Below are 57,671 nucleotides of genomic sequence, written 5' to 3' on the forward strand. Positions count from 1 at the left end.
TACCTACGTCAATGGCGTATTGACGTTGAACTCCAACGGCAGCACGGCAACGCTGGCCCAGTGGCAAAACGCGCTCCAGGCAATCACGTTCACCTCGACCGCGGTCGTGCCGACCACCGCCACGCGCACCGTCAGTTTCAGTGTCAGCGACGGCACAAAGATCAGCGCGGCCGCCCAGTCATCGATAACGGTTACGGCCTCCACGCAAACCCCTATCCTGTCCGGCTCGGCGGGCAGCGTTACCTTCACACAAGGCGACAACGCGCCCGGTACCGCCATCGTGATCGATGCTGGCATCATGGTCAGCGACCTCGACAGCGCCACCCTGACGCAGGCCAACGTCGTGATCGCCAGCGGTTATGACAGCAACGGCGACGCGCTGCTGTTTACCAACGACGGCGCGACGATGGGCAACATTACCGGGTCCTATTCGTCCGGCGTGCTTGTGCTGACTTCCAGCAACGGCTCGGCCACGCTGGCGCAATGGCAATCCGCGCTGCGTTCCATCCGGTTCACGGACATTGCGGCGGTGCCCAGCACGACACAGCGCACCATCAACTTCGCCATCACCGACGGCTTCAAGGTCAGCGCCATTATCCAGCGCACGATCGATGTCGAGCGGGTTGATCAGTCGCCAGTGCTTACGAACAGCGGCGGCAGCTCAACCTTCACATCGGCCGACAACGCGCCGTCCACGCCCATCGTGATCGACGCGTCGCTGACGCTAAGCGATCCGGACACACCGACCATGGTCTCGGCCACGGTAAGGATTACGGGCAATTACCAGATGGGCGAGGACGTGCTGGCGATGGGCAGCGGCTCGTTTGGCGACATCCAGGCGATTTTCGATGCCGCAACGGGCACGTTGACGCTGACCTCGGCCGGCGGCTCCACCACCGCGCAATGGCAGGGCGCGCTGCGCTCGGTCACTTATGCCGCCACGTCGGCCGTACCGCAGACCTTCGACCGCACCATTTCCTTCTCGGTCAACGACGGCGCCAAGTCGAGCGGCATCTCCGACAAGGCCATCATCGTCATCGCCACCCATCAGACGCCCGTGCTGGGCAGCTCGGGCGACACCGTGACCTACCTGCCGGGCCAAAGCGGAAAAATCATCGACAGCGGCCTGACGCTGACGGACCGCAATGTCGCGGGAGCTTCGCTCGTCGCGATGACACTGGAAGCGCGGATTACGGCGGGCCTGCAGCAGGGCGACATCCTGAACTTCGACCTGCCGCCATCGACGCTGACGAATGGGATGGCCGTTACCTATGATGCCGCCGTGGGCAAGCTGACCATCGCATCCACCGGCGGCACGCTCGCGCAGTGGCAATCGCTGCTGGCCAACATCCACTTCTCGGCCGCGGCCAGCGCGCCGCTGGGTGCGCGCACAGTCGAATTCACCATCAGCGACGGCGTCAAGACCAGCGCGCCGCTGTCCTACACCGTTGACGTCATCAGTTCGGCGCCCGCATTGTCCAGCCCCAGCACGGGCCCCGTCTCGTTCGTGGCGGGTGACAATACGTCGTCCAGCCCGGTCGTCATCGATGGCGGCCTGCTCCTTGCCTCCCCGCTGGGCAACGTCGTCGACTCGGCCGTCGTCGCCATCACGGGAAATCTGCATTCCGCCGAAGACGTTCTGTCGTTCGTCAACAACGGCCTGACCATGGGCGACATCACCGGCAGTTACAACGTGCTGACCGGCGTGCTTACCCTGAACTCGGCGAGCGGCACCGCCACGCTGGCGCAATGGCAGGCCGCGTTACGCTCGATCACCTACGCCGACACCCGGGTCTCGCCCAACACGGCGACGCGCACGATCAGTTTTGCCGTCAATGCCGGCCCGCAGTTCAGCAACGTCCTGACGCGCGCCATCACGGTGACGGCCACTGACCAGACGCCGTTGATCTCGTCCGGCAGCACCGGTGCGGCATCTTTCGTGGCAGGTGACAACACGGCTTCGACGCCCGTGACCGTGGACGGCGGCATCGCATTGTCCGACCTGGACAACGCGACGCTGGCCTCGGCCACCGTGCAGATCGGCGCCGGCTTTCATGCCGGCCAGGACGTGCTTGCGTTCGCCAACGACGGCGTGACGATGGGCAATATCGTCGCGGCCTACGACGCGGTCAACGGCACGCTGACGCTGACCTCGGCCGGAGGCACCGCCACGCTAGCGCAATGGCAGGCTGCGCTGCGCGCCGTCACCTATCGCAACACGGCCGTTACGCCAGATACCGTCACCCGCAGCATCGGCTTTGCGGTCAACGACGGCATCAAGAGCAGCACCACGCTCACGCGCGACGTCACCGTCACCGCCACCGATCAGACGCCGGTGATTTCCTCCGGCAGCACCGGTTCCGCGTCCTTCGTCTCGGGCGACAACACGGCCTCAACGCCCGTGACCGTGGACGGCGGGATCGCGCTGTCCGACCTCGATAACGCGACGCTGGCCTCGGCCACCGTGCAGATCGGCGCCGGCTTCCATGCCGCCCAGGACGTGCTTGGCTTTGCCAATGACGGCCTGACGATGGGCAACATCGCCGCCACGTACGATGCGGCTCATGGCACCCTGATGCTGAACTCGGCGGGCGGCACCGCCACGCTTGCACAGTGGCAGGCCGCGCTGCGCGCCGTCACCTACACCAACGCCGCCATTACGCCTGATACCGCCCCCCGCAGCGTCAGCTTTGCGGTGAACGACGGGGTCAAGTCCAGCGCGACGTTGACGCGAGACGTCACCGTCACCGCCACCGGTCAAACGCCGGTGATTTCGTCCGGCAGCACTGGCGCGACGCCTTTCATTTCGGGCGACAACATGGCCTCGACGCCGGTGGCCATCGACACCGGCATTGCGCTGTCCGACGCTGACAACGCGACGCTGGCCTCGGCCACCGTCCAGATCGGCGCGGGATTCGTTGCCAGCGAGGACCTGCTTGGCTTTAACAACGACGGCCTGACGATGGGCAACATCGCCGCCACCTACGATGCCGTCCACGGCACGCTCACGCTGACCTCGGCAGGCGGCACCGCCACCCTGGCGCAATGGCAGGCCGCGCTGCGCGCCATCACCTACACCAACACCGCCATCACGCCCGATGCCGCCTCCCGCAGCATCGGCATTGCAGTCAACGACGGCGCCCAGACCAGCGCGGTCTTCTCGCGCGATGTCGCCATCACCGCAGTGCGGCAGACGCCGCACCTGAGCGACGACAGCGCTTCGCCCGTCTACACCGCCAGCCAGGATGCCAGCCCCGTCGCGGTGGGCACCGGCATTACGCTGACCGACCGCAATGCCACGCCGCCCACCTCGGCCACCGTGTCCTTCGGCGGTACGTTCGATCCGCAACGCGATGTGCTGGGCTTCGCGGCAACCTCGCAAACCGGCGACATCGTGGCCAGCTACGATCCCGCATCGGGCGTGCTGACGCTGCGCTCGGTCAATGGCGCAGCGACGGTGGCGCATTGGCAGGCCGCACTGGCCGCGGTCACCTACCGCGACTCGCAAGCCGAATCCACCGACGGCACGCGCACGTTGTTGTTTAGCGTGGCCAATGGCGACAAAACGAGCGCAGTCCTGCAGCGCACGCTCCACATCGAAGGCGTGTCCGCGTCCAGCCAGGTTGGCGTTCCCATCCTGCCGCAGCCGCAGCAGAATGTGGACACGGCGCTTCGGGATGACAACGGCGAGACGTCCGAGCGCTATCTGAATCCCGCCCAGTCGCCGGCCATCGAGACGGGCGTGTTTGAATTGCCCACCGGGCGCGTGGGAGACGCAAGCACGCCCTTCTACACGCTCGTTGCGCAAGAAGGCCATAATCCAGGCATGGCGCCCAGCCCGGTTGGCGTCTCCAAGATCGAGCAAGTCGCCGGCGATTTCCGTTACATCCCGCCGGAGCTCGACTTCACCTCGCGCGTCCAGGCGTTGCCTTCCGTGGACATCCCACAGCGATATGTCGCAGGCGTTGCGTTCTCGGTGGTCGTGAAGATGCCGTTCGTGATGGATGCGCAGGCGATGCGGGCCGACCTTCACTCCATCACCACCGCAAGATTGCCCGGCGGCGCCCCGCTACCGGCCTGGCTGCACTACGACGCCGATTCCGGCGAGCTGACAGGCACCCCCCCGGCTGGCGTGGACCAGCTGCGCATCGTGCTTCAGGCCGGCGGCTTCAGCCGCGAGTTCGTCCTGCACTTCGAGGCCCGGGACAACCAGCCGGCCGCCCCGGCCCGCCCCGGCGCCAGCGAGCCCCGCGCCGCGTTGCCCGCCGCCAAGGACTCGTTGGCCGCGCAATTCGCCAACGCGATGGCCGCCCTGCACATTTCGCACAACGACGCGGCGCCGTCTGCGGCCACCCACACTGCAACCGAGCACCGGTCATGACCCAAGGTTTCGCCCTTACCCCCGCATTTACTCCGATGAGAAACGCCGACGTGAACAAGAAGACGCCCCAGGGACGCGTGCCGCGCCCCGCCCTGATCGCCGCCGCCCTCGCCCTGGTCTGGCTGACTGGCTGCGCGATCAAGCCCCAGCCGTTCACGGAGATCGATCGCGCCGCCACGGCCAGTGCCGAGCGCGCCAAACTGTTCGACCAGCAAGAGCCCGTCAGCGGTCCCATCACGCTGGACCAGGCCATGGCGCGCGCGGTCCGCTATAACCTGGACCATCGCCTGAAGATGATGGAAGAGGCGCTGTCGCAGCGGCAACTTGACCTGTCCAACTTCAACCTGCTTCCCAAGCTGACCGCGCAGGCGGGCTACAACCACCGCAACCACCCGCTGGCCTCCGGTTCGGAAGGCCTGTATACCGGCGAAGAGTCGCTGATCCCGTCCTTTTCGACCGATCAGAACAGCCGCACTGCCGACCTGAACCTGTCGTGGAACCTTCTGGACTTCGGCGTCAGCTACTTCGAGGCCAAGCAGCAAGCCGACCATGTGCTGGTGCTGGAACAACGCCGCCGCAAGGTCGTGCAGCTTCTCATGCAGCAGGTGCGTGAAAGCTACTGGCAGACCTTGGGCGCACAACGCCTGCGCGACCGCGTCGGCCCGTTGCTGGAGCAGGCACGCGTGGCGTTGGAAGACTCGCGCCGCGAGCAGGCGCAGGGTCTGCGCTCGCCGATCACCACGCTGACCTACCAGCGCATCCTGCTGGACCTGATGCGCCAGCTGGAAGTGGTACGCACCCAGCTGGAAGAAGCCAAGCCGCGCCTGGCCGCGCTGATGAACCTGGACCCCAGCTCAGACTTCACGCTGGCCGGCAGCGACAGCTTCCAGGTGCCGGCATTCGACATGCCGATGGACAAGATGGAAGACATGGCGCTGCAGCGCCGTCCCGAGCTGGTCGAGGCCAGCTACAACGAACGCATCAGCGTAAATGAAACGCACAAGGCCATTGCCAAGCTGTTGCCTGGCATCGAGCTGAGCCTGGGAACGCATTACGACAGCAACAGCTTCCTGGTTTACAACACCTGGCAGTCCGCCGGCGTCAGCATCAGCTGGAACCTGTTGAACGCATTGAACGCGGGCAACATCCGCGGCGCGGCGCAGGCCCAACTGGATGTGGCCCAGGCGCAGCGCATGGCGCTGAGCATGGCCGTGCTGTCGCAGGTGCACCTGTCGCGCAGCCAGCTTGCCGCCAAGACCCGCCAGTTCGATCTGTACAAGCAGGCCAACGACGTCGATCAGCAGCTTCTCACGCACACCCACAATGCCACCGTCGCCACGGCGCAGGGCAAACTGGACGAGATTCGCGCGGCCACGGCGGCAATGATGTCCGAGCTGCGCGTGTACCAAAGCTATGGCGAGCTGGAAAGCGCTTACGGCCAGATGCTGGCCACGCTTGGCCTGGACCCGTTGGGCGAGAAGCTGGCGAGCAACGATCTGGCATCGGTGGAAGCATCGATCGCCCAGGAGCAGAAGCGATGGGGCGCGCTGGCGCGCGGCGCGGATGCCCCCGGCGCCGATACGGCGGCCGCTGCGCAAAAGTCCGCGCTGGCCGCCGCGGCGCCTGCCACCGCGATGCCCGGGACCCTTCAGAAATGACGCACTTTTTTCACGGCCGGGCGGTTGGCGCGGCCGCGTTGCTGCTTGCCACGCGACTGGCGCTGGCCGCGCCGGATGCCGTGGCGCCCGCCGCGGCACCGGCGGCCGACGAACCGGGCTCGAAGATCCGCGTTCAGCTGGTGGCCCGCGACCAGGTCGAGGTCTCGAGCGAAATCTCGGCCAAGATCGCATCGCTGCCTTACCGCGACGGCGACATGTTCCGCGCCGGCGACATGCTGGTCACACTGGATTGCTCGCTGTTCAACGCCCAACTGCGCAAGGCCCAGGCCGACGCCGCGGGCGCAGGCGAACTGCTCGCCGTGAACCGCAAGCTGCGCGCCACGAACTCGATCGGCGACCTGGAGGTGCAGCAGGCTCAGGCCAAGCACAATTCCAGTTCCGCGGACGTTGCCTACATGCAGGCGACCGTGCGCAAGTGTGCCATCGCCGCGCCCTTCGATGGCCGGGTCTCCAAGCGCAGCGCGTCGCCGCAGCAATTTGCCGAGCCGGGCAAGCCCCTGCTGACGATCGTCGACACCAGCCATCTGGAATTGAAGATGATCGTGCCGTCCAAGTGGCTGGTCTGGCTGAAGGCCGGCCACGCGCTGAGCGTGCAGGTCGACGAGTCCGGCAAAGCCTATCCCGCCAAGGTGGCGCGCATCGGCGCCCGGGTCGATCCGGTCACGCAGACCGTTGACGTGACGGCTGCCTTGACGACGGGCGCGGCCGAGCTCTTGCCCGGCATGAGCGGCTGGACGACCTTCGCACGCTGACGGCAACACGGTAACGGCATGACCGCATCACAGACGGCGAACGACGCCACGCAACAGGTCCGGCTGGACGGCAGGCAGTTCGCGCTGCTATGGCAGCTATCGTCCCGCGCACGCGCGGCCGCCAGTGAGAAGACGCTGGGCTTCACCCTGGTCAATGAAACCCTGGGGCTGGTGCCGTATCGGCAGGCCGCCTGGTGGCGCGGCGACGCGCCGGGTCATATTGCGGCGGTCTCGGGCCTTCCGCAGAGCGATCCCAACGCTCCCTACGTGCAGTGGCTGAGCGCGGTGTGCAAGGTGTTGGCCCGTGGACCTCGCTCCACGCCGCCGGACACCGCCAAGGTGCAAGGCCAGCCGGCCCCCGTCCTGCCCCGCCGCCCGCAGGTGCGCACGTTCACCGCCGAAGACCTGCGCGCCGATGCGCCGCACCTGGCCGACGAATGGAGTGCCTGGTGGCCGGCGCACGCCGCATGGCTGCCGCTAGCCGACCGCACGGGCCGGCCCCTGGGTGGCGTGGTGTTCGCGCGCGAACAGGCCTGGTCCCCGGTGGATTCGGTGCTGCTGGCCGAACTGGGCCAGGTCTGGGCGCATGGCTTCGAAGCCTTCGCGCCGCGCGCCACCTGGCGCGCCCGCGCGCGCAGCGCGCTGCGTCCCGGCCGTACGCAACGGCGGGTGCTGCTTGCCCTTGCAGGCTTGTGCCTGATCCCGGTGCGGCTGACGGTGCTGGCCCCGGCGGACGTCACCCCGCAAGACGCCTACGTGGTCCGTTCGCCGCTGGACGGCGTCATCGACCAGCTGCACATCAAGCCGAACCAGGCCGTCGATAGCGGAACCCCGCTGCTGAGCCTGGACGCCACCACGCTGCGCTCGCGCCATGCGCTGGCCGACAAGAATTTCGCCACCGCGCAAGAGGAGTACCGGCAGACGGCCCAGCTAGCCGTCACCGACGACCGAACCCGTCTGGACATGGTGGAACGCCAGGGCAAGCTCGACCAAAGCCGCGTCGAGCTGGACTACACCGCGCGCCAGTTGGCGCGTGTGAATGTCAACGCGCCGCGCGCGGGCGTGGCGATCTTCAGCGACCCCAACGAATGGACCGGCAAGGCCGTGGCGGTGGGCGAGAAGATTCTGCTGCTGGCTGATCCCGCACGCGTGCAGGTGACCGCCTGGCTGCCGGTGGCCGACAACATCGACGTGCAACCCGGCACGCCGCTGACGTTCTATCCCAAGAGTTCACCGCTGTCGAGCTACGACGCGCAAATCGAATCAGTGGCCTGGCGCGCCGAACCCACGCCCGATGGGGTGTTGGCCTATCGGGTGCGCGCCAGCCTGCATGCCGACGGCACGCAGCCGCCGCTGGGCTCCATGGGGACGGCCCGCATCCAGGGCTCGTGGGTGCCGGCCATTTATTACGTGCTGCGCCGCCCGCTGACCCAGGCCCGCCAGTGGCTGGGCTGGTAGCGCCGCTGTCACCATGGCCCGCCTTCCTCAACTCCGCCAGGAACTGACGCTGACGCCGGGCGCCGCCACGCCCGATGGCGCACCGACCTGGATGCTGCATGACCCCGCCGCTAACCGCTTTTTCCAGATCGGCTGGCCCGCGTTCGAAATCCTGTCGCGCTGGCCCCTGGACGATGCGCAGGCCATTGTGAACGCCGTCAACCGCGACACCACGCTGACCGTCACGCTGGACGACCTGGAGGCGCTGGCACGCATGCTGCGCCAGCAGAACCTGCTGGTGTCCGAAACCAGCGCCGACACCGAGCGGCTGCAACAGCACGAGGCCGCGCAGCAGACTTCGCGAGCGATGTGGCTGCTCAAGCACTACCTGATGATCCGGATTCCGCTATGGCATCCGATGGGTTTCCTGCGCGCCACCGCGCGCCATGTGTCGTTCGCCTTCCGCCCGGCGTTCTGGTGGCTGGTCGCGGCCGTTGCGCTCGTCGGCCTGGTCCTGGCCTCGCGGCGCTGGGACGAATTCCTGCACACCTTCCAGGGCTACGCCGACTGGCGCGGCCTGATCGGCGTAGGCATCGCCCTCGGATTTGCCAAGATCCTGCACGAACTGGCGCATGCCTATACGGCGCAACGCCATGGATGCCGGGTACCGACGATGGGCGTGGCGCTGCTGGTGATGTTTCCGATGCTGTACACCGACACCACCGAGGCGTGGAAGGTACAGGGCCGACGCGAACGCCTTCAGATCGGTGCGGCCGGCATGCTGAGCGAACTGGCGCTCGCCGCCTTCGCCACGCTGTCGTGGAGCCTGCTGCCGGACGGCCCGCTACGGTCCGGCGCTTTCCTGCTTGCCACCACGACGTGGGTGGCCACGTTGGCGATCAACGCCAGCCCGTTCATGCGCTTTGACGGCTACTTCCTGCTGTCGGATTGGCTGGAGATGCCAAACCTGCATGACCGCGCTTTTGCCATGGGCCGCTGGTGGCTGCGCGAGCGGCTGTTCGGACTGGGCGATCCGCAGCCCGAACCGTGCAGCACGCAGCGACGACGCTTCCTGGTCGCCTTTTCGTTCGCCACCTGGCTATATCGCCTGATGGTGTTCATGGCGATTGCGCTGATCGTTTATCACGCCTTTTTCAAAGTCCTCGGCATGCTGTTGTTCTGCGTCGAGTTGTGGTGGTTCATCCTGCGCCCCGTGTGGAACGAGGTCAAGGCGATCGGTTCGCGTCGTGAGGACCTGCACTGGAATTTCCAGACGGTGCGCAGTGCGCTGCTGGGCGCGGCGGTCGTGGCATTCTTTGTCGTGCCCTGGCATGCCGGCGTCAGCGCACCGGCCGTGCTGGGACCGCAGCGGGCGCAAGGGCTGTACACCGTGGCGGCAGGCTATCTGGCCGACACCCCGCCGCCCGCTCGCGACGGCCAGCGCGTCCAGGCCGGGGATGTCCTGGCCGTGCTGGTGTCTCCCGACCTGCAGGCCACGCTCGCGGCCGCCACGGCCGAAGAAAAGCAGTTGCGGTGGCAAGTCGAACAGCAACCCTTCGACGACCGCCTGCGCCAGCAAGGCACGGCGCTGACAAGCCGATGGTCCGCCGCGCGCGAAACCGTGGCGGGTCTGCAAGCGCAGATCGCGCAGCTGAGCGTGCGCGCCCCTTTCGACGGCATCGTGCAGGCCGACGGTGAAGGACAGGCGCCAGGCACTTGGCTGCCACGCGGAGAACGGCTGTACGACCTGGTCGCGCCGGATGGCGTGAAGGGCAATGCTTACGTGGGAGAAGAAGCGGTTGCGCGGCTGGCGCCGGGGCAATCCGCCGTGTTCGTCGCGAGCCTGCCCGAAATGGCCGCCCGCACCTGCCGCGTCCAGGCCATCGACCCCGTCAACGTATCCACGCTGGATGAGCTCAGCGTTGCCAGCACGTACGGCGGTCCGATTCCGGCGGAGCGGGACGCAAAGACGCATGGGCTGGTGCCTTTGCGCGCAACCTGGCAGGTACGCTTTGCGGACTGCGACGGGGCACCTGGCATGGACCGCGAGCTGAACGGCACCGCGCAACTGGGCGCGGGGCGCCAGAGCTTCATCGGCGCCGGCATCCGCCTTGCGGTCGCGACGCTGCAACGGGAAATTGGCTTTTGACGGAATCCATGCAGGTCCTGGCCGGATCGCGCCAGCCTGCCGGCTGGCCGCGCCGTGCTAGGCTGGCGGCCTTCTCCCATCAGGAACCTGCATGCCGCCCGCCATCCGTCTTGGCCCGCTTGTTTTCCCCGCCGAACTCGCCGTGCTGGCCGCCGCCGCCCTTGTTGGACTGCTCGCGGCGCACCTGCTGAACCGCACCGGCCGGGATGGCCGTCGCGCCGACGTCTCCGGCGTGCTGTGGGGCGCCCTGATCGTGGGTCTGCTGGCCGCGCGGCTGGGCTTTGTCTGGCAATACCGGGATCCGTTCGTGCAGAACCCCTTGGCCGTGTTGGACGTGCGCGACGGCGGTTGGGCCGGCACGTGGGGTCTGGCGGCCGCCTGGATCTATGCCGTGGCGGCCATGCTGCGCCGCGGCGTGCCAAGGCCGGCCGTCATCGGCGCCCTGGCGTTGGCCACGGCCACCTGGCTTGCTGGGGGCCGCCTGCTGGCGCCGCCGGATCAACCGCCGCCGGCGCTCGCGCAGCTTCGCCTGCAGGACCTGAACGCCGTCCCCGTGGCGCTATCCGCCTATCAAGGCAAGCCCACTGTCGTCAATCTGTGGGCAAGCTGGTGCCCGCCGTGCCGGCGCGAGATGCCTGCCTTCGAAGCGGCGCAAGCTGCTCACCCGGACGTGCACTTCGTGTTCCTGAACCAGGGCGAAGCCCCGCCCGAGATCACGCAATATCTGCGTCAGCATGCGCCGGCGCTTCAAAACGTGCTGATGGACCCGGCCAGCGACGCGTCCCGCCAGCTCAGCAACCGCGGCCTGCCGGCAACGCTATTCCTGGATGCCAGTGGACGGATGGTGGACCTGCGCGTGGGCGAATTGTCGGCCGCCACGCTGGCCCAGCGCCTGGATGCCTTACGCGCCGCGTCCAGCAAGCCGTGAAGCGCGTTGCAGGAATTCGGCGTTCAATTCCCTGACATCCACGACGCCCAGCAGGCCCATGTCGCGCTTGACTTCCTCGGCGATCAGCGCGATTGCGTGCGCCACGCCGCGCTGCCCCGCGACCGTCGCTGCATAGTTGAACGGGCGCCCCACGAACACGCAGCGCGCGCCCAGCGCCAACGCCTTGATCACGTCCGTTCCGCGGCGCACGCCGCTGTCCAGCATCACCTCCATGCGGCCGCCCACCGCGTCCACGATGGCGGGCAAGGCGTGCAGCGGCGGCACGCTGCCGTCCAGCTGCCGGCCACCGTGGTTGGACACGATGATGCCGTCCATGCCCAGCGCGAGCGCCGTCCGCGCGTCGTCGGGATGCAAGACGCCCTTGAGCACCATCTGCCCCCGCCAGCGCCGGCGGATGGCGGCCACGTGCTCCCAGTTCAGGTGGCCGCGGTCGGAGAAGTCGCGCAGCACGCTGGCCGACAGGATGGGCGCGCCCCGGGTCGCATAGTTGTTCTCGAAGTGCGGCATGCCGTGACGCAACAACGTGCGCAGGAACGTGCCAAACAGCCACCGGGGATGCGTCAGCCCCTGCCACGCCAGGCCCAGGCTTGGCCGCAGCGGCGTCGAGAACCCGGCGCGCACGTTGTTCTCGCGATTCGCGGCCACCGGCGTGTCGACCGTCAGGACGAGCGTGCCGACGCCGGACGCCGCCACGCGATCGATGAGCGCGGCGATCTGGGCGTCGTCACCGGGCAGATAGGCCTGAAACCAGGTGCCCGGCGCCTGCTCCATCACGGTTTCCAGCCGGATCAGCGACGAACCGCTCATGATGCAGGGCACGCCGGCCTCCGCGGCCGCCTTGGCCATCACGATATCGCCGCGGTAACCGGATATCGCCGAAATGCCCATGGGCGCCACACCCACGGGCGCGGCGAACTCCCGGCCCAGCACCGTACACCGGGTGCTTCGCGCGGACACGTTCACCAGCACCTTGGGCAGAAAACCATATTCGGCAAACGCGTCGCGGTTGCCGCGTTCCGAATGGCCGTCCTCGACCGCGCCTGACACGTACGCATAGATGGGTTTGGGCAGCCGCTTTCTGGCGGCGGCTTCGAAGTCGTGCAGACTGAGCATGCGGCGCAGCGGATCGGGCATGTGGGCTCCTCGGGGCGCTCGCGCGGCGAGCGGCCGTCCTGTCGTTGTCGGTATTGGCGGGCACTATAGGCGTGACGGCAGTTTGAATAAAGTGACTTTATTGATCTTGTTCCCTACACTTTTATTCGCCCTCATCAGCCTGCTCCGCCGGATTACATCCTCTCATGACGCTCAAGCAACTCGAAGCCTTCTACTGGGCCGCCACCTGCAAGAACTTTGCCATCGCCGCGAACCGGCTGAATATTTCGGTTTCGTCGTTGTCCAAGCGGATTGGCGAACTGGAATCGTCCATCGGGGCCGAACTCTTCAGCCGCAGCGCCCGTAGCGCCACGTTGACCGCGCTGGGCGAACAGCTGGTGCCGCACGCCAAGGATCTGCTGCGCAACGCCGACCAGTTCATGCAGCAGGCCAGCAACAACCTCAGCTATTCGGGCCGCTGCCGGTTTGGCGCGGGCGAGCTGACGTCACTGACCTGGATGGCCCGCCTGATTGAAGTGATTCAACTCGACCACCCCGATCTGCTGGTCGAGCCCTTCGTGGGCGTGGGCGAACTGGTCGAGCGCGGCCTCGAAGAAGGCGAACTCGACTTTGCCGTCATCGCGGGCCCCTCTTCCCGGCCGTCGATCGCGTCGCGCGTCATCGGCAGCGCCCACTTCGAATGGGTGGCCGCAACCGGCGCCGTCCCCAATCCCCAGACGCTCACCCCCGCCGACCTGCCCGGCCTGACGCTCATCACCCTGCCGCAAAGCTCGGGCGCCATCCGCGTCCTGGACGACTGGCTGACCGAGCAACGCGTGTCGCCGGGCCGCAACCAGTGCTGCAACGGTTGGGGCGGCATCGCGGCCATGCTCCGCCAAGGCCTGGGGCTGGGCTTCCTGCCATCGGCCTGGGCACGCATCCTGATCGACCGGGGCGACTTGCACCCCCTGCCCGGATTCGCGCCCCTGCGCCCCCTTACCTACACCTTCCAATGGCGCCGCGACGACACGCGGCCCATGTTGGAAACGCTGCGCGCGCACGCCGAGGCCTGCCTGGATTTTCATGCGCCCTCGGGAATGGTGTGAGCGCAAGTGCCTCTCGGTGAAGGTCTCGACAGTTTCACAAAAGCGTTCTATTGAGCAGAAAATTATTCGCTTTATCTCCCCTTTTGGCGGGCGTAGAGTCCAGTCGGACTGACTTGGAGATAAGGCCCCATGCCGGATTCCGGATTCACCCCGCACGACCGCCCCGCCCGGCTTGTTCGCCTGGACCTGTGGCTGAACCCCGTATTTGACGAAATCATCGGCGCCACGCCCGGCATCGCGCTGTCGGTGCTTCCCGCGAAGGGCGACGACGCCCGCACGCTTGCCGGATTGAAATCCGCTCATGCCTACCATGTGTCCGCGGCCAAGGACGAGCTGCCGCGCCAGTGGTTTGTCGGCGAATCATTGATCGCGCAGTGCCCGAACCTCGTGTGCGTCTCGTCGGGCGGCGCGGGCTACGACACCATCGATGTGCCAGCCTGCACGGCCGCCGGCATCGCCGTCGTGAACCAGGCCGGCGGTAACGCCGAGTCCGTGGCCGAACACACCTACGCGCTGCTGCTGGCCGTGCAACGCCGGATCGTCGAATCGCATAACCGCCTGCGCCATGACACCGGCTTTTCGCGCGAAGACCTGATGGGCCACGAGATCCACGGCGCGGTCATCGGCTTGGTGGGCATTGGCAAGATCGGCACCTGCGTGGCCCGCATTGCCCAAGGCTTTGGTCTGCGCGTCATCGCCCACGATCCGCTGCTGGACGCCGCGACCATCCGCGCGCGCGGCGCTGAACCGGTCGGGCTGGACGAACTGCTGTCGCAGTCCGATATCGTCTCGCTGCATTGCCCGCTGGACGCCTCCACGCGCGGCCTGTTCGGCGCGCGCGCCTTTGCGGCGATGAAACCCGGCGCGGTGTTCATTTCGACGGCCCGCGGCGGCATTCATGACGAAAGCGCGCTGCATGACGCGTTGCGGGGCGGACACCTGCGAGGCGCCGGGCTGGACGTATGGGAGCAGGAACCGCCCGGCCGGTCGGCCCCGCTGCTGGCATTGAACAACGTCGTCGCCACCTTCCACACCGCGGGCGTCACGCACGAAGCGCGCCGTAGCGTCGCCCGTTCCTCGGCAACGCAGCTTGCCGCCATGCTGCGCGGCGAGCGGCCGCCGCAACTCGTCAACCCGGAGGTCTGGCCCCGGGCTGCCGAGCGCATTGCCAGCCTGACATAACAACGCGGCATTCGTGCCTGCCGGCGCCGCAAGGCACGCGACAGGCCGTGACCGCAAAAACATCCAAAGGAGACAACCATGCAACAACAGACCAAGCGCCGCACGCTGCGCACCCTGGCTACCCTGCTCGCAGGCGCCGCCCTGTTTTCCGGCGCCGCGCAGGCGGCCGGCTATCCCGAACGGCCGATCAACCTGATCGTGTCTTACGGACCGGGCGGCGGCACCGACCTGGTCGCCCGGATGATGGCGCCCTTCCTGCAAAAGTACCTCGGCGGCGACGCGCGCATCGTGGTGCTGAACCGGCCGGGCGCGGGCGGTGCCATCGGCTTTGCGGAACTGGCGCGCGCTCAGCCGGACGGTTACACCATCGGTTTCATCAACACGCCGAATCTGCTGACGATTCCCATCGAGCGCAAGACGGACTTCACGTGGCAAAGCTACGATCTGCTCGGCAACCTGATCGATGATCCGGGCGCGTTCTCGGTGCTGAACGACAATCCGATCAAGAACCTGGCGGAATTGGCTGCCTATGCAAAGCAGAATCCCGGCAAGGTCACCGTCGGCACCACGGGCACCGGCTCGGACGACCACCTGGCCATGCTCCGTTTCGAACGCGCCTCCGGCACCAAACTGAGCCACATCCCGTACAAGGGCGCCGGCGAGGTGCGTGGCGCATTGGCAAGCGGCGAGATCACGATCGGCGCCATCAACGTGGGCGAGGCGCTTCAGTACCGGAAAGGGGGCACGCCGCTGCGCTTTTTGGGACAGATGGGCAATACCCGCTCTGCCGCGCTGCCCGACGTGCCCACCTTCAAGGAACAGGGGTTCGACTTCGAACTGCCTTCGCTGCGCGGCCTGGCCGCGCCCAAGGGCTTGCCGGACGAGGTCCGCACGAAGCTGGTTTCGGCCGTCCAGCGCACGGTGGAAGATCCCCAATTCCAAGCCAAGGCCCGCGAGATGTTTGCACCGCTGCACTACCTGCCGCCCGCGGAATACGCCAAGGAACTTTCGGCCGGCGAAGCGCAATTCCGCCAGCTCTGGAAGGAAGCGCCCTGGCTCGACAAGTAAATGGGCCGGGCAAAGGCCCCATGGCCTTGCCCGGCTTGCACGCGCCCCATCACCGCATCGCGGCCAGCATCAGATCCAGATTCTGCACTGCCGCGCCCGATGCGCCCTTGCCCAGGTTGTCGAACACGGCGGTCAGCAGCACCTGACCGTGCGCGGCATTGCCATACACGCCCAGCCGCAGGTCGTTCGTGCCGTTCAGCGCCTGGGGATCCAGGTTCGCGTGCGTGACGGCCTCGTCGCGCGGCACGACTTGAACATGGGCGGCGCCCGCGTAGTGCTGTTGCAGACAATCATGCAGCGCCGCGGCGTCCACGCCGGCGGGCAGCAGGCGCAGGTGCAGCGGCACGGTCAGGACGATGCCCTGGCGGAAAGCGCCGTAAGACGGCACGAACACCGGACGCTGCGTAAGGCCCGCATGCCGCTCGATCTCGGGCGTGTGCTTGTGAGCCAGACCCAGGCCGTAGACCTGGAACGCGGGCCCGCGCGCGCCTTCCGCGCCTTCGTAGGCATCGACGCTGGCGCGCCCGCCTCCCGAGTAGCCGGACACGGCGTTGATGACCGCCGGATAGTCGGCGGGCACCAGCCCGGCCTGCACCAGCGGCCCCAGCAGCGCGATGGCGCCGGTGGGATAGCAGCCCGGGTTGCTGACCCGCAGCGCATGCGCAATCCGCTCGGCCTGACCCGCGCGCATTTCCGGAAAACCATAGACCCAACCCGTGTCCGTGCGGTGCGCGGAACTGGCATCGATGATGCGGACCTTGGGATTGACGACGGAGGCGGCGGCCTGCCGCGCCGGTTCGTCGGGCAGGCACAGAATCGCGATGTCGCTGGCGTTGATCGCCTCGGCGCGGCGCTGCGGGTTCTTGCGGTCGGTCTCGGGCAGCGTCAGCAACCGCATGTCGGTGCGGCCGTGCAGCCGCTCGTGGATCTGCAGGCCTGTCGTGCCCTGGTCGCCGTCGATGAAAACTAGAGGTTGGGTCATGGTGCGGTCCGGATGGTTGGGCGTTGCCTGATTTGTTCAGGAATGCACGTCATCTTCGATCCCGCCAGCAGATAAGAAAAGTCGAATATCATGACCGTTTGATTCAGTTTCTCTGAATGACAAAGGCGCGGCGGCGCCGCCACCGAAACCCATCCCGGAATCCCTCATGCGCGAAATCAGCCTGGACCGTCTGCGCACCCTCGTCGCCATCGCCGACCTCGGCTCGTTTGCCGACGCCGCGCGTGCGCTGCATCTGGCGCCGCCCACCGTGAGCCTGCACGTGTCAGACCTGGAAGCCCGCGTCGGCGCGCCGCTGCTGACGCGCAAACGCGGTCAGGTCAGGCCCACGCCCATCGGCGAAACGTTGCTGGAACGGGCGCGCCGCCTGCTTGCCGAGGCGGACCAGGCGCTGGACGACGTGCAGCGGCAGGTGCAAGGGCTCGCCGGCCGCGTGAGGCTCGGGGCCTCCACTGGGGCCATCGCGCATCTGCTGCCGCAAGCGCTGGAAACGCTGGGCCGCGATCATCCCGGCATCGACGTGCAGGTGGCGGTACTGACCTCGCAGGAGACGCTGCTGAGGCTGGCCGAAGGGACACTGGACGTGGGACTCGTCGCGCTGCCACAGCCGCCCATGACGGGACTTGTGCTTCGACCGTGGCGCCGCGATCCGGTGATGGCCTTTCTGCCCGCGTCCTGGAAAGCGCCCGCGCGCCTCACGCCCGCGTGGCTGGCCGAGCGGCCGCTGATCCTGAACGACGCCAGCACCCGCCTGTCGCGGCTGACGGGCGAATGGTTCATGGCCGCCGGTCTGAACCCGCGCGCGCGCATCCAGTTGAACTACAACGACGCCATCAAGAGCCTGGTGGCCGCCGGTTATGGCGCGACCTTGTTGCCGCATGAGGCGACCGCGCCGCAACCCGATCCGCGCGTCATCATGCGGCCGGTGCGGCCCGCCTTGTGGCGGCCGCTGGGCATCGCGCATCGCGCCGGGCAAGTGGAAGCGGCCACGCAGCACGTGCTGGACGTGTTGTGGGAATTGCGCGCATCGGGCGGCAAGGCCGCGGCGTCGTCATCGAACCGCCTCAGCCCGTCTTGCGCAGCCTGACCGGCGCAGACGCGCCACGGCGGAAAAACGCCGCCCGCTGGCTTTCCTCGCGCAACCGGCGCGCGCGTGAGCGGAACAGGTCCTTACGGCCCACGATGCCCAGCAACCGGCCGGAATCGCGGTCGATGATCGGCACGCGCCCCGCCCCGGACAACGCCATGCGGTCGGCGATCTGGCTGGCCAGTTCATCGGGATGGCCGAACACCAGTTCGCGCCCGTCCAGCGCCTGCGCCAGCGTCCGGTCGTCCGGCTCTCCTTGCAATGCCCACGCCAGCGTGTCGGCGCGCGTCACCTCGCCCACCACGACACCTTGCGCGTCCAGCACCGGATAGCTCGTGTGGACGGGCTGCGCGGTGGTGAAATGCGTCACGGCCTGCGCCACCGTCATCGTGTCGGGCAGCGTCTGCACCGGGCTTGTCATCACGTCGGCGACACGCAAGAGGTCAAAGGGATCGACGCGATATTCGCGGCTGATATGGTGGCCGCGGCGTGCGATCTTCTCGGTCAGGATCGACCGCTTGAGCAGCAGCACGGTCACGCCATAGGCAAACACGCACGCCGACAGCACCGGCAAGAGCGCCTGCAGGTTGCCGGTCAGCTCCACGGCAAAAAGCGTTGCCGTCAGCGGCGCGCGCATCGTGCCGCCCATCATCGCCGCCATGCCCACCAGGGCCCAGAACCCCGGGTCTGCCTGCGGCAGCACGGGCGACGCCAACGCGCCCAGCGCGCCGCCAAAGATCAGCAGCGGGGCCAGCACGCCGCCGGACGTGCCCGACCCCAGCGCAATCGACCAGATCGCAACCTTGACCACCAGCAGCACCAGCACCGCCTGGAACGCCAGATCGCCCGCCAGCATGTGGCGGATGTTGTCGTAGCCCACGCCCAGCGCGGCGGGTTCTATCAGGCCGCCGATGCCGATGGCCAGTCCGCCGATGGCGGGCCACCACATCCAGTGGATGGGCAGCTTCTCGAACAGGTCTTCGGCCGCATACACCAGCGACGTAAGCACGCCGGACCCAAGGCCCGCCAGCACGCCGACTGCGGCGCACGCCACCAGATGCCACGGCGTGAAGACAAACGTGCCGGCATACGCAAAGATCGGGCCGGGCTCCATGACGAAGGCGCGCGTTGCAGCCGCCACCAGCGCGGCCACGGCCACGGGCAGGAAACTGCGCGGCTTCCATTCGAAGAGCAGCAGTTCAACCGCCAGCAACACCGCGGCCAGGGGCGTTCCAAAGATGGCCGTCATGCCGGCCGCCGCGCCGGCGACCAGGAGTGTCTTGCGTTCGCCGTCGTCCAGGTGGATGGTCTGCGCCAGCAGCGACCCGATCGCGCCGCCCGTCATGATGATGGGTCCTTCGGCGCCGAACGGGCCGCCGGTGCCGATGGACACCGCCGACGACACGGGCTTGAGCACCGCCACCTTCGGCTGGATGCGGCTCTTGCCGATCAGGATGGCTTCCATGGCTTCGGGGATGCCGTGGCCGCGGATCTTTTCTGAGCCGTAGCGCGCCATGAGGCCGATGATGAGGCAGCCGATCACCGGGATGGCCACCGATCCCCACCCGAGACGGCCAGTGGTGATGGGCAGGTCGACAAAGGAAAACAGGCCGTGATAGGCCAGGTTCGTGCAAAGTGCGATCAGGCGCAACAGGATCCAGGCGGCCGCGACGCTGGCCAGGCCGACGGGAATGGCAAGACCCATCAGCAGGACGACGCGCCGGTCCGTGGTGAAGTCGCCGAGCCGCAGTCCGGGCCGGGCGGAAGAGGAAATGGGAGGCATGGTCAAAGCAACTTGGGAGTATTCGCACGGAATTTGAGAAAAGTCATATATATCGTAGCACGACATATATTAGAATCGCGCGGTGAACGCCTCCAAGACCCCCTCTCGCCTGTCTCCCGCAGACTACGAACTGCTCGCGGACTTTCGCTATGCGTTGCGAAAATTCGCGGCCTTCAGTGAAAGCGCGGCCGCGGGCCTGGACCTGATGCCGCAGCAGCATCAGGCGTTGCTGGCCATCAAGGGCACGCGCAAAGGCGCTCCCGGACGCCGGGGCCTCTACGTTGGCGAAATCGCCGACCGCCTGCTGATCCGCCCGCATACCGCGGCTGAACTGGTGGGCCGTCTGGCGCGGCTGGACCTGGTCAGCCGCGAAGCCGACCCGGAAGACGGACGCCGCGTCGAGGTCGTGCTCACCGCCAAGGGCGAGCGCATGCTGGAAAACCTCTCCGCCTCGCATCTCGAAGAACTGCACGCCATGCGTCCGCTTCTGACGCGATTGCTGGCGCGCATGGGCGCCGACAACGGCAAGGACTGATCCCCCCTCTCCCTTACACCTGTTTGGCATAAGCTCATGCCGTCAGGTAATGCGCCTCGTGATAAATTGTCGCCCCGCGACATATCAATGCGTCGCGAGGAGAGATTGTCTTGGGTGTTGCAATCAAGCGCTGGCTGGGCTCGTTCGCGCCAGCGCCCGTGGGCGTCAACGGACGCGAAAAACTGTACGGCGCAGTCGGCGCCCTGCTCGGCCTGTTCTGCACCGAGTGGGTGGGTCGTCACGCGCTGGGCGCGGACAATCCGTGGTTCATCGCGCCGATGGGCGCGTCGGCGGTGCTGCTGTTCGCCGCGCCTGCCAGTCCGCTCGCCCAGCCCTGGTCGTTGATGGCCGGCAACCTCGTGTCGGCCCTGATCGGCGTGTTCTGCGCGCAATTCATTCCCCTGCCCGGCGTTGCCGCCGCCGTCGCCGTGGCCCTGGCCATCGGGGCCATGTTTTCCCTGCGCTGCCTGCATCCGCCCAGCGGCGCGGTCGCGCTGACCGCCGTGCTGGGGGGACCTGCCGTCGCCAAGCTCGGCTACGGTTTCGCGCTGTGGCCCGTGGCGCTGAATTCGGTCATTCTTCTTGCCATCGCCGTCGTCTTCAACGGCGCGCTCAAACGCAACTACCCCCGCCGCCACGCCGAACCGGCCGCCGGACACCATACGCGCGACCCCATCCCCAGCGCGCGGCTGGGCTTTTCGCGCGCCGACCTTGACGAAGCGCTGAGCCAGCGCGGCGAGCTGCTGGACATCAGCAAGGAAGATCTGGAAGACATTGTGCTCGCTGCCGAACTGCGCGCCAGCGTGCGCCGCTTTGGCGATGTGCGATGCGCCGACATCATGTCGCGCGACGTGGTGACCGTCTTGGAAAAGGACCCGCTGGACTACGCGGTGCGGCTCTTTGACAAGCACCGTTTGCAGGCGCTGCCGGTGCTGGATTCGGCAGGCCGCTACGCGGGCATGATTGCCCAGGGCGATGTGCTGGCGCGCAAGAGCCGCCCTGCGCCCGTCGCCACGGATGCCGCCTTCGCGTCCGATCTGCTGGTCGCCGACTGCATGCGCAGCGAAGTGCCTTTCGCCACGCCCGGCCTGCCCGTGATCGAGCTGGCGCGCCCGATGTCGGACAGCCTGCATTGCGTGCCCGTATTGGACGAGGGCCGCCATCTGCAGGGGCTGGTGACGCAGTCCGACCTGGTGGCTGCGCTGTATCAGATGGCCGTTTCGGCCAACTCCCAGCCCGCCGGCACGCACAAGCTGGCCGCCTGAGCCTCCGTAGCCCTACGGATTCCGGCGCGGGTTTGCCGCAAGGCATAATGGCCGGCGTGAATCCCCTATCCCGCGCGCGCACCTTTCTCTGCTGGCTGGTCCTCTTCTGTCTGGGCGCAATCTGGATCGCGCGCCAGGAGTACGCGGATCAGTACGAGCGCTTCTTCCAAAGCACCAGCATCGCCCAGCGCATGCTGAGCCAGAAGACGGTGCAGCACGAAGCCGTCCTCGCCACGCTGGCCGCGCTGTCGCATCCGCCCGCTCCCGAGCGCCTTTTTCCCAGCCTGCAGCCCGCCCTGCCCCAGCTTCTGGGCCTGGGCTATCTGCCGGGTGGTGTGTGGTCGGGCAGCCTGCCCGAGCCCGCCGGCCTGACCACCGCGGTGCAACGCGCGCGCCAACTGGACCGGCCCGTCACCGTCGCCGTGGACGACGCGCGCTACTGGCTGGTGTCCCCATCGGGGTGGAGCCTGCTGATCGACGCGCGCCACCTCGTGCCGGCCGCTGACTTTCCCCCGGGCCTGGGCAATCTGACCCTCACGGTGGATCGCAAGCCGCTACCCCTTCTGGACAAGCAGCCCGACGCGTCTCTGGCCGGCTGGACGCTGGCGCTGCAAAAGCCGCTGGGCGCGGCCAGCCAGCCGTTCCAGATGCGCAGCACGCGCACGCTGACGCCCGCATCCTGGCCCTGGGCCGTCTGGCTCGGATGGGCCGCGGCCAGCGGCCTGCTGGTGGCCGGCGCAGCCGCCTGGCAACGCTCGCGCGCCGAAGCGCGCCGCCAGCAGGAGCAAGTGCGGCTGTCGGCCATGGCGCGCCTGAGCACGCTGGGTGAAATGGCCGCCGGCATCGCCCATGAACTCAATCAGCCGCTGACCGCCATCCTGGCGCAAACCCGTGCCGCCCAGCGTCTGCTCGATGACGAAGACGAGCGCCCCGCCGTGCGCCATGCGCTGCTGGCCAGCGCCGAACAAGCCAAGCGCGCCGCCGACATCATCAGCCGCATGCGCGCGCTGGTGCAGCCCAGTTCCCCCGCGCGGCGCGAAGCCATCGATCCGGAGGCGATGATCGCGTCGCTGCGCTTCCTGCGCGAACCGGAGCTGGCTAGACAAGGCATCCGGCTGACCTGGACCAACGCCAGCCCCGGCGCGCGCCCGCTGGGTGACCGCGTGGCCCTCGAACAGATCCTGCACAATCTGGTGCAGAACGCGGCGGACGCGCTGGATGGCGCCACCGGCGCGCGCAAGATCGCCCTTGAAGGCCGCGTGGTGGACGGCCAGTACCAGTTCAGCGTCAGCGACACCGGCCCCGGCATCGCCGCGGATGCAATGCCGCGCCTGTTCACGCCGTTCTACACCACCCGCGACCAGGGCATGGGCCTGGGTCTTGCCCTGTGCGATACCTTGGCCGGGTCGATGGACGGCCGCATCGCCGCGCGCAACCTCAGTCCCGCGGGCGCCTGCTTCACCGTCAGCCTGCCGCAAGCCGGAGCCGCCGCATGAATCCCAACGACCATTCCCCGCTCGTGTATCTGGTGGATGACGACGATGCGGTGCGCGATGGCCTTGGACTGCTGCTGCGCAGCGTCGGCTTGCGCAGCGCGGGCTACGCCGACCCAACGGCGTTTCTGGATGCCCTGGCGCAGCCCGTGATCGGCTGCGTGGTGCTGGACATCCGCATGCCCGGCATCAGCGGCCTGGACGTGCTTGCCCAGCTTGCCGACCGGTCCGACCTGCCCGTCGTCATGCTGACCGGGCACGCCAACGTGGACCTGTGCCGCCGTGCATTCAAGGGCGGCGCCATGGAGTTCCTGCAGAAGCCGGTCGACGACGATGTCTTTCTGGATGCGGTGCAGGCGGCCGTGCGCACGCACATCGCCAGCCGTGAACGCCTGGCCCTCACGCAGGCGGCGGCGGACCGCCTGGCGCGTCTATCGGCGCGCGAACACGAGGTTCTGGCGCGCATCGTGCGCGGCATGAGCAACAAGGAAATCGCGCGCGAGTTCGACCTGTCGCCGCGCACGGTCGAAACCTATCGCGCCAACGTCTTTGCGAAGCTGGAAGCCGAATCCCTCGCGCAGCTGATCCGCCAGTACGCGACCCTGCTCGACTGATACGCCTCCGTAGCGCTACGGAGGCGCGCGCGTAGTCGGGCGTATACCGGGTTTTCGGCCTTTTGGCCACACTGTCTGCTCCTACCGCAACACCTCACAAAGGATGCAGACCATGAAGAAGCTTTCGCTTGCCGCCCTGATTTCCACGCTGGCCTTTGCCGGCGCCGCCCATGCCGCCGTGCTGAGCGAGAGCAACCTGTCGATGACCGACGCACAGAAGCTGGCGACTGCCACGGTCGCCGCCTGCCAGGCCAAGGGCTACAACGTCAGCGCCGCCGTCGTGGACCGCGCCGGCCTGCTCAAGGCGTTCGCGCGTGCCGACAACGCTGGCCCGCACACCATCGAAGCCAGCCGCGCCAAGGCCTTCACGGCCGTGTCGGCCAAAACGCCCACGCTCACCATGATGGAAAACGCGCAGAAGAATCCCGGCGCCGCCAACCTGACCGACATTCCCGGCTTCCTGCTGCTGGGTGGCGGCGTGCCGATCAAGGCCGGCAACAGTGTGATCGGCGCCATTGGCGTGGCCGGGGCGCCCGGCGGCAATCTGGACGCGCAATGCGCCGATGCCGTGCTGGAAGAAAACGCCGCGCTGTTCAAGTAAGCGCGCGGCCGCGCCCTGGATTAAGGCTGCCGGTCCCTGGCCACGGCACGCGCCAGCGCCAGGTGCTTGCTCAGCAGCAACGCGTCCGCGGCGGCCGGATCGCGGCGTTGCAGACGCTCGCTTTCCGACGGCTCCAGCTCGGCGGCGCGCACCAGCGACATCAGATCGCGCGTGGTGGTCTCAAGCACCGGCGTCAGGGTGTCTTCGATCAGCTCGCCCTTCACGTAGGCCTGCATGCGGGTCGACAGATTGCGCGTATGCGTCAGGTTCGCCTCGGCCAGCATGCCCGCTTCGTAGCGGATGCTGGTCTGGCTCCTGACCTCGTCCCTGATCTGGAAGAATCGGTAGTTCTGCGACTCCTTGTCGCGCGTCAGGTCCAGCGTCTGCTGCGGCGCCAGCGCGGTGTGATAACTGGCGGACAGATTGGCGCGCTGCTCCTGGCTGACGCCCAGATCGAACAACGGCCGGCCGCTCACGCTGCTGCTTTGCGAGACCTGATACGTGAACTGGTCGACTTCGCTGGTCTTGTACGGATTGCTCGCGTCGCCATTCTGCGAGATCGAGGCCGAGAAGTCCGCCACGCCCGACAGCAGGCTGCGGTACGTGTAGCCGGCCGCAGCGATGCGCGGCGCCTGACTGGAGGGTGCCGCGCCCGCTTCGTAGCTCTGGTGCAGTTCGGCGAAAGCGTCCTTGAATAGCGACATCATTGCCTCGTTGCCCCGGCCCCGGGTGCGCGCGGCGTCGAACTGCTGCAGGTAGTCGCTGACGGCAGCGGCGCGCTGCTGGGCGTTGCCAAAGAGCGCGGACTTGCTCACGTCGACGTCGACCTTCACCACGCCCTCGGCGCTCTTGATCGCCAGCGAGCGCTGCTTGCTGTCCGCGGAAAACTCGACGGATTGCGAGATGACGCCATTGGCCGTGGTCGTGGCTTGCAGTGAGACCGACGACAGCACGGCCGTGTCAAACTTGGCCAGGCCGGACCACGCCATGCGCGGCGGCACCGACGCCAGGCCATCCACCGCATCCTGGAACGCCTTGGACAGACCCGCAATCGCCTTGCGCTCGGTTTCCGAAAGCTCGCCCTCGGCCACGTCGATCTGCACTTCCAGACCGTCCGCACTGTTGCGCAGTCCCACCTCCACCTTCACGCCGCTGGCGGTGGTGATGCGCAGCGTGTACGCGTCTTCGGGTTGGCCGGCCGAACCGGTCTGCACGGCGCCCAGGGCGCCTACCTGTCCGGCGCCCGGCAGCATCCGCGCCGATTGCAGGTAATTGCCGCCATCGGTCGTGAACCGCTCCAGCAGCGCCGAGGCCACGCCCTCGAGCCGGCCAGCCAGCGTGCGGGCCGCGAGTGTTTCGGCCATGACGGCGGAAACCTTGTCCGACGCCTCGCGCTCCCAGACGACGCCCGTCGCAGCGGGCTGCGTCGTGTAGGTCAACGCGGGGGCCGTGCCCTGCCCCAGCGTCACCGTCGTGGAGGCGGGCGCCGCGGCGATCTCGGGCGGATCGCCCGCCCGGGTCACGCCCGTGGCAGGCGGCGTCAGGCCGATCGTGGTCACGGCGCCTACGGAGGCAACGGATGTCATGGCGTGTCTTCCTCTTGGCGGCCGCGCGGCATGTTCGCCCGCCCGGCCGGGGTTTCCTTGAGAAATGTAACGGCACGGAAACGCCAGACTTAAGCCCCGGGCGGGCAGCCCCGGGCGGGCAGCCCCGGGCGGGCAGCCCCGGGCGGGCAGCCCCGGGCGGGCAACGAGACCGCCGGGTGCGGGGCCTTGCCTCATTCACGCGTGGACCGCAGCCTCTCGCGCCGCCGCAGTGAGTGCGGCGACCAGCGTGTCGGCATCCCTTGCCCCGTCATACCGCACGCCGTTGATGAACAGGGTCGGCGTGCCGTTCACGCCGCTGCGCACGCCGCCGCTGAAGTCCACCTCGATCTTGGAATCGAACGCGCCGCCGAAGGCGCGGTAAAGCACCTGGGCCGACAGGCCTATTTCCGCACCGTAGGCGAACAGGTCGTTTTGCGTCAGGGCATGCTGGCGCTCGTACAGCAGGTCGTGCGCCTGCCAGAACTTGCCCGCCTGCGCGGCCGCCTCGGCAAACTCAGCGGCCGCGACGGCGTCCGGATGCAATTCCGAAATCGGGAAATTGCGGAACACGAAGCGCATCTGGTCCCCCAGCGCGCGCTGTACGGCCTTTAAAACCGGATAGGCTTCGCCGCAATACGGGCATTCGTAATCGCCATACTCCACCAGCGTCACGGGCGCGCCTTCCGGCCCCTGGATGTGGTCCTGCGCATTCACGGGAATGAACAAGCGGCTCATGATTGCACTCCTTGCAAGGCGGGGGCCAGTTTGTCGAGCGCGTCCAGGATGCCGTCGGCGCCCGGGTTGATGCCCAGCGGCGACACGTAGCTCCACCGGATGACACCCTCTGCATCGATCACAAAGAGCGCGCGCTCGGCGATGCCTTCCGGTTCGCGGTAGACCCCGTAGCGCCGGGCAACCTCGCCCTTCGGTTCGAAATCAGCCAGCAGCGGGAAATGCAGCTTGCGATCGGCCGCGAACGCAGCGTGGCACCAGACGCCGTCCACCGAGATGCCGACGAGCTGCGCGCCCGCCTTGTGGAATTCGGGAAGGATCTGGTTGTAAAGCGCCATCTGGTCGCCGCAGACCGGGCTCCAGTCCGCGGGATAGAACGCCAGGATCAACGGCCGGCCGCGCAGTTCTTCCAGCGCAACCGTCTGGTCCGGCGTGGCCGGCAAGGCGAAGGACGGGGCGGCCGTGCCGGCTGGCAAGGCGGCCGCGGGGTAGTCGTGTGACATGGAAACGTCTCCTGGACGCGCCGCGCGCGGCGCAAGGGTCTGGACGGCAGCCGACCGGCTGGGGATCAGCGTTGGGCGCGCGTCGACTCGTACAAGAACCACGTGCGGCGTTCGGCCTCGTCGATCCAGTTCTCGATCAGGCTGGTCGAGGCGACGTCGTTGTGGGCCTCGCACACGGCGTGCGTCGCGCGCAGAAAGCCCGTCAGTCGGCGGTTGTCGTCGGCCAGCTCAGCCAGCATGTCCCCGGGGGTCACGTAATCGGCGTCGTTGTCGGCAAGACGCTGCAGGCGCTGGATGTGGCCGATCGAACGCAGCGTGGTGCCGCCCACCTTGCGTGCGCGTTCGGCAATGACGTCCGTCGTGGCGTAGATCTCGTCGCCCTGCTCGTCGAGCATCAGGTGATAGTCGCGAAAGTGCGGGCCCGACATATGCCAGTGAAAGTTCTTGGTCTTCAGATACAACGCGAACATGTCTGCCAGCAGGCCCGTCAGGGCGGCGGCGATGTCGACCCTGGCCTCGGCGCCCAGATCGGTGGGCGTGCGCAGGGGAGCGGTGATGCGGGTTTGAAGCGAAAGATCGTTCATGGAATTCTCCGGGTTGGCTTCACGAATCGGGTATCGATTCCCGATGGAAACCAGAATAGCCACGGCGCCGCGCCGGCAAAATCGGCTCATCGTTTTCTCCAGTCATACGAAGGTTTACCCAGGAAATACGGGTGTTTTCTTTCAAACATGGCTGATAATGTGCGGGTCTCATTGCGCGCCCCTGGATTTCCGCCCGACCCGCGCGCCCCTACCCAGAGGTGGATCTTGCTCACGTCGACACTCGGCAGCGCGTCAGGCCAGCCGCCGCAACCGGTGCGTCCCGGCGCGCCGCAGACCACGGGCATGCGCCGCATGCAGTTCCTGTTCCGTGCCGCCGCCCTGCTGCTGGCGCTGGCCATTGCGCTGGTGGACACGTTCACCGACTTTGACGGCGCCGTGGCCGTGCTTTATGTGGTGGTCGTGCTGCTTGCCGCGCGCACCTCGCGGCGCCTGGACATCATCATGGCGGGCGCGGGCGGCATCCTGCTCACCATCGCGGCCTATCTGAATTCCCACGGCCTGAACCACGTGGGCTCGCCCACTGCCCGCGCGCTGGTCAGCCTGGCCGCCATCGGCATCACCGCGCTGCTGGCGCTGCAGAACCAAAGCGCCACCCGCAGGCTTGCCTCGCAGGCGCGGCTGCTCAACCTGTCACACGACATGATCTTCGTGCGCGATCACCAGGGTGTCATCACCTTCTGGAACCGCACCGCCGAAGACACTTACGGCTGGCCCGCCAGCATGGCCCTGGGCCGCGTCGCCGATGCGCTGCTGCAGACGCGTTATCCGGACCGGCGCGAAGCCATCGAGGCCGAACTGCTTGCCACCGGCAGCTGGGACGGCACGCTTGAACAGAAGACGCGGGCGGGCGCCACGCTGGTGCTGGAAAGCCGCTGGGTGCTTCAGCGTGATCATCATGGGCGCGTCACGGGCGTCATGGAAACGCACCGCGACGTCACCGACCGCAAGGCCGCCTACACCGCACTGGTCAGCAGCGAACGGCGCTACCGCCGCATGTTCGACGCCAGCCGCATTGGCGTCATCCAGGAAGACTGGCGCGCCGTGCGCGCCGAACTGACCGCCTTGGGCCTCATGGACGGCCCCGCCCTCACCACCCATCTGGCGCGCCATCCCGAATTCATCGGCCAGGTCCGCAAGCTGACCAAGGTGGATGACATGAATCCCGCCTTCCTGGCGATGGTGGGCCGCCCGGCCGGCGAGCCCGGACCGTACTCGGTCGACGACATTCTCTGCGAGGACGACCGCATGTTCGCGCGGTCGCTGACGGCGTTTGCCCAGGGCGACGCCTTTCACGAAGGCGAAACCGAAGTCGTGCATGCGGACGGCGCGCGCGTGCCGGTGCTGTTCACCATCACGTTTCCGCCCGCCGACGACGTGAACGGCGCCGTGCTGGTTTTCGTGGTGGACATCACGGAACGCCGGCAGGCGCAGGACGCGCTGCTGTTGGCGCAGACCGAACTTGCGCACGCCGCGCGCGTCGCCACCCTGGGCGAGCTCACCGCGTCCATCGCGCACGAGGTCAACCAGCCGCTGATGGCGGTGGTCACCAGCGGCGACGCGGGCATGCGATGGCTACGCCGTCCGCAGCCCGACTTGCGCGAGGTCGAGCTGGCGATGGAGCGCATCATCTCCGAAGGCCGGCGCGCCAGCGAAATCGTCAAGCGCATCCGCGCGTTCCTCAGCAAGGCGCCGGTGCAGCAGGCCGCGCTGGACATCGGCGCCGTCATCGAGGAAGCCACGCGCCTGGTCGCGCACGAGCTCAGCCGCGAGCGCGTGGCGCTGAACGTCGACATCGAACCGGGCCTGCCGCCCGTCCTGGGCGACCGGATCCAGCTGCAGCAGGTGATGGTCAATCTGATGGTCAACGCCAGCCAGGCCATGGCCGGCCAGTTTCAGGCCCGCCAGCTATCCGTCGGCGCGCGCCGCCACGAGGACGGGGGCGTCGCGGTCACGGTGCGCGACACCGGCCCCGGCATCGCGCCTGGCGACGTGGAACGCCTGTTCGATCCATTTTTCACCACCAAACCGCAAGGCATGGGCATGGGCCTGCCGATCTGCCGAACCACGGCGCAGGCCCATGGCGGCAGCCTTACCGTCGACAACACGCCCGGCGCGGGCGCCGCATTCACGCTGACACTCGCCGCCACCCAGGGGGAATCTTCCGCATGAACACCCGCACCGCCAGCGGCGCCGCAAGCGCCGCCCCGCAGTCGCAAGTCATCGTCGTCGACGACGAGGCCAGCGTCCGCGCTTCGCTCGACAGCCTGTTCCGCTCGATCGGCCTGCGCACCACCCTGTGCGCCTCGCCCGCCGAACTGCTGCAGACTCAGATTCCCGACGCGCCCGGCTGCATCGTCCTGGACGTGCGCCTGCCGGGCATCAGCGGCCTGGATTTCCAGGATCAGCTGGTGCGCCAAGGCATCGATCTGCCCATCGTGTTCATCACCGGGCACGGCGACATCCCCATGACCGTGCGCGCCATGAAAGCGGGCGCGGTGGACTTTCTGTCCAAACCCTTTCGCGAACAGGACATGCTGGACGCCGTCTCCGCCGCCATCGAACGCGACACGCAGCGCCGTTCGCGCGATGCGGCCATGGACGGCCTGCGCGCCCGCTACGAGACGCTGACCCCGCGCGAACGCGAGGTGATGGCGCATGTGGTGTCCGGGCTGATGAACAAACAGGTGGCGGGCCTGATCGGCCTGAGTGAGATCACGGTCAAGATTCACCGTGGCCACGTCATGCGCAAAATGGGGGTCCGGTCGCTGGCCGACCTGGTCCGCCACGCCGAGGCGCTGGGCATTTCCGCGCCCTGACCCGCGCTTGGGACAAACCTCTGTATGATTTCCGCGGCAGGCGCAAAGGTTCATAACGGAACATGCCGGACATCGGATGCGTATCGTGACCCGACCGGCCCGAAGGATTTTCTGATATGAACCACATTCCCACTATCGCGGTTGTCGACGACGACGATGGGGTCAGGATCGCGCTCTCCAGCCTGCTGCGCTCGCTCGGTTACGAGGTTCGGGCCTACGGGTCGGGCCCCGAATTCCTGAACGACGCGCATGCCCAAGAGCCGGATTGCATGATCACCGATGTCCAGATGTCGCCCATGACGGGCGATCAGCTCCAGGCCGAGCTCATCGCGGCCGGGCGCCGGTTCCCGTTGATCTTCATGACCGCCTTTCCCACCGAGGCGGCCAAGCAGCGGCTGCTCGCGCTGGGCGCGTGTGCCTACCTGGACAAGCCCGTTGATGGCGAAGCGATGGCGCGGTGCGTCGCGCACGCATTGCAAGGCTGCCAACCAGCCCGATAGGCGGTGGTGGCGGTTTGGACACATCCGGCGCCAAACCCCGCTTATACCTTCGTATGACGCGCCAAGCCCAGCGTAGGATTTCCCGGCAGCGCATAAGGCCCTAGTCTATCCCTGCGGTCCAACTAACCCCGGAGAACCCGACATGAGCACGATCACCACCCCCGACGGCGTTGAAATCTTCTTCAAGGATTGGGGCCCCAAGACGGCCCAGCCCATCATGTTCCACCATGGCTGGCCGCTGTCCGGCGATGATTGGGACGCCCAGATGCTGTTCTTCCTCGCCCAGGGCTTTCGCGTCATTGCGCACGACCGTCGCGGCCATGGCCGCTCCGCCCAGGTCAGCGAAGGCCACGACATGGACCACTACGCGGCCGACGCCGCCGCAGTCGCCCAGCACCTGGATCTGCGCAACGCCGTGCACATCGGCCATTCCACGGGCGGCGGCGAAGTCGCCCGCTACGTGGCCCGCCACGGCGAGCCGCAGGGCCGCGTCGCCAAGGCCGTACTGGTCAGCGCTGTACCCCCGCTCATGGTCAAGACCGAGTCCAATCCCGGCGGCACGCCCATCGAAGTGTTCGACGGCTTTCGCAAGGCACTGGCCGACAACCGCGCCCAGTTCTTCCTGGACGTGGCCGCCGGCCCGTTCTACGGCTTCAACCGGGAAGGCGCCAAGGTCTCGCAGGGCGTGATCAACAACTGGTGGCGCCAGGGCATGATTGGCGGCGCAAAGGCGCATTACGAAGGCATCAAGGCCTTCTCCGAAACCGATCAGACCGAGGACCTGAAGGCCATCACGGTGCCCACGCTGGTGCTGCATGGCGATGACGACCAGATCGTGCCCATCGACGACGCGTCGCGCCTGGCGGTCAAGCTGCTCAAGAACGGCACGCTGAAGGTGTATCCCGGCTACCCGCACGGCATGCTGACGACCCATGCGGACGTGATCAACGCCGACCTCCTGGCGTTCATCAAGGGCTGATCGTCCGGTGAAAACAAAAAAGGAAGGCGACGCCTTCCTTTTTTTCGCCTGTAGCTTCGGGCTGCCCGGCCGGGAATGGCCTTTGCCACCGAGCCTAGTTCGGCTTCTCGTCCTCGCCGGCGTAGCCGTCGATATAGGCGCGGCCCGAGCATCGCACCATTGCCACGCAGGCCGGGCTGCCGGTCTTGGCCGTGCACGTCGCGCGCGACTCGTCGCGGGCGGTCTTCGGATCAGGGTTGAGCGCAGTGAAGCTGGTCCCGCGGCCCTTGGCCCCCTTGGCCCACGCCATCCCCACGCAGCTGTCCGTGTACGTCAGCACCTTGCGGCAGTCCTTGCAGTCTTCCCAGTCCAGCAGTTTGGACAGGGCGTCCTTTTCGTTGGGATAGCCATCCGAGTACACCAGTCCGCCGGTGTCGTTTTCGGCGATGGCGCCCCAGTATTCTCGTTGGTTCAACTTCGCGGACAGACTTTCCAGCTCCGCCTTCGAGGCCCGCAGGGGCGCCCGCATGTCGGCGGCGCTGTAGCCCGGGCCCACGCACAGCGGCATGGTGGTCAACCGGCACTTCCCGTCGGGACTGCCGGCCGTGCAGCGGCGGATCGCCTTCTTGGCCGCCATCTCCGGCGACACGCTGTTGCCGGGAAAAAGATCCTGGACGGAATTGCGGGCGTACACCATGCAACTGTCCGAAAACCAGCTCAGCACCTTGCACTCCTTGCCGCCCGCCTTGCGGCATTCGGCAAGCGCGGCCGCTTCTGCCGACTTGCCGCCGGTTTCGGGCAACACCCAGTAAATCCGCGAATGCTTGCCGTCGGTGGCAATGCCGCCGTACAGCTTCTCGGCATGCGCGTTGGGCGAGGCCATGCCTGCCACCAAGGCCAGGGCGGCAAATGCGGCACGGATCAGGAATTGAAAGCGAGCGGGCATGATCGTCACAAAGTCCAGTGGATTGGGCGGGGACGATCTTAGCGCAGCCGGCCCCGGTTCCGTCCCTGTATGCATGGACGTTGCGGCATATTAGGTAACAAAATTAACACATCGCCTGACGAACTCCGGCCCCGTTTTTCGGTAAAAATGTCGCACTTCACGACGCGGCGCAGCGTTGCGTTTACTCCGTCGCCCTGCGCAACCGGAGTCGCTTTACCCGCCCTCCGTCACGAATAGAGACAAGCGGTCCGTCCTTCGGCCTATAGAGGCAGGTCGGCTCGGGAACCTGGACAACACACATGAAGTCGCCTCAGCATTCCAACCGAAACCGCGGATCGATTCTCCTGGTTGCGGGCCTCGTTGCCGTGCTGGGTCTGGCCGGCTGCGCACCGATGCCGACGGGCGGAAGTTCCACCCTGCCCTCGCTCAGCCAGGTGTTCAAGTCCGGGCTTTCGTTCTCGCCCAGCGTCAACGTGGCCAAGAACATGGAAGGCCGCTCCATCGATGACGCGATCGCGGCGCTGGGCGAGCCTTCCAAGGTTCGTGCGGTCGGCAACACCATGGAGCTGGAATGGTCCGACTTCCAGTCCGCTCCGTACACGGAATGGGTCGTGGACAGCAGCAGCCAACAGGTCGTGGGCATGATCCCCGGCAACAGAAATGCGGCGCCCACGCCGGTATTTCAGACCAACACCACGGGCCACTATGCCAACCGCACGCGCATCTACGAATGCAAGGTGCTGATGCGCATGAAAGACAGCGTCATCGTCGACACCAGCGTGGACGGCAATGTGTGCCCGGAGTTCATTTCGGCCCTGCGCAAATGGGCCGGCGAGGCCGAGGCCAAGAACTACGTGGTGAACTGAGCGCCCGGCGGGATGATCCGCAATCGCTAGAAAATGATCTTGATCCCGGCGTTCAGGTTGTAGCTGCTTGACTTGCGGCTGCCGACGCCTTGCTCGGTACCGGCTTGCACATTCAGGAAGGTGTTGCCGCCCACAAGGCTGTCGTACCCCAGCGTCAGACCCACCCGCGGCCCGCCAAGTTTGTTCTTGAAGGTGATGTCTCCCTGCGTGGCCGTGGCATAGCGGCTTGACGAGTGGCCGGCGGTGGTCAGCAGATTGACCGTCGCCCACGCCGTACTGACCTTGGCGGGATCGTCGTCCCATGTCTTGGACAGACGCATGCCCAGCCGGCCGGTCAAGCTGTTCACACCGGGAAACGCCACCGCGCTTGCCACGTCCTGGCTGTCCGAGAACCTGATCCGTTGATAGATCACCTGCGCCTGGGGCTCCAGCCGGGGGTTGCTGGCTTCGTCGCCAACGGCGAACGATTTTCCAGCCTCCGCCGAGATCAAGCCGCCCCAACCCGTGGTGTTCAACTGGCCTGCGCCGGCCGCCGAGTTCGCCTTGACGTCGTAGCGGCTGACCTGCGTGACCAGATCCAGATAACCGCCCTTTCCGTCCAGCAGCGTGTAGTAGCCACCCAGGCTGTATGCCGACTGATTGCTACGCCCCGCATCGACGGTTTCATTGCTGACGTTCAGATAATGGTCCACGTCGGTCTTCATGGTGCTGGCAGACGCAAACACCCCCGCACTGCGGCGCGACAAGCCTTGGAAATTCACATACACGTCGGTTCCAAGCTGGACGCCCGCCAGGCTGGAGCGCGTCGCGATGTCCTGCGCGGCCAGTCCGGTGCTATTGCCGCGATTGCGCCCAGTGTCGGCCAGGGCGCGCGCCCACACAAAGGGGTAAACCTTGCGGGCCAGGCTCTCGGTGGATCCCATCCGTTCGTTCAGCGTGCCGACGGTCAGTTCGCCATGGCGCGCGGCCTGATTGCCCAGTTGGGAATACAGCGAAACCTCGGGCCGCGCTTCGGTGCGCACATACCAATTATGCGGAGACGCCTGCACGCCATTGACGACACTTGATCCGTGTTGCAACCGATAAAGAAAAGCCCCTCTGCGGTTAGCGCCCGGCGTTTCCTCCCGTTGCACGAACGCGTTGTCGGTCGGGCCATTTGCCTGGACCACCATCACGCCGTCGCCCGTAAGCGCGTCCCCAACGGAGGATTCACCCATTTGCAGAACCAGATGCGTCGTTCCGACGGCGCCGCCGCCGAGCCGAATGAGATCCGTGAACCCGGTTTCCGTCGACTGCACATGCAGCTGGACGATACCGCCCTGGCCGTTCAGATTGTTGGCGACCAGCACGGTGCCGCCAGATGGGCCATTGGCCGTGCCGGGCGGCATGAAGTTGATGCGGCCGGCAAGGTTGATCTCGCCAGCGAAGCTGATTGCGGTCCCGTGACCGGTGGTCGCGTATGCGGGATTGAATGCGGGATTGTCCGGGTCCGTGAACATGTTCCAGCGGCTGGAGGCATCCACATTCAACGTGTCCGGCAAATACATCCAGCCGTTCAACTCTGCATTGCGCAAGGTCAGCGTGTGTTGCGGCGGGAGCTTTGCCATGACGCCCGCCACGCTAGACATCGAGCCCAGCGTCGTACCGTCAATGGCCAGTTCGCCCTGGTACAGGTGTGTCAAGCCGGTGTAAGTCAGCGGGCCCGTCAGCGTCGTCAGGCCCGGGCCCGCTTTCACCACGTCCCCCGTGCCTGCAATCGCGTTGCCGATCACCACGTCATCCGCGCGGTTGAACACCAGCCTGCCGTGGTTGATGAAGGCGCCGTTTCCGATGGCGCCGCTTGTGCCGCCCGCGCCGAGTTGCAGCGTGCCGCCGTCAATCTGCGTCACGCCGTGGAAGTTGCCGTCTGCTGCGATGGCCAGGGTTCCCTCGCCCGTCTTGGCAAAGTGGCTGCCGTCTCCGCCCAGCACCCCATGCAGCACCGATTGCTGTCCGTCTTCGATGTCGATCGCGCCGGTGCTGTTGACGACCACATCATGGTGGAGGGCCGCATCGTCCTGAAGCTGCAGCGTTCCGCCGTCCAGCGTCACGGCATCGAGCGTGCTGCCAAGACTGTCGCCGCTGGCGATGGCCAAGGTGCCGCCCTTGATGCGCCACGGCGTGCGTGCCTGCGTGGGCGCATTGGCCAACTGCCAGGTGCCTTCGGAAGTTTTCTCGAACGCAGAGAAGCCCTGGTAGACGTCGTTGGTGGCGCCAACGCCCCCCGCCGCGCCCAGCTTCGAGACGTCGAAGGCCATTGACGCGCCCGTGATCGGGTCAACGCCCGCCTCGCCATCGAGCACGAGCGTGTTGTTGGTGGATCGTGTGGCGTCCACAGTGCCTTGGATTTCGCTGCCGGCCTGCAACCGCAGCACCGAATTGTGGGCCGTGTCGGCGTACAGGATCGCCACCGATTGCGCCGACCCCGTGCCCGGGACAATGCGGCCGGCGTTCGTGATCACGGTGTTGGCGCCCAGGACGTGTATGCCATAGCCGCCCAAGGACGTGCCGCCAGCGGTTGACCCATTAGGTCCGCCCACAGCGCCGCCGCCTCTACCGCCCAAGCCGCCGGGTGCGCCCCCCCCGCCGCCTCCGGCGCCGGTCTGGTTCGACACCACGTGCTCGCCGTCCGTGCCATTCAGGTTGGTGGACGCGCCGGGCTGCCCGCCGGCCCCGCCCAAGTCTGTACCGCCGCCGTCCCCGGCCGCCCCCCCGCAACCACTATCGGCGCCGACGCCGCTTCCGCAACCAAAGGGATTGATGCTGCCTCCCGCCCCACCGCCACCCCCGCCATACCGATAGTTGCCCGCGATCCCATCCAACCCTGGCTGACCGCCGTTGCCACCGTCGCCTGGCAGCATAGGCACTCCCTCCAAGGGAATGTCGCCGCCGCCGCCGCCGCCGCCGCCCGCGCCGCCCACGCCATCGCCGCCTCGCCCTCCTGCGGCCGACCCCCGGTTGTACGAGCTGCCGCCGCCGCCGCCGCCGCCGCCACCGGCCCCCCCTTGCAGCAGGTCGCGGTTGGTCAGCACGGCGCCGTCCGCGGCCAGCTCGACGCCGTGCCCGCCCTGGCCGCCATTGCCCCCGGCGCCGCCGCTGCCGCTTACCTGGCCCCCGCCCCCGCCGCCGCCACCCCCGCCGCCACCGGCGCCGCCGATCAGGCGTTCCACGTTGACGAAAGGCGTGGTGTCCGTGATCACGACTGCTGTGTGCCCCGCGCCGCCGTCGCCGCCCCGCATGCCAGTCGCGCCGCCCAGGCCGGCCACACCGCTTTCACCGATGATGTCCGCCAGCGCAGAGACCGGCGCCAGCAACGCCACGCCCGCGATAAAGCACGTTGCGCGGCGGCGTTTGAACCCACTTGGGCCAGCGTTTCCGAGACTGGTGAATAGGGATGTCGTTGTTTTGACGTGGCCGGTTCCGGCTGAAACCGAATGCACACCGTTTCCCACAAACTCGTACCGTGAACGCATTTGCCCCCCATGCACAGATTGGCTGATAAAACCGCATCGACATCGCCTCGCGCGCCAGGATGGGCACCGGAATAGCCGCTCTCATCAAACGCGAGCGAGGCATGACCTTCGCATCAGGGTGAATGCTAGAAAACTCTTCCAAATAAATATTGAGCACAAATACTCGGATTTAGTCTGATAACCAGAAATTCAAATTTCTTGTAAACCGGTTTTTTCTTGACGAGAACCGAAATTAATATTCGGCAATAACGCAGGTCCTTTCTAATATTTTTATTAAGAGACCTGCTCGCACCTGGATGCGCCGCCTACGCCGGTGTTGCATACAAACACCACGGGCGATTACGCCAACCGCACGCGCATTTGCGAGTGGAAGGTGATGATGCGCATGACGGACAGCGTCATTATCGACACCGGCGTCGACGGCAATGTATGTCCGGCATTCATCTCCGCCCTGCGCAAATGGGCCGGCGGGGCCGAGTCCAAGGCCAAGGATTACTTCGTGAACCGAGCGCCGGGCGGGATGATCCGCAATCGCTAGAAAATGATCTTGATCCCGGCGTTCAGGTTGTAGTTGCCGGACTTGCGGCTGCCGATGCCTTGCTCGGTGCCGGCTTGCACATTCAGGAAGGTGTTGCCGCCCACGAGGCTGTCGTATCCCAGCGCCAGACCCACCCGCGGCCCGCCAAGTTTGTTCATGAAGGTGATGTCACCCTGCGTGGCGGTGGCATAGCGGCTTGACGCGTGGCCGGCCGTGCTCAGCAGGTTGACCGTCGCCCACGCCGTACTGGCCTTGGCGGAATCGCCGTCCCATGTCTTGGACAGGCGCATGCCCAGCCGGCCCGTCACGCTGTTCACGGCGGGAAACGCCACCGCGCTTGCCACGTCCTGGCTGTCCGAGAACTTGATCCGCTGATAGATCACCTGCGCCTGGGGCTCCAGCCGGAGGTTGCTGGCTTCGTCGCCGACGGCGAACGATTTTCCAGCCTCCGCCGAGATCAGGCCGCCCCACCCCGTGGTGGTCAACGGGCCTGCGCCGGCCGCCGAGTTTGCCTTGACGTCGTAGCGGCTGACCTGCGTGACCAGATCCAGATAACCGCCCTTTCCGTCCAGCAGCGTGTAGTAGCCGCCCAGGCTGTATGCCGACTGATCGCTACGCCCCGCGTTGACGGTTTTCCTGCTGAGGTCCTGATAATGGTCCACGTCGGTCTTCATGGTGCTGGCGGACGCAAACACCCCCGCACTGCGCCGCGACAAGCCTCGGAAATCCACATACACGTCGGTTCCAAGCTGGACGCCCGCCAGACTGGACCGCGTCGCGATGTCCTGCGCGGCCAGTCCGGTGCTATTGCCGCGATTGCGTCCAGTGTCGGCCAGGGCGCGACCCCACACGAAGGGGTAAACCTTGCGGGCCAGACTTTCCGTGGATCCCATCCGTTCGTTCAGCGTGCCGACGGTCAGTTCCCCGTGGCGCACGGCCTGATTGCCCAGTTGGGAATACAGCGAAACTTCGGGCCGCGCTTCGCTACGCACATACCAATTATGCGGGGAGGCCTGTACGCCATTGACCACGCTTGAACCGTGTTGCAACCGGTAGAGAAAAGGCCCTTTGCGGTTACCGCCCGGCGTTTCCTCCCGTTGCACGAACGCGTTGTCGGTCGGGCCATTTGCCTTGACCACCATCACGCCGTCTCCCGTAAGCGCGTCCCCTGTGGAGGCCCCATCCATTTGCAGAACCAGATGCGTCGTTCCGACGGCGCCGCCGCCCAGCCGAATGAGGTCCGTGATACCGTTTTGCGTCGACTGCACATGCAGCTGGACGATACCGCCCTGGCCGTTCAGGTTGTTGGCGACCAGCACGCTGGCGCCGGATGGGCCATTGGCCGTGCCGGGCGGCATGAAGTTGATGCGGCCGGCAAGGTTGATGTCGCCAGCGAAGCTGATTTCAGTCCCGTGACTGGTGGTCGCGTACGCGGGATTGCCCGGGCCGGTCATCATGTTCCAGCGGCTGGAGGCATCCACGTTCAACGTGCCCGGCGCATGCATCCAGCCGTTCAATTCCGCATTGCGCAAGGTCAGCGTTTCTTGCGGACCCTGCCCGATGACGCCCGCCGCGCTTGAAATCGAGCCCAGCGTCGTGCCGTGAATGGCCAGCTCTCCTCCGGTCAGGTATGTCTTGCCGGTGTAAGTCAACGAGCCGGTCAGCGTCGTCGAGCCCGAGCCCGCTTGCACCACGTCTCCGGTGCCGGCGATCGCACCGCCGATCACGACGTGATTCGCGCGGTTGAACACCAGCGTGCCGTGGTTGATGAACGCGCCGCTTCCGATGGCGCCGCCTACGGCGCCAACGCCGAGTTGCAGCGTGCCGCCGTCAATCTGCGTCACGCCGTTGAAGTTGCCGTTTGAGAAGATGACCAGGGTTCCGCCGCCCGTCTTGGCAAAGTGACTGCCGTCTCCGCCCAGCACCCCATACACCAGCGATTGCCGTCCGTCTTCGATGTCGATCGCGCCGGTGCTGTTGACGACCACGTCACGATGGAGGGCGGCATCGTCCTGGACCTGCAGCGTTCCGCCGTCCAGCGTCACGGCAACGTCCACGATGCCAAGACTGTGGTCGTCGGCGATGGCCAACGTGCCGCCCCTGATGCGCCATGGCGTGCGTGCCTGCGAGGGCAGATTGATCAATTGCCATGTCCCTTCGGAGGTTTTCTCGAAAGCAGAGAAGCCCTGGTAGACGTCCTCGCTGGCAACGTACGCTGCGCCGCCCAACTTCCACACGTCGAAGGCCACTGAAGAGCCGGTCATCGGGTCGACGCTCGCCGCGCCGTCGAGCACGAGCGTGTTGTTGGTGGATCGGGTGGCATCCACCATGCCCCGGATTTCGCTGCCGGCCTGCAACCGCAGCACCGAATTGTGGGCCGTGTCGGCGTACAGGATCGCCACCGATTGCGCCGACCCCGTGCCTGGGACAATGCGGCCGGAGTTCGTGATCACGGTGTCGGCGCCCACGACGTGTATGCCATAGCCGCCCAACGACGTACCGCCAGCGCCAGACCCATTGGGTCCGCCCACGGCGCCGCCGCCTCTGCCTCCCAAGCCGCCGGGTGCGCCCCCCCCGCCGCCTCCGGCGCCGGTCTCGTTCCCCGTCGCGGACCCGCCGTCCGTGCCATTCAGGTTGGTGGACGCGCCGGGCTGCCCGCCGGCCGCGCCCAAGACTGTACCGCCGCCGTGCCCGGCCGCCCCCCCGCAACCACTACCGGCGCCAGCGCCGCTTCCGCAACCAAAGGGATTGATGCTGCCTCCCGCCCCGCCGCCGCCACCGCCATATTGATGGTTGCCCGCGGTCCCATCCAGCCCTGGCTGACCGCCGTTGCCGCCGTCGCCTGGCAGCATGGGCACGCCACTCAAGGGAATATCGCCGCCACCGCCGCCACCGCCGCCCGCGCCGCCCACGCCATCGCCGCCTCGCCCTCCTGCGGCCGACCCCAGGTTGAACGAGCTGCCGCCGCCGCCGCCGCCGCCGCCACCGGCCCCCCCTTGCAGCAGGTCGCGGTTGGTCAACACCGCGCCGTCCGCGGCCAGCTCGACGCCGTGCCCGCCCTGGCCGCCATTGCCCCCGTCTCCGCCGCTGCCGCTCACCAGGCCCCCGCCTCCACCGCCGCCTCCTCCCCCGCCGCCAGCGCCGCCGATCAGGCGTTCCGCGTTGACGAAGGGCGTGGTGTCCGTGATCACGACTGCCGTGTGCCCCGCGCCGCCATCGCCGCCCCGCATGCCGGTCGCGCCACCCAGGCCGGCCACACCGCTTTCACCGATGATGTCCGCCAGCGCGGAGACCGGCGCCAGCAACGCCATGCCCGCGATGAAACACGTTGCGCGGCGGCGTTTGAACCCACTTGGGCCAGCGTTTCCGAAACCGGTGAATAGGGATGTCGTTGTTTTGACGTGGCCGGTTTCGGCTGAAACCGAATGCACACCGTTTCCCACAAACTCGTACCGTGAACGCATTTGCCCTCCATGCACAGATTGGCTGATAAAACCGCATCGACATCGCCTCGCACGCCGGGACGAGAAGCGCAACAACCCCTCTCATCGGAGGCGAACGACACAAGCGGTTTGCAATAGGGGTGAATGCTAGGGAACTCTTCGAAATAAATATTGAGCACAAATACTCAGATTTAATCCGGTTACCTAAGAATTAACGTTTCTTGTATATCGATCTTTTGATTGACGCGCGCCGAAATTAATATTCCGCTATAAGGCGAGATTTTTTAATATTTTTATTAATACCGTCACATCGATCGAAATACTCGCGACGCGGCCTGGATCAACGACAGCATGGATTCATTGCATGTCGGCACGCCGTGTCGATGCCCAGGCCACCCACCGCGACCGCGCGCCCTCGCCCGCGGGTAAGGGCGCCCGGCAATCGGCGCTACAATCCGCGCCGGATTTCCGCTGCGTGCGCCCTGCGCCACCCGGCCCGCGCCCAAGCGCATGGCATTGCCCCCGACAAGCCAGGCGAACCCTGTCGCACTTCCCCCCACCCCATTGATCGTTTGTCCGGTCGCACCGGATGCTTTGTGCTGTTCTGGAAATCGAGGATTTCATGTCTCGGCAGTTGTTGGGCCTGGTGCTCGGGCCCCTTCTTGGCTTGTTCGTTGTCTGCATCGGCAACGCCTTCATCTCTTCCCTGACGACCTTGCAGTTGGACGCGGCCGGCGAATCGGCCACCGTCATCGGCATCATTTCGTCGTCATACTTTATCGGCCTGACGCTGGGCGCGATCTTCAATGACCGCCTGATCCTGCGCATCGGCCATATCCGCGCCTACAGCAGCTTTGCCTCGCTCATCGCCGTGACGGTGCTGCTGCAGGGACTGATCTTCAACCGCGAAGCCTGGTTCGTGCTGCGCCTGATCAACGGCTGGGCGAGCGTGGGCGTATTCCTGGTCGTGGAAAGCTGGCTGCTGCTGGCGGGCGATGCCAAGGTGCGCGGGCGGCTGCTGGCGCTGTACATGATTGCGCTGTATGGCTCGGGCATGCTGGGCCAGCTGGAACTGGGCGCCATCACTCAGCTGGGGCCAATGGCGCCGTTCATGGTGGCCGGCCTGCTGGCGTCGCTGTCCGTGATGCCCATGGTCATCATTCCGCGCGTCTCGCCGCTGGTGGAACGCGTCGAGCCGTTGCTGCCGCAGCATCTGGCGCGCATGACGCCCACGGGCGTGATGGGCTGCTTCGGGTCAGGCGTCGCGATTGCCGCCGTCTACACGCTGCTGCCGCTGTATCTGCAGCGCATTGGGCTGGACGTTGCCGAGGTCGGCAAGATGATGGGCGCCGTGATCCTGGGCGCCATGGTCCTGCAGTATCCGGTGGGGCGCTGGTCGGACCGGCGCGACCGTCAGGTGGTGCTGATCGCGTTGGCCGTGTTCTGCGCCGTTCTCAGCCTGCTGATCCTGGTGCTGCCGCCCGCCTCGCCGCTGCTGATGCCGCTGTTGTTCCTGCTGGGCGGCGGCGTCTTTGCCATTTATCCGGTGGCCGTCAGCCATGCGGCGGATCGCGCGCCCGCCGACGCGCTGGTGCGCATGATCCAGGGCTTGCTGCTCATTAATTCGCTGGGCTCGGCGCTCAGCCCCCTGGCCATCTCGCCCGTGATGACGAAGTTCGGCGAAGCGGGTCTGTTCTGGTGCTTTGCGCTGCTCAACCTTGGGCTGGTCACCTTTTTCGTCTGGCGCCGCAACGAGCGCCCGGCGCCGGCGCCGGTGGCGCCCTTTGCAGCGGCCGCGCAGATGTCGCCAGTGGGAGTGGAACTGCGCGTGACCGAAGACCTGTTCCAGGGCGCGCTGGACCACGAGATGACCGAGGACCTGACCCACGCGGTGCCCGGCGCCGAGGCAGCCGAGCCCGTGCTTTCCACAGTGCAGGAGGTCCCGCCGGCGGCCTGACCGGCGGCTGCATCAGCCGCGCTGGTTCAACGCGCGCGCAATGCGGTTGCGCGCCACCGTCGTGCGCGGCACCTTGAACGGGAACCAGCTGCGCACGTCCTCTTCCAGCCCGATGCCGTGCATGAAGTTGTAGATGGCCTTCTTCAGGCCTTTGCCCAGCGCGTCGTGATCCACGCCCGTGGGGTCATGAAAGCCCACATCGTTCTTGGCAAACGTGACCTCGGGCAAGGGTTTGAGCTTGATGCCGTATTCGTCCGGATTCTGACCCACCGGCGAATGCACCGTACAGGCGAAGCGGTGAAAGAACCCGCTCTGGATGCAGTCGTTTTCGAATAGCTGGCGCACGTACTCCAGCGCATCGACGGTGTCCTGCACGGTCTGCGTCGGAAAACCGTACATCAGGTAGGCATGCACCAGCACCCCGGCATCGCTGAACGCACGCGTCACGCGCGCCACCTGATCGATCGACACGCCCTTTTTCATCAGATTCAGCAACCGGTCCGAGGCGACCTCCAGGCCGCCGGAAACCGCAATGCAGCCGCTGTCGGCCAGCAGTTCGCACAGTTCCGGGCTGAAGGTCTTTTCGAAGCGGATGTTGCCCCACCAGGAAATCCCGGTGTTGCGCTCGATCAGCTCGGCCGCCAGGGCCTTGAGCGCCTTGGGCGGCGCGGCTTCGTCGACGAAATGAAAACCCGTCTGCCCGGTCTCGGCCACGATGGTTTCGATGCGATCGGCCAGCACGGAGGCCGACGCGCCCTCATAGCGGCCGATATAGTCCAGCCCCACGTCGCAGAAGCTGCACTTTTTCCAGTAGCAGCCGTGCGCGACGGTCAGCTTGTTCCAGCGGCCGTCGCTCCAGAGCCGGTGCATCGGGTTCAGCATGTCCAGCAGCGACAGATAGCGGTCCAGCGGCAGGCCGTCCCACGTGGGCGTGCCCACTTCGGCAAATGCAACGTCGGGCTCGACCAGGTTGATGTAGCGCACTGCGCCGCTGTCGGCATCGCGCACGAAGGTGCGCACCAGGCGCTGACGCGACCGCTTGCCCTGCACGTGTTCCAGCAGCGCCAGCAGCGGCCGCTCGCCCGCGTCCAGCGTGACGAAATCGAAGTAATCGAACACGCGCGGGTCTTTCAGTTCGCGCAATTCGGTGTTGACAAAGCCCCCGCCCAGCACGGTGACGATGCTGGGGTCTTGCGCCTTGATGGCCTGCGCGATACGGAAGGCGGCGTACACCGCGCCCGGAAACGGCACCGACAACAGGACCATCGTCGGCGTATGGCGCGCCAGGGCGGCCTCGGTAAGTTCACGCAGCGTCTCGTCCACCAGGTTCAGCGGGGCGTCCAGCGCCTCGGCCAGCGGGTCGAACGTGGGCTGGCTGCCCGCAAGCGATTCGGCATAGCGCACGAACTCGAAGCGCGGATCGATCGCGTCGCGCAGCACGTCGGCCAGGTCATTCAGGTACAGCGTGGCCAGGTGCTTGGCCCGGTCCTGCAACCCCAGCGCGCCAAACGCCCAGCCCAGCGGATCGCCGCCGTCCTCGTCCATGTAGACGTCCAGCGTCGCAAAGCGCGGCCCCTCGGGCAGGTAGTTGCGCCCCGCAATGCGATGCGCCAGCGTGGGGTCGCGGCCTTGCAGAAAGGCGATCACCGGGCCGATGGTGGCCAGATAACGCGCCTGCATGGCGACGAATGCCTGGATGGGCTGCGTGTGCTTTTCAAGGGGCAGCGCGTCGATGCGGCTTGCCACGGCCCGCAGGCCGTCGGCCGAGAGCAGGCGCAGCACCAGGGCCAGCGCCAGATCTTCCTGGAACGCAGTGACGTCGCGCGACCGCAGGAAGCCGGTCAGGTAGGCGGTGGACGGATAGGGAGTGTTCAGCTGCGTCATCGGTGGAATCACCGACAGCACGCGCAAGGGCAAGGTCGACATGAGGCACGGCAGGGCTGCCGTCAGAAAGCGGGGATCGGATGCAATTATAGGCAGCCCGCCTTCGCGCCCTATAAGACGCCGTCCAGCCAGTCGAGCGCGCGGCGGTTCAAGAGCGACCGGTTCGCCGATTCGCAATGATCGCCGGCGCCCTCCTGCGCCGTGAAGCGCAGCAGGGTCTTGGGGCAGCGCAACTGATCGAAGAACTGCAGGGTGCCGGCAGCAAGCGGGTCGTTTTCGGCCAGTGTTACAAGGGTGGGACACGTGATGCCCTGGATGCGGCCGTCCAGGGTGAATAGCTCCACCGCGCGCAGGTAGTCGCGCAGATTGTCCACGCCGTGCACCCAGAAGCCGCGCTGCACCACCTTCCACGTGAGCGCCGGACTGGACAAGACGAACTGCCACAGGCGGTCCATCACGGGCGCTTCCAGTTCACCCATGTTCGCCGCGCTTTCCGGGCTGGCGCCGAGCTTGACCGCCAGCGGCCGGAAAAGGCCCGCGACGCTCCATTGCCCGGGGTCCGCAATGCAGGCCGCAAGCCGCGGTTCGCCCGACGCCGCGCGTGGCGCCAGATGCCCGCCCAGGCTCCAGCCGCTGAGGGCAATGCGGCTTGCGTCGACGATGGGCAGCGCGACGGCGCAGTCCACCACCGCGCTCACCACCGTCTCCCAATCGGGACGCATGGGCACGCCCTGTTCGTAAAGCATGCCGCCCTGCCCGGGGCCGTCGAACACCAGCGCGTGGTAGCCCCGGCTCGCGGCCGCGACGGCGCTCGCGAAGTACATGTCGGTCACCGTGGCGTCATAACCGTTGGTGAAGATGACGAGCGGCCTGATGTCGGCCTCCTGACCCGCAGCCGGCACCAGATAGGCAGGCATGTACGCGCCGTCCAGCGCAATGCGCATCGGCCTGACCGAATGCGCGAACAGCGCCAGTCCCCGGTCGAAAGCCGCCATCTGCTTGCGAAAGGCCGCAAGCAGCCGCGCGTCCGTGGGCGCGCCGTACAAGGGCCGGTAAGCCGTCGAATAGAAGGCGCTGGCGCGCAGATGCAGTTCACGCGCGCTGGCAGGCAGGTTGCGGCGTTCAGCGTCTTGCGCCTCGGCGGCCAGACGGTCGCCCGCCGCCATCCAGGCCTCGAAGAACGCCGTGTCGTCTCCGCTACCCACCGCGCGGCCCACCGCCAGGATTTCTCCCAGATCCGCCCCGCCGTAGGACATGTAAGCGACCGGCCGCGTGCCGAAATCGTCGTGCAGTTCGTTCTGGAAAGCCAGGCCCATGGGGTTCTCCTGCGTCAGGACGGCAACGCCGCCGCAATCACAATCTACAAACCGGCGGACTATCGTTCAATACGGCAGGCCGGCCGGCTGGCACATTGCGCGGGTCCTCCATTATGGCAACCGAAGGAGTCATCCATGCCCATCAATGCGACCCCCACGCCCGGCGCCAAGCTGCTGTCCCCGCACGACCACACGCTCATCATGATCGACTTCCAGTCGCAGATGGCGTTTGCCACCCATTCGATCGATGCCGTCACGCTGCGCAACAACGCCGCGCTGGTGGCCCAAGCCGCCGCCGGCTTTGGCGTGTCCACCATCCTGACGACCGTTGCCGAAAAGCGCTTTTCCGGCCCCATGTTCGAGGAAGTCACTGTCCCGTTCCCCGGCCGGCCGCTGATGGACCGCACCTCCATGAACACCTGGGAAGACGCCGCCGTCATCAAGCAGGTTAACGAAATCGGCAAGAAGCGCATTGTGCTGGCTGGCCTGTGGACCAGCGTGTGCATCGTCGGCCCGGCCCTGTCCGCGCTGGACCAGGGCTTCGAGGTCTATGTCATCGCCGACGCCTGCGGCGACGTGTCCGCCGAAGCCCACAACCGCGCCATTGAGCGTATCGTTCAGGCAGGCGGCCAGCCCATCACGGCATTGCAGTACCTGCTTGAGATGCAGCGCGACTGGGCGCGCATCGATACCTACGACATGACGACCGGCATCGCCAGCAAGTTCGGCGGCGCCTACGGCCTGGGCATCCTCTACGCCAAGTCCATGTTCAACGCCCACGAAGCCTGACAGGAGCATACCCATGAAGGTCTACCTTGTGTCGTTGGGACTCGGCCTGCTGGTCGGTATCATCTATGCCCTGTTCAATGTGCGATCGCCGGCGCCGCCCGTCATCGCCCTGGTTGGCCTGCTGGGCATCCTGGCGGGGGAGCAGATTCCCCCGCTGGTCAAGCGCCTGCTGGCGGACGAGCCCGCCCGCACGTCCTTCATCCATGAACAGGTAAAACCGCACATGTTCGGCGAACTGCCTAGCTGCCCCAAGGCATCCGCCGACACCGCCCAACAACCCGCCGATGCATGTGGAGACAAGCGCAATGGCTGATACCCTGGACCCCGCGCCCAAAGGCGCCCCCGACCTCATCCTGCATCAGGGCCGGTTCACCACCCTGGACCCCGCCAATCCCATCGCCGACGCCGTCGCCATCAAGGACGGCCGGTTCACGCGCGTGGGCGCCGCTGGCGACATTCTGCCGCTGGCCGGCCCGGCCACCCGCACCATCGCGCTGGGCGGACGCGGCGTGCTGCCCGGACTGATCGACAACCACCTGCACATCATCCGCGGCGGCCTGAACTACAACATGGAACTGCGCTGGGACGGCGTGACCAGCCTGGCCGACGCCATGGCCATGCTGCGCCGCCAGGTAGCCATCACGCCCGCGCCGCAGTGGGTGCGCGTGGTCGGCGGCTTCACCGAACACCAGTTCGCGGAAAAGCGCCTGCCCACCATCGAAGAACTGAACGCCGTGGCGCCCGATACGCCCGTGTTCATCCTGCACTTGTATGACCGCGCCCTGCTCAACGCCGCCGCCCTGCGCGCGGTCGGCTACGACAAGAACACCCCCGCGCCTCCCGGCGGCGAGATCGTGCGTGACTCGGCCGGCAATCCGACCGGCCTGCTGCTTGCCAAGCCCAACGCGTCGATCCTGTACGCCACGCTGGCCAAGGGCCCCAAGCTGCCCTTCGAATACCAGCTCAATTCCACGCGCCACTTCATGCGCGACCTGAACCGCCTGGGCGTCACCGGCGCCATCGATGCGGGCGGTGGTAACCAGAACTACCCCGAGGACTACCAGGTCATCCAGCAACTGGCCGACGCCGGCCAACTGACGATCCGCCTGGCCTACAACCTGTTCACGCAAAAGCCCAAGCAGGAAAAGGAAGACTTCCTGAACTGGACGGCCACTTCGCAGTACAAGCAAGGCACCGATTATTTCCGCCACAACGGCGCGGGCGAAATGCTGGTCTTTTCCGCCGCCGACTTCGAAGACTTCCGCCAGCCGCGTCCCGAAATGGGACCCGAGATGGAAGGCGAACTCGAGGAAGTGGTGCGCACCCTGGCGCAGAACCGCTGGCCCTGGCGCATGCACGCCACCTACGACGAGACCATCTCGCGCTCGCTGGATGTATTCGAACGCGTGAACAAGGACGTCCCGCTGGCGGGGCTGAACTGGTTCTTCGACCACGCCGAGACGATCTCCGAACGCTCCATCGACCGCATCGCCGCCCTGGGCGGCGGCGTGGCCGTGCAGCATCGCATGGCCTATCAGGGCGAATACTTCGTCGAACGCTACGGCCCGGGCGCCGCCGAAGCGACGCCCCCCGTCAAGCGCATGCTCGAAAAAGGCGTCAACGTGTCTGCCGGCACCGACGCCACCCGCGTGGCTTCCTACAACCCGTGGGTGTCGCTGTCGTGGCTCATCACCGGCAAGACGGTGGGCGGCCTGCGCCTGACGCCGCAACGCAACTGCCTGGACCGCGATGCTGCCCTGCGCATGTGGACCGAGAACGTCACCTGGTTTTCCAACGAGCAAGGCAAAAAGGGCCGCATCGCCGTCGGCCAACTGGCCGATCTCGTCGTGCCGGATCGCGACTTCTTCTCGTGCCCCGAGTCCGATATTGCGGACACCAGCAGCCTGCTCACCGTCGTGGGCGGCAAAGTGGTCTGGGGCGCGGGTGAATTCGCGGCGCACGACGAGGCCGCGCCGCCGCCCGCCATGCCCGACTGGTCGCCCACGCGCCTGTTCGGCGGCTACGGCGCCTGGGGCGACAACGAAGGCAAGCCGCTGCAGGCCACCCTGCGCGAGGCCGCGGCCGCCTGCGCCTGCGCCAATGACTGCAATGTCCACGGCCACCAGCACGCTGGCGCCTGGGCCAGCAAACTGCCGGTATCCGACCTGAAAGGGTTCTGGGGCGCTTTGGGCTGCGCCTGCTGGGCGGTCTAGGGGCGCATCACGCGGCCGAGGCGTCACCCCCTCGGCCGCGCGTGTTACGCCTGAACCGTCACTTGGCAGTGATTCCCCCTTCGCGGATGACCTTTGCCCATTGCTCGATTTCGGCGTTCAGGCGCGCCTTGGAAGCGTCCACATCTAGCGGGTCCGCGTAAACACCTTGCTGCAGCATCTGGGCCTTGGCGTCGTCCTTTGCCAGCGCGGTGGTCAGCGCCTTGTTGATCTTGGCCACGATGGGCGCTGGCGTGCCGGCAGGCGCCATCACCCCGAAGAGCGAGCTGACGTTAAAGCCGCTGAAGCCTTGCTCTTCGGCGGTGGGAATGTCCGGCAACATCGAGATGCGCTGCGGCGTAAGCACCGCCAACGGACGCAGCTGGCCCGACTTGATGAAGGAGATCGCGGCGGGCACCGTCTCGGTCATCGTCTCGACCTGCCCGCCGACCAGATCGGTCATGGCCGGCCCGCTGCCGCGATAGGCCACATGCACAATGTTGACGCCCGCGATCTGCTTGAACAGCTCCATGGCCATGCGCTGCGGCGCGCCGGCGCCCGAAGAGGCAAAGTTGAGCTTGCCCGGATTGGCCTTGGCGTAGGTCACCAGTTCGGCCAGCGACTTGATGGGCAGCTTGGGATTGACCACGGCCACCAGCGGCACGAAGCCGACCACCCCCGCGGGCACCAAATCCTTGCGCAGGTCGTACGCAATGCTGTCTTTCTCCAGGGTCGCCATGACCGAGTGCGAGGTCAAGGCGCCCATCAGGAGCGTATAGCCGTCCGGCTGCGCGCGCGCTACCTCGGCGGCGCCGATGTTGCCGCCCGCCCCGCCCCGGTTCTCGATGACGACCTGACCGCCGATCGCTTCGCTCAGGCGCTGGCCCACGATGCGCCCGATCACGTCGGTCGCGCCGCCCGGCGGGTAAGGAATGATCAGACGGATGGGTTTGCTGGGGTAGCTGTCGGCGGCCTGCGCGCAAGCCTGACCGGGCAAGGCGAACGCGGCAACCGCGATAAAGCCGGCCGCGACGAAATGGACGCGCTTGCGCGCGGCGTGCTTGCAGATCATGGTTGTCTCCCGATGCGCTCTTCTGGCTTGAAAGCTTTAAGCGCATGTTCGCAAACTACCGGCTGCGAAAAGGGAAAAATAATTATGGTCTGACTAAAAAATCCTTGCGGGTATTACGGCGTCTGGATGAGGGACCGGCGGTCAATGCGCCGACGCATCCAGAAACCGATGCACAATCCGCACTGCGGCGGCGCCCTCTGCGATGCTTGCCAACACGTGTTTCACCGACCCCGCGCGCGCCGCGCCCACCGCAAATACGCCCGGCTGCGAACTTTCGTAAGCGCGCGCCTGCATCGACCCCGCTGCGGCCAGGCCCGTATGGATATAGCCCTGGTCGTCCGTATCGAGCCACCCCTCCAGCCACGCCGTGTTCGCTTGAACGCGCATCGCTGCGCCATCGCCCGCCTGCGTTCCCGTCGCCACGATCAGGCTGCGCGCCTCGATCATCCGGCCGTCGTCCAGCCACACGCGGTAGGGATAACATCCGCCGTCAAAGCGGCTGACGGTGCGTAGCGGCAGCAGGTGCGCGCCAAAGCGCCTGCTCTGGTCCTCGGCGCGGCGCAGCAGCGGGCCGTCGCACAATCCCGTGATCGTGCCGGGAAACCCGTTCAGTATGTCCAGCCCGGGCGCGTCGCCGCAAGACAGCGAGCCGCCCACCAACAGGGTCTGCAAGCCCTCGGACGCGGCGTAGGCCGCGGCGGCCAGGCCTGCGGGGCCGCCTCCGATCACCGCCAGATCCATCACGGGGTCTTCCTGCCCTGCCCGCGCTGTCGAGCGCAGGATCGCGCCGCCATAGGGCCGCTGGCGCAGGTAGCCGATGCGGCGCAGCACGAATGCGCGCAGGATGATTTCCGCCATCGGCCGGTCTTCCAATATCAGCGATTCGAGGGCCGCGCGGCTCAGGCGCAGCAGCCGGCTTGGGGTGCTGGCGCGCACGGTGACCGAGTTCGGCCTGTCGGTGAAGAGGTCCAGGCTGCCGGTGAATTCGCCATCACGATGCACGAGCAGACTGCGCAGGACGCCGCCCGCTTGCGCTTCCAGCACCTCGATGTACCCGTGCAGCAGGATGTAGAAGGCGGCTTCGCGGTCGCCGCTGTTGAGCAGCACGTGGCCCGGTTCGGCTGAAACCTCGTGGCCGTACGCCGCGGCGCGCTCGATCATGGCGCTGGGCAGCATGGGAAAGGCCTGGGCGTGCAAGGCGGCCAGATCGGCGGGCGGAGTAGCCGGCGCGGCGCCGGCAGCAAGTCGACTCATGGGGACGCTATCGGATCATCCGGGAGAATTGGCGGGATATTGCGAAGACGTTACCGCCGGGCAGCAGCCGTGTCTTGCGCACTTGCGTCCTGATTTGTATGAAAGCGCCATGCGCGTTGCATGGCCGGTCGCGTGCCGGCTAAAGGGTCAACCGCCGTGTTCCCTGCGCCAGGCGCCGGGCGCCATGCCCACCACGCTGGTGAACACCCGGGTCATGTGCGCCTGGTCGGCAAAGCCGCACAACAGCGCGATGTCGGTGATCGACCGGCCCGGCGTGCGCAGCAACGCCTGCGCTTTTTGCACCCGCTGCTCCAGGAGCCACCGATGCGGCGTCGTGCCGACCGTTTGCCGGAACGCCTTGATGAAATAGCTGCGCGACAGATTGCAGGCCTCGGCGATATCCGCAATCGACGCGTCTTCCCGCAGCGACGCCAGCAGCATGTCCTTGGCGCGCGCCTCCATCTTGCGCGACAGCACGCGGGTGCCGCCCGACGCTGCCCATCCGCTGGTGGCACCCGCCCCGTATTGCGCCAGCAGGTGCGTGCCCAGGGCCAGGTTCAGATGCTCCACGAACAGGCTGCTGGTCTGCGCGGGATTTGCCACAACGCTCGCCAGCACCTGCGAAAGATGGCCCAGCACCGGATCCGGCTGCCCGGCGCGCGGCGTCAGGCTGCTGACGCGCGTCCCGCCCTTCTCGTCGTTGATCCGCTCGATGAAGGGGCGCGACAGCTCGACCAGCAGGAAGTCGAAACCGCCCAGCATGTCGGCGCGGTAATCGTCGGTGAAGTCGCGGATGTAGATCGAACCCGCATCGAAATCATGCGTGGACGCGTGATGACCGTGCAGGATGCGACGGCGATGACCGCCCTGCAGCGCCACGCCCACGAGAAAGCCGCGATCGGACGCGGGCGTCTGCACGCTGCCGAAGTAATCGTTGTGGGTGCGCTTGCGATAGAGCGTCAGCCCGCCGCCATGAAATTCCTGGTCCAACGCCAATTGGCTCGCCGAGCAACCCAGCGTGTCGGTGGGCCGCGCCGGTTGCGAGCCGGAAATCAGGGGTTGGGTGGCGGGCATCGGATATGTCCAGATCAGGGCGAACGCGCTAACGGGCTCGAAGATAGCAGGCGATGCTGCTTCGCAACAAGCAACATTTGGCAAGCATCCCCGGCCCGCCAGGGCCCGTCAGCGGTCGACGACGCTGTCCACAAACGCCGCCAGGTCGCGGTTGAACCTGTCCGCTTCCTCCATGAACGGCGCGTGCCCCGATGCCGCGTACACCGTGCTCTTGACGCGCGGGTTCAGTTGCCGCGCCCGCTCGATCGACGGATGAGGCTGGACCAAGGCGTCGTTTGCTCCGTAGATCAGCAGCAGAGGCTTGCGCGCCGAGCCAAGGCCGCGCGCCGCCGCGACCGTCATGCCTTGCACGGCGGCCTGCATGTCGAAGGACGCCATGGCGGCATTGGCCAGCAGCCGTTGGAATGTGACGGCGCCGGGCGGCTGCGCAAAGCACAGACCGATGAATTCGCGCTCCGCGTCCAAGTGGGTTTTCAGGTCGGGGGACACCATGTCGCGGTACAACGCGGGATGCTGCACGATCTGCTTCGGATCCAGCTCGATCACACCCCCCACATAGACGGCGCCCGCGATTCCCGCATCGCCGTACGCGGCGAGGTAGTTGGTCGTCACGGCAGCGCCAAGCGACCAGCCGACGACCACGGGGTCCGCGGCCCCCGTCGCCTTCATCACCGCGGCCAGATCGTCGGCCCAGCGCCGGCCGTCTGTATACGCCGCCGCGTCCGACGGCTTGCCCGATAAACCATGGCCGCGCAGGTCGTAGGTGATCAGCCGGTATCGTTGCAGCGCTGGGCTGGCAAGCTGGGCCTCCCAGTTGAGGCGGCTGCCCAGCAACCCGTGCACGAAGATGACGGGCGGGCCATCGGCATTGCCGGCCTCCTGGACGGCGAGCGTTACGCCATCGGGCGCCTTGATGGTGTATTGCCGTGGCTGCGCGTGCGCGGCCGCCGAGACCACGATGACCAAGACCGCCGCCGCCACCCGGCGGAAAAAAGTTCTGCGTTGCATGCTGATGCATCCGAAAGATTGAAGGACGGCCAGTCTCAACCCTCACACCCATGTCAAGGTCAAGCCCCCATCTGCTAATCTTTCCCGCATGAAAACGCCCGCGCCTTCCCCCCCATGTCGATCGGCGAGCTTGCCCGCAGAACGGGCGCAAGCCTGCGGTCGCTGCGCCACTACGACGACCAGGGTCTGCTTGTCTCGGCCCGGGCGGACAATGGATACCGTACCTTTCCCGCAGCCGCCGTCACGCAAGTCAGGCAAATCCAGCGCCTCATCGCTGCCGGCTTCTCGTTGGCGGAAATCCGCGGGTTTCCCGATTGCATGCGGCTGATCGAAGGCGCTGCGGCATGCCCGGAGACGTCCGAGGTGCAGCGCCGCCGGCTGGCATCCGTCGAACGCCAGATCGCCGACCTGGAGCGCCGCCGCGCCCGGCTGCGCCAGATGCTGGAAGATTCCGCCCCCCCTTGCCCGCAATGAAACGCGGATAAGGCCCCAACCTGTAGCGCACGCTTTCCTACCGGAATTCCATGGCTACCGAAACGCCCCGCCGCCCCGTCCAGAATGCGCCGCGCTGGTTGCGCTGGCTGCCCGGTCTGGCGTTGTTGCAGTCCTATCAGGCGGCGTGGCTGCCCAAGGACATTGCCGCCGGCCTCGTCCTGACGACCATGCTGGTGCCGGTGGGCATCGCCTACGCCGAAGCCTCGGGCGTGCCCGGCGTCTACGGCCTGTACGCCACCATCATCCCGCTCCTGGCGTATGCGCTGTTCGGTCCAAGCCGGATCCTGGTGTTGGGACCGGATTCCGCGTTGGCAGCGCCCATCCTGGCTGTCGTGCTCAGCGTCTCCAACGGCGACCCCATGCGCGCCATCGCCGCGGCAAGCATGATGGCCGTTGTCTCGGGGCTGTTCTGCATCGTGATGGGCTTGATGCGCCTGGGGTTCATCACCGAGCTGTTGTCCAAACCCATCCGCTACGGCTACATGAACGGCATCGCGCTGACCGTGCTGGTCAGCCAGTTGCCCAAGCTGTTCGACGTGTCCATCAACGACGCCGGCCCATTGCGGGAAATGCAGCAGCTGGCGCTGGCCGTCGCCGATGGACAAGCGCACTGGCCAAGCTTTGCGGTCGGCGCGGCCAGCCTGGCCGTGATCCTGATGCTAAAGCGTTTCGATCGCGTGCCAGGCATCCTGATCGCCGTGATCCTTGCCACGCTGGCGGTCAAGCTCGTCGGATTGGATGCCCAGGGCGTCAAGGTGCTGGGCGAGATTCCGCAAGGATTGCCCAGTTTTGCGTGGCCGTGGCTCAGCAACGCCGATCTGGTCAAGATCGTGCTGGGCGGCTGCGCGGTGGCGCTGATTGCCTTTGCCGACACCAGTGTGCTGTCGCGCACCTACGCCGCGCGCACGAACACGCGCGTGGATCCGAATCAGGAGATGGTGGGACTGGGGGTGGCGAACCTGGCAGCCGGTTTCTTCCAGGGCTTTCCGATCAGCAGCAGCGCATCGCGCACCCCGGTGGCCGAGGCGGCGGGGTCGCGCACCCAACTGACCGGCGTCGTCGGCGCGCTGGCCGTCGCCGCGCTGCTGATCGCCGCGCCGAACCTGCTGCGGCACCTGCCTAACAGCGCGCTGGCCGCGGTGGTGATCGCCGCCGCCATCGGTCTCTTCGAATTCAGGGATCTGCGGCGCATTTACCGCATCCAGCAATGGGAGTTCTGGCTTTCGATGCTGTGTTTTGCGGGTGTCGCCGTCTTCGGCGCGATCCCCGGCATCTGCCTGGCGGTCGTCATCGCCGTCATCGAGTTCCTGTGGGACGGCTGGCGTCCGCACTTCGCGGTGCTGGGCCGCGTGCCGAACCTGCGCGGCTATCACGACCTGAAGCGTTATCCGCATGCCACGCTGATCGACGGACTTGTCCTGTTCCGCTGGGACGCCCCGCTCTTTTTCGCCAACGCCGAACTCTTCCAGCAGCGCCTGCTTGAAGCCGTGGAGGCCTCGCCCACGCCCGTACGGCGCGTGGTGGTGGCTGCCGAACCCGTCACCAGCGTGGACGTCACCTCAGCCGACATGCTGCGCGAACTGTGCGAAACCCTGTCGCGCGAAGGGGTCGCGCTGCACTTCGCGGAAATGAAGGATCCCGTGCGCGACAAGCTCAAGCGTTTCGAGCTGTCGCGGCTATTCAGCGACGACCGCTTTCATCCGACCGTTGGCAGCGCGGTGGACGATTACCTGCAAGGCGACCACGCATCCTAGAACCGGCTCCCTTTTGCCGCGCTGGACCATCGATGCACGCTTGCCGCTCAAGGCGTCACCTGATACCCCCGCTGCTGCATGCAGGCGGCGTACGCGGAAGACGCTGCCGCAGCCTGCTGGTTCTGGTTGGCGCGGTCCTGACGCCGATCCTGCCGCTGGCGCGACCCGCCCACCACCATTCCCGCCGCCGCTGCGTCCTTTGCCTGGTTTTGCCGGTACGCCTGCTTGGTGTCGTCGTCCATGCGGTCGTAGACCTCCTCGTGCTGTTGTCCGCGCGCACCGGCCACCGCGGCGCCCGCGGCCGCGCCAGCCGCCGCGCCACGCGCACGGCCACCAGCCTCGCGCGAATCCGGGCTGCTGCTGGCCGCGCTGCCTATCTGCGCCTGGCATGCCGCGATGTCTTGCTGGGTAAGTTCGGGGGATTGGCCTTTGAGCGGCGTGACGGTCTGCGCGGACGCAGTCAGGCAGACGCCAGCGGCCAGCATGGCCACGCAGGGAAAGATGATCGTATTCATGACAACCCCCATGGAAGTCAGAGCCCTGATTCACCAGCGTAGCGCTGGGTTCTGCGCCGGTGCAACATGGGTTATGCGGCTGGCCTGGGCGCCTTGGCGCAGCTCGCTTCGTGCTTGCCCGACCAAATATCCAAAACTCTTATATCTGAAATGTCCACAAACCTATAGTTCTTTAGAACCCGTTGACATAAAGAGGGGCATTGCCGATGATGCGGAAGGCCGCAAGCGCTGGGCCGTCCATAAGCACAACACCGCGCCTGTTCCGCGGGACGCGGCAACCAGAGAGGCAAGCCATGGAGACAACCCCACGCAACCCCGCGCGCCGCCGCATGCTGGCCGGCAGCGCCAGTGCCCTGGCCGCGGCCGGGCTGGGCGCCGCCGGCATCGCGCGCGCCAGCGATGCGCCCGCCAAGCCCGCAGGCGCAGCGCCAGCCGCGGCCCCCGCCGCAACCGCCGCCAAGCCGCTGCCGCCTTACGCGGCGTGGAAAGACGCCGACAGCGTCATCGTGCACAGCGCCAACACCATCGAGACCCGCCGCAGCGCGTTCGGCGATGGCGTCATCACGCCGTCGCGCCAGCTATACGTGCGCAATAACCTGCCGCCGCCCGACGCCGCGATCCTGAACGACCGCGATGCATGGAAGGTCGAGATCGAAGGCGTCAAGCAGCCCCGCACGTTCACCGTGGGCGAACTGAAGACGCTGGGCATGGAAACGCTGGCGACCGTGTTGCAGTGCTCGGGCAATGGCCGCGGGTTCTTTCCCCACAAGCCCAGCGGCACGCCTTGGGAAGTGGGCGCGGCCGGCTGCGTGATGTGGACGGGCGTGCCGGTGCGCACCCTCGTCGAACACCTGGGCGGCCTGGCGGGCACACCTGCCTTCATGACAGGCACCGGCGGCGAGGTGCTGCCCGAAGGTCTGGACCCCAAATCGCTGCTGGTGGAACGCTCGGTGCCGCGCGAGGCGATGCAGGACGCCCTGTTGGCCTGGGAGATGAACGGCGAGCCGCTGTCGCTGGCGCACGGCGGCCCGTTGCGCCTGATCGTGCCGGGCTACACCGGCGTGAACAACGTCAAGTACATCAAGCGGCTGGCGTTCACCGCCGAACAGAGCCCCGCGAAGATCCAGCAGACCGGCTATCGCCTGACGCCCATGAACGCCAAGCC

At 66.8% G+C, this 57,671-nt stretch carries 45 protein-coding genes (2 of these 45 running past the window's edge); 28 read left to right on the plus strand and 17 right to left on the minus strand.

Annotated features, from left to right (window positions below; all coding sequences use genetic code 11):
* The 6 genes from H4P35_RS13870 to H4P35_RS13895 all read left to right on the plus strand — a co-directional run.
* Window positions 1-4,381, plus strand: the 3' portion of a protein-coding gene (locus H4P35_RS13870; RefSeq protein ID WP_226845927.1) for a DUF4347 domain-containing protein. 2,846 nt of this gene lie to the left of the window's left edge; the window shows 4,381 of its 7,227 coding nt (coding positions 2,847-7,227); its start codon lies beyond the left edge, outside the window; it ends in the stop codon at window positions 4,379-4,381.
* 35 nt (window positions 4,382-4,416) lie between these two features.
* The gene (locus tag H4P35_RS13875) at window positions 4,417-6,039 is read left to right on the plus strand and encodes a TolC family protein (protein WP_226845929.1); all 1,623 of its coding nucleotides are present in this window, start codon (window positions 4,417-4,419) and stop codon (window positions 6,037-6,039) included.
* Window positions 6,036-6,812 (plus strand): efflux RND transporter periplasmic adaptor subunit, encoded by a 777-nt coding sequence (locus H4P35_RS13880; protein ID WP_226845931.1) that lies wholly within the window; start codon window positions 6,036-6,038, stop codon window positions 6,810-6,812. Before H4P35_RS13875 ends, H4P35_RS13880 begins: the two co-directional genes overlap by 4 nt.
* A gap of 18 nt (window positions 6,813-6,830) precedes the next feature.
* On the plus strand, window positions 6,831-8,270 hold the full coding sequence (locus H4P35_RS13885; protein WP_226845933.1) for an efflux RND transporter periplasmic adaptor subunit: 1,440 nt from the start codon (window positions 6,831-6,833) through the stop codon (window positions 8,268-8,270).
* Between the two features lie 13 nt (window positions 8,271-8,283).
* A complete protein-coding gene (locus tag H4P35_RS13890) occupies window positions 8,284-10,398 on the plus strand; it encodes an HlyD family efflux transporter periplasmic adaptor subunit (protein ID WP_226845935.1) in 2,115 nt (704 codons plus the stop codon).
* A 91-nt stretch (window positions 10,399-10,489) separates the two neighbouring features.
* Complete coding sequence (locus H4P35_RS13895; protein ID WP_152384527.1) at window positions 10,490-11,326, plus strand: TlpA disulfide reductase family protein; 837 nt, start codon at window positions 10,490-10,492, stop codon at window positions 11,324-11,326.
* Here the strand turns inward: H4P35_RS13895 and H4P35_RS13900 are convergent.
* A complete protein-coding gene (locus H4P35_RS13900) occupies window positions 11,300-12,481 on the minus strand; it encodes an alpha-hydroxy acid oxidase (RefSeq protein ID WP_226845937.1) in 1,182 nt (393 codons plus the stop codon). The two genes, H4P35_RS13895 and H4P35_RS13900, sit on opposite strands and share 27 nt — an antisense overlap.
* Window positions 12,482-12,645: 164 nt before the next feature.
* Between H4P35_RS13900 and H4P35_RS13905 the strand changes: the two genes are divergently transcribed.
* The 3 genes from H4P35_RS13905 to H4P35_RS13915 all read left to right on the plus strand — a co-directional run bounded on the left by H4P35_RS13905 (window position 12,646) and on the right by H4P35_RS13915 (window position 15,795).
* On the plus strand, window positions 12,646-13,545 hold the full coding sequence (locus tag H4P35_RS13905; protein WP_226845939.1) for a LysR family transcriptional regulator: 900 nt from the start codon (window positions 12,646-12,648) through the stop codon (window positions 13,543-13,545).
* 129 nt (window positions 13,546-13,674) lie between these two features.
* The gene (locus H4P35_RS13910) at window positions 13,675-14,727 is read left to right on the plus strand and encodes a hydroxyacid dehydrogenase (protein ID WP_175155543.1); all 1,053 of its coding nucleotides are present in this window, start codon (window positions 13,675-13,677) and stop codon (window positions 14,725-14,727) included.
* Between the two features lie 78 nt (window positions 14,728-14,805).
* The gene (locus H4P35_RS13915; protein WP_226845940.1) at window positions 14,806-15,795 is read left to right on the plus strand and encodes a tripartite tricarboxylate transporter substrate binding protein; all 990 of its coding nucleotides are present in this window, start codon (window positions 14,806-14,808) and stop codon (window positions 15,793-15,795) included.
* Between the two features lie 49 nt (window positions 15,796-15,844).
* Here H4P35_RS13915 and argC read toward each other — a convergent pair whose 3' ends face one another.
* A complete protein-coding gene (gene argC / locus H4P35_RS13920; RefSeq protein ID WP_226845941.1) occupies window positions 15,845-16,777 on the minus strand; it encodes an N-acetyl-gamma-glutamyl-phosphate reductase in 933 nt (310 codons plus the stop codon).
* Window positions 16,778-16,943: 166 nt separating this feature from the next.
* On the opposite strand from argC, the gene H4P35_RS13925 reads away from it, so the two are divergent.
* A complete protein-coding gene (locus H4P35_RS13925; protein WP_226845943.1) occupies window positions 16,944-17,882 on the plus strand; it encodes a LysR family transcriptional regulator in 939 nt (312 codons plus the stop codon).
* Here H4P35_RS13925 and H4P35_RS13930 read toward each other — a convergent pair.
* On the minus strand, window positions 17,860-19,665 hold the full coding sequence (locus H4P35_RS13930; RefSeq protein WP_226845945.1) for a chloride channel protein: 1,806 nt from the start codon (window positions 19,663-19,665) through the stop codon (window positions 17,860-17,862). The two genes, H4P35_RS13925 and H4P35_RS13930, sit on opposite strands and share 23 nt — an antisense overlap.
* A gap of 82 nt (window positions 19,666-19,747) precedes the next feature.
* Between H4P35_RS13930 and H4P35_RS13935 the strand changes: the two genes are divergently transcribed.
* The 5 genes from H4P35_RS13935 to H4P35_RS13955 all read left to right on the plus strand — a co-directional run bounded on the left by H4P35_RS13935 (window position 19,748) and on the right by H4P35_RS13955 (window position 24,173).
* Window positions 19,748-20,200, plus strand: coding sequence for a MarR family winged helix-turn-helix transcriptional regulator (locus tag H4P35_RS13935; protein WP_142055105.1), 453 nt, complete (start codon window positions 19,748-19,750; stop codon window positions 20,198-20,200).
* A 110-nt stretch (window positions 20,201-20,310) separates the two neighbouring features.
* On the plus strand, window positions 20,311-21,465 hold the full coding sequence (locus H4P35_RS13940; RefSeq protein WP_152384535.1) for an HPP family protein: 1,155 nt from the start codon (window positions 20,311-20,313) through the stop codon (window positions 21,463-21,465).
* Between the two features lie 56 nt (window positions 21,466-21,521).
* A complete protein-coding gene (locus H4P35_RS13945) occupies window positions 21,522-22,961 on the plus strand; it encodes a sensor histidine kinase (RefSeq protein ID WP_370638923.1) in 1,440 nt (479 codons plus the stop codon).
* Entirely contained in the window at window positions 22,958-23,572 is a 615-nt protein-coding gene (locus H4P35_RS13950) for a response regulator transcription factor (protein WP_180098693.1), read from the plus strand. Before H4P35_RS13945 ends, H4P35_RS13950 begins: the two co-directional genes overlap by 4 nt.
* 112 nt (window positions 23,573-23,684) lie before the next feature.
* Window positions 23,685-24,173 (plus strand): heme-binding protein, encoded by a 489-nt coding sequence (locus H4P35_RS13955; RefSeq protein WP_226845948.1) that lies wholly within the window; start codon window positions 23,685-23,687, stop codon window positions 24,171-24,173.
* A gap of 20 nt (window positions 24,174-24,193) precedes the next feature.
* Here H4P35_RS13955 and H4P35_RS13960 read toward each other — a convergent pair whose 3' ends face one another.
* The 4 genes from H4P35_RS13960 to H4P35_RS13975 all read right to left on the minus strand — a co-directional run bounded on the left by H4P35_RS13960 (window position 24,194) and on the right by H4P35_RS13975 (window position 27,578).
* The gene (locus H4P35_RS13960) at window positions 24,194-25,759 is read right to left on the minus strand and encodes a hypothetical protein (protein WP_226845950.1); all 1,566 of its coding nucleotides are present in this window, start codon (window positions 25,757-25,759) and stop codon (window positions 24,194-24,196) included.
* Window positions 25,760-25,954: 195 nt separating this feature from the next.
* Complete coding sequence (locus tag H4P35_RS13965) at window positions 25,955-26,494, minus strand: thioredoxin domain-containing protein (protein ID WP_226845952.1); 540 nt, start codon at window positions 26,492-26,494, stop codon at window positions 25,955-25,957.
* Window positions 26,491-26,994, minus strand: coding sequence for a redoxin domain-containing protein (locus tag H4P35_RS13970; RefSeq protein WP_056318540.1), 504 nt, complete (start codon window positions 26,992-26,994; stop codon window positions 26,491-26,493). The genes H4P35_RS13965 and H4P35_RS13970 overlap by 4 nt, the downstream gene beginning before the upstream one ends.
* Before the next feature lie 65 nt (window positions 26,995-27,059).
* Window positions 27,060-27,578: a Dps family protein gene (locus tag H4P35_RS13975; RefSeq protein ID WP_226845954.1), complete on the minus strand. Its 519-nt coding sequence runs from the start codon at window positions 27,576-27,578 to the stop codon at window positions 27,060-27,062.
* A gap of 225 nt (window positions 27,579-27,803) precedes the next feature.
* On the opposite strand from H4P35_RS13975, the gene H4P35_RS13980 reads away from it, so the two are divergent.
* The 4 genes from H4P35_RS13980 to H4P35_RS13995 all read left to right on the plus strand — a co-directional run bounded on the left by H4P35_RS13980 (window position 27,804) and on the right by H4P35_RS13995 (window position 31,894).
* Window positions 27,804-29,768, plus strand: coding sequence for an ATP-binding protein (locus H4P35_RS13980; RefSeq protein ID WP_226845956.1), 1,965 nt, complete (start codon window positions 27,804-27,806; stop codon window positions 29,766-29,768).
* Entirely contained in the window at window positions 29,765-30,415 is a 651-nt protein-coding gene (locus H4P35_RS13985; RefSeq protein ID WP_056318538.1) for a response regulator transcription factor, read from the plus strand. Before H4P35_RS13980 ends, H4P35_RS13985 begins: the two co-directional genes overlap by 4 nt.
* Window positions 30,416-30,531: 116 nt before the next feature.
* Window positions 30,532-30,915 carry a response regulator transcription factor gene (locus H4P35_RS13990; protein WP_152384540.1) on the plus strand — a complete coding sequence of 128 codons (384 nt, stop codon included), beginning with the start codon at window positions 30,532-30,534 and terminating at the stop codon, window positions 30,913-30,915.
* Between the two features lie 142 nt (window positions 30,916-31,057).
* Window positions 31,058-31,894 carry an alpha/beta fold hydrolase gene (locus H4P35_RS13995; protein ID WP_226845958.1) on the plus strand — a complete coding sequence of 279 codons (837 nt, stop codon included), beginning with the start codon at window positions 31,058-31,060 and terminating at the stop codon, window positions 31,892-31,894.
* Window positions 31,895-31,988: 94 nt separating this feature from the next.
* On the opposite strand, the gene H4P35_RS14000 is transcribed toward H4P35_RS13995, so the two are convergent.
* The gene (locus H4P35_RS14000; RefSeq protein WP_226845960.1) at window positions 31,989-32,819 is read right to left on the minus strand and encodes a DUF4189 domain-containing protein; all 831 of its coding nucleotides are present in this window, start codon (window positions 32,817-32,819) and stop codon (window positions 31,989-31,991) included.
* A 299-nt stretch (window positions 32,820-33,118) separates the two neighbouring features.
* Here H4P35_RS14000 and H4P35_RS14005 point away from each other — a divergent pair, with 299 nt between their 5' ends.
* The gene (locus tag H4P35_RS14005) at window positions 33,119-33,685 is read left to right on the plus strand and encodes a hypothetical protein (RefSeq protein ID WP_226845962.1); all 567 of its coding nucleotides are present in this window, start codon (window positions 33,119-33,121) and stop codon (window positions 33,683-33,685) included.
* A 26-nt stretch (window positions 33,686-33,711) separates the two neighbouring features.
* Here H4P35_RS14005 and H4P35_RS14010 read toward each other — a convergent pair whose 3' ends face one another.
* On the minus strand, window positions 33,712-37,038 hold the full coding sequence (locus H4P35_RS14010) for an autotransporter outer membrane beta-barrel domain-containing protein (RefSeq protein WP_255615953.1): 3,327 nt from the start codon (window positions 37,036-37,038) through the stop codon (window positions 33,712-33,714).
* A gap of 472 nt (window positions 37,039-37,510) precedes the next feature.
* Here H4P35_RS14010 and H4P35_RS14020 point away from each other — a divergent pair, with 472 nt between their 5' ends.
* Entirely contained in the window at window positions 37,511-37,735 is a 225-nt protein-coding gene (locus H4P35_RS14020) for a hypothetical protein (protein ID WP_226845964.1), read from the plus strand.
* Here the strand turns inward: H4P35_RS14020 and H4P35_RS14025 are convergent.
* On the minus strand, window positions 37,732-41,046 hold the full coding sequence (locus H4P35_RS14025; protein ID WP_226845966.1) for an autotransporter outer membrane beta-barrel domain-containing protein: 3,315 nt from the start codon (window positions 41,044-41,046) through the stop codon (window positions 37,732-37,734). The genes H4P35_RS14020 and H4P35_RS14025 overlap by 4 nt on opposite strands.
* Window positions 41,047-41,800: 754 nt before the next feature.
* Here H4P35_RS14025 and H4P35_RS14030 point away from each other — a divergent pair.
* Window positions 41,801-43,135 (plus strand): MFS transporter, encoded by a 1,335-nt coding sequence (locus tag H4P35_RS14030; protein WP_226845968.1) that lies wholly within the window; start codon window positions 41,801-41,803, stop codon window positions 43,133-43,135.
* A gap of 12 nt (window positions 43,136-43,147) precedes the next feature.
* Here H4P35_RS14030 and H4P35_RS14035 read toward each other — a convergent pair whose 3' ends face one another.
* Complete coding sequence (locus H4P35_RS14035; RefSeq protein ID WP_180098686.1) at window positions 43,148-45,061, minus strand: radical SAM protein; 1,914 nt, start codon at window positions 45,059-45,061, stop codon at window positions 43,148-43,150.
* A 68-nt stretch (window positions 45,062-45,129) separates the two neighbouring features.
* The gene (locus H4P35_RS14040) at window positions 45,130-46,335 is read right to left on the minus strand and encodes a S9 family peptidase (protein WP_226845970.1); all 1,206 of its coding nucleotides are present in this window, start codon (window positions 46,333-46,335) and stop codon (window positions 45,130-45,132) included.
* A 135-nt stretch (window positions 46,336-46,470) separates the two neighbouring features.
* Between H4P35_RS14040 and H4P35_RS14045 the strand changes: the two genes are divergently transcribed.
* The 3 genes from H4P35_RS14045 to H4P35_RS14055 are packed head-to-tail and all read left to right on the plus strand — an operon-like array spanning window position 46,471 to window position 49,337.
* Window positions 46,471-47,124: a hydrolase gene (locus H4P35_RS14045; RefSeq protein WP_226845972.1), complete on the plus strand. Its 654-nt coding sequence runs from the start codon at window positions 46,471-46,473 to the stop codon at window positions 47,122-47,124.
* A gap of 13 nt (window positions 47,125-47,137) precedes the next feature.
* Window positions 47,138-47,437 (plus strand): XapX domain-containing protein, encoded by a 300-nt coding sequence (locus H4P35_RS14050; RefSeq protein WP_175234415.1) that lies wholly within the window; start codon window positions 47,138-47,140, stop codon window positions 47,435-47,437.
* Window positions 47,430-49,337 (plus strand): amidohydrolase, encoded by a 1,908-nt coding sequence (locus H4P35_RS14055; protein WP_226845974.1) that lies wholly within the window; start codon window positions 47,430-47,432, stop codon window positions 49,335-49,337. The genes H4P35_RS14050 and H4P35_RS14055 overlap by 8 nt, the downstream gene beginning before the upstream one ends.
* A gap of 58 nt (window positions 49,338-49,395) precedes the next feature.
* Here H4P35_RS14055 and H4P35_RS14060 read toward each other — a convergent pair whose 3' ends face one another.
* From H4P35_RS14060 to H4P35_RS14075, 4 genes are all read right to left on the minus strand, one after another.
* Window positions 49,396-50,406: a tripartite tricarboxylate transporter substrate binding protein gene (locus H4P35_RS14060; protein ID WP_226845975.1), complete on the minus strand. Its 1,011-nt coding sequence runs from the start codon at window positions 50,404-50,406 to the stop codon at window positions 49,396-49,398.
* A 141-nt stretch (window positions 50,407-50,547) separates the two neighbouring features.
* Entirely contained in the window at window positions 50,548-51,660 is a 1,113-nt protein-coding gene (locus tag H4P35_RS14065) for a cyclic nucleotide-binding domain-containing protein (RefSeq protein WP_226845977.1), read from the minus strand.
* A gap of 147 nt (window positions 51,661-51,807) precedes the next feature.
* Window positions 51,808-52,734 (minus strand): AraC family transcriptional regulator, encoded by a 927-nt coding sequence (locus H4P35_RS14070; RefSeq protein ID WP_226845979.1) that lies wholly within the window; start codon window positions 52,732-52,734, stop codon window positions 51,808-51,810.
* Between the two features lie 108 nt (window positions 52,735-52,842).
* Entirely contained in the window at window positions 52,843-53,742 is a 900-nt protein-coding gene (locus H4P35_RS14075) for an alpha/beta fold hydrolase (protein WP_226845981.1), read from the minus strand.
* A gap of 114 nt (window positions 53,743-53,856) precedes the next feature.
* Between H4P35_RS14075 and H4P35_RS14080 the strand changes: the two genes are divergently transcribed.
* Together H4P35_RS14080 and H4P35_RS14085 are read left to right on the plus strand one after the other, a co-directional pair.
* Entirely contained in the window at window positions 53,857-54,216 is a 360-nt protein-coding gene (locus tag H4P35_RS14080; protein WP_226845984.1) for a MerR family transcriptional regulator, read from the plus strand.
* Between the two features lie 50 nt (window positions 54,217-54,266).
* Entirely contained in the window at window positions 54,267-55,991 is a 1,725-nt protein-coding gene (locus tag H4P35_RS14085) for a SulP family inorganic anion transporter (protein WP_226845986.1), read from the plus strand.
* A 47-nt stretch (window positions 55,992-56,038) separates the two neighbouring features.
* Here the strand turns inward: H4P35_RS14085 and H4P35_RS14090 are convergent, their stop codons facing one another.
* The gene (locus H4P35_RS14090; protein WP_226845988.1) at window positions 56,039-56,506 is read right to left on the minus strand and encodes a YMGG-like glycine zipper-containing protein; all 468 of its coding nucleotides are present in this window, start codon (window positions 56,504-56,506) and stop codon (window positions 56,039-56,041) included.
* 293 nt (window positions 56,507-56,799) lie between these two features.
* Here H4P35_RS14090 and H4P35_RS14095 point away from each other — a divergent pair, with 293 nt between their 5' ends.
* On the plus strand, window positions 56,800-57,671 hold the 5' portion of the coding sequence (locus H4P35_RS14095) for a sulfite oxidase (RefSeq protein WP_226845990.1). Its footprint extends 382 nt past the window's final position; the window shows 872 of its 1,254 coding nt (coding positions 1-872); the start codon lies at window positions 56,800-56,802; its stop codon lies beyond the right edge, outside the window.

This window comes from Achromobacter sp. 77 (genome assembly GCF_020541125.1).
Taxonomy (GTDB): domain Bacteria; phylum Pseudomonadota; class Gammaproteobacteria; order Burkholderiales; family Burkholderiaceae_B; genus Achromobacter; species Achromobacter mucicolens.

What these genes read in the sequence shown, in the direction of transcription:
- H4P35_RS13875 (WP_226845929.1), top strand. Translation starts at nt 4,417, where the DNA reads ATGAGAAACGCCGACGTGAACAAGAAGACGCCCCAGGGACGCGTGCCG.
- H4P35_RS13880 (WP_226845931.1), top strand. Translation starts at nt 6,036, where the DNA reads ATGACGCACTTTTTTCACGGCCGGGCGGTTGGCGCGGCCGCGTTGCTG.
- H4P35_RS13885 (WP_226845933.1), top strand. Translation starts at nt 6,831, where the DNA reads ATGACCGCATCACAGACGGCGAACGACGCCACGCAACAGGTCCGGCTG.
- H4P35_RS13890 (WP_226845935.1), top strand. Translation starts at nt 8,284, where the DNA reads ATGGCCCGCCTTCCTCAACTCCGCCAGGAACTGACGCTGACGCCGGGC.
- H4P35_RS13895 (WP_152384527.1), top strand. Translation starts at nt 10,490, where the DNA reads ATGCCGCCCGCCATCCGTCTTGGCCCGCTTGTTTTCCCCGCCGAACTC.
- H4P35_RS13900 (WP_226845937.1), bottom strand. Translation starts at nt 12,481, where the DNA reads ATGCCCGATCCGCTGCGCCGCATGCTCAGTCTGCACGACTTCGAAGCC.
- H4P35_RS13905 (WP_226845939.1), top strand. Translation starts at nt 12,646, where the DNA reads ATGACGCTCAAGCAACTCGAAGCCTTCTACTGGGCCGCCACCTGCAAG.
- H4P35_RS13910 (WP_175155543.1), top strand. Translation starts at nt 13,675, where the DNA reads ATGCCGGATTCCGGATTCACCCCGCACGACCGCCCCGCCCGGCTTGTT.
- H4P35_RS13915 (WP_226845940.1), top strand. Translation starts at nt 14,806, where the DNA reads ATGCAACAACAGACCAAGCGCCGCACGCTGCGCACCCTGGCTACCCTG.
- argC (WP_226845941.1), bottom strand. Translation starts at nt 16,777, where the DNA reads ATGACCCAACCTCTAGTTTTCATCGACGGCGACCAGGGCACGACAGGC.
- H4P35_RS13925 (WP_226845943.1), top strand. Translation starts at nt 16,944, where the DNA reads ATGCGCGAAATCAGCCTGGACCGTCTGCGCACCCTCGTCGCCATCGCC.
- H4P35_RS13930 (WP_226845945.1), bottom strand. Translation starts at nt 19,665, where the DNA reads ATGCCTCCCATTTCCTCTTCCGCCCGGCCCGGACTGCGGCTCGGCGAC.
- H4P35_RS13950 (WP_180098693.1), top strand. Translation starts at nt 22,958, where the DNA reads ATGAATCCCAACGACCATTCCCCGCTCGTGTATCTGGTGGATGACGAC.
- H4P35_RS13955 (WP_226845948.1), top strand. Translation starts at nt 23,685, where the DNA reads ATGAAGAAGCTTTCGCTTGCCGCCCTGATTTCCACGCTGGCCTTTGCC.
- H4P35_RS13960 (WP_226845950.1), bottom strand. Translation starts at nt 25,759, where the DNA reads ATGACATCCGTTGCCTCCGTAGGCGCCGTGACCACGATCGGCCTGACG.
- H4P35_RS13965 (WP_226845952.1), bottom strand. Translation starts at nt 26,494, where the DNA reads ATGAGCCGCTTGTTCATTCCCGTGAATGCGCAGGACCACATCCAGGGG.
- H4P35_RS13970 (WP_056318540.1), bottom strand. Translation starts at nt 26,994, where the DNA reads ATGTCACACGACTACCCCGCGGCCGCCTTGCCAGCCGGCACGGCCGCC.
- H4P35_RS13975 (WP_226845954.1), bottom strand. Translation starts at nt 27,578, where the DNA reads ATGAACGATCTTTCGCTTCAAACCCGCATCACCGCTCCCCTGCGCACG.
- H4P35_RS13985 (WP_056318538.1), top strand. Translation starts at nt 29,765, where the DNA reads ATGAACACCCGCACCGCCAGCGGCGCCGCAAGCGCCGCCCCGCAGTCG.
- H4P35_RS13990 (WP_152384540.1), top strand. Translation starts at nt 30,532, where the DNA reads ATGAACCACATTCCCACTATCGCGGTTGTCGACGACGACGATGGGGTC.
- H4P35_RS13995 (WP_226845958.1), top strand. Translation starts at nt 31,058, where the DNA reads ATGAGCACGATCACCACCCCCGACGGCGTTGAAATCTTCTTCAAGGAT.
- H4P35_RS14000 (WP_226845960.1), bottom strand. Translation starts at nt 32,819, where the DNA reads ATGCCCGCTCGCTTTCAATTCCTGATCCGTGCCGCATTTGCCGCCCTG.
- H4P35_RS14005 (WP_226845962.1), top strand. Translation starts at nt 33,119, where the DNA reads ATGAAGTCGCCTCAGCATTCCAACCGAAACCGCGGATCGATTCTCCTG.
- H4P35_RS14025 (WP_226845966.1), bottom strand. Translation starts at nt 41,046, where the DNA reads ATGGCGTTGCTGGCGCCGGTCTCCGCGCTGGCGGACATCATCGGTGAA.
- H4P35_RS14030 (WP_226845968.1), top strand. Translation starts at nt 41,801, where the DNA reads ATGTCTCGGCAGTTGTTGGGCCTGGTGCTCGGGCCCCTTCTTGGCTTG.
- H4P35_RS14035 (WP_180098686.1), bottom strand. Translation starts at nt 45,061, where the DNA reads ATGTCGACCTTGCCCTTGCGCGTGCTGTCGGTGATTCCACCGATGACG.
- H4P35_RS14040 (WP_226845970.1), bottom strand. Translation starts at nt 46,335, where the DNA reads ATGGGCCTGGCTTTCCAGAACGAACTGCACGACGATTTCGGCACGCGG.
- H4P35_RS14045 (WP_226845972.1), top strand. Translation starts at nt 46,471, where the DNA reads ATGCCCATCAATGCGACCCCCACGCCCGGCGCCAAGCTGCTGTCCCCG.
- H4P35_RS14050 (WP_175234415.1), top strand. Translation starts at nt 47,138, where the DNA reads ATGAAGGTCTACCTTGTGTCGTTGGGACTCGGCCTGCTGGTCGGTATC.
- H4P35_RS14055 (WP_226845974.1), top strand. Translation starts at nt 47,430, where the DNA reads ATGGCTGATACCCTGGACCCCGCGCCCAAAGGCGCCCCCGACCTCATC.
- H4P35_RS14060 (WP_226845975.1), bottom strand. Translation starts at nt 50,406, where the DNA reads ATGATCTGCAAGCACGCCGCGCGCAAGCGCGTCCATTTCGTCGCGGCC.
- H4P35_RS14065 (WP_226845977.1), bottom strand. Translation starts at nt 51,660, where the DNA reads ATGAGTCGACTTGCTGCCGGCGCCGCGCCGGCTACTCCGCCCGCCGAT.
- H4P35_RS14070 (WP_226845979.1), bottom strand. Translation starts at nt 52,734, where the DNA reads ATGCCCGCCACCCAACCCCTGATTTCCGGCTCGCAACCGGCGCGGCCC.
- H4P35_RS14075 (WP_226845981.1), bottom strand. Translation starts at nt 53,742, where the DNA reads ATGCAACGCAGAACTTTTTTCCGCCGGGTGGCGGCGGCGGTCTTGGTC.
- H4P35_RS14080 (WP_226845984.1), top strand. Translation starts at nt 53,857, where the DNA reads ATGTCGATCGGCGAGCTTGCCCGCAGAACGGGCGCAAGCCTGCGGTCG.
- H4P35_RS14085 (WP_226845986.1), top strand. Translation starts at nt 54,267, where the DNA reads ATGGCTACCGAAACGCCCCGCCGCCCCGTCCAGAATGCGCCGCGCTGG.
- H4P35_RS14090 (WP_226845988.1), bottom strand. Translation starts at nt 56,506, where the DNA reads ATGAATACGATCATCTTTCCCTGCGTGGCCATGCTGGCCGCTGGCGTC.